The organism is Candidatus Nitrotoga fabula (assembly GCF_905221025.1).
In the GTDB taxonomy this organism is placed as follows: domain Bacteria; phylum Pseudomonadota; class Gammaproteobacteria; order Burkholderiales; family Gallionellaceae; genus Nitrotoga; species Nitrotoga fabula.
Genome location: NZ_CAJNBL010000011.1, coordinates 1 through 57671 on the forward strand (window position 1 = coordinate 1; position 57671 = coordinate 57671).

Here is a 57671-nt window from a genome sequence, read left to right on the forward strand (position 1 = left end):
ATCAGCGCCAAAACCGGCAAGACAGCACTTCGTAAGTGTATCTGCATATACATATAAAGATAGCTCCGTTAATAAAATCTACAAAATAAAGATTCGAGATAAGATATATAAAATTTAATCACTAAAAATTCAGAATAATTTTTGGTGCATCAATGGATCACACTGCTTTTCCGTGGCAATTGAGTCTGTAACAACTTCCTCCGGTTCCACCACATGATGCCACCCGTGAACAGCAGAATGAGCGGAATCATGCCAATGATCAATTGAATGATACGGGTTGTAGTTCCGCCGATCACGCCGATATGAATTGGATAGAATGTATTCAGTATTCGTGTCCCGACAGGGGATGTCAGCACATTCTCTACCTGCAATACTTTCCCGGAATATTGATCCATATAGATAAAGTTTCTGCCGTTCGGATGCCATTCCCCGGCAAATTTTTTTCGAACCACCATTGGCGCTTCAGCGTTCCTGGGAAGGCCAATCCATGTGGTGACTGCAGGTAATATCTTGTCTGCCTGATGCAACATTCTGTCGAGCGAAGGCAATGACCCTCCTGCCTGCCGAGGGTGAGAAACCGGCGGTGCAGGACGTGGCTGGCTTTGAGTTATTGCATTGAGCATGCTGGCTGCCGTTTTATCAAATACTAGCGATGCAGCGGTAATTGCGGTAAAAAGAATAAAGAAACCGGCATAGATACCGGAGGCACGATGGACATCAAAATTCACTTTTTTCCATGGAGCGGACCATTGAACGCGCAGTCCAGGTAAAAATTTCCGGTTACGCGGCCACCATAAAATAACACCGCTGATGCACATGCCAACCAGCAGCAATGCGCCGAAACCCAGGATGATTTCTCCGGTTTCTCCACTCAGAAGTTCGGTGTGCAGAAGCGCAATCCACCCGGTAACCGTATCCTCCTGCCGGTGTTCTCCCAGTATTTTCCCGGTGTAAGGATCCACATAGATGAACAGATCATGCGCATTGTTCAGTTTGATTAAATAGGTTTGCTGTGGAGTGCGTGGGATGCGTATGAATAATGGCCGGTCTTTCGGGTATGCGTGCTGCACGGTTTCCAGCACCGATTGCAGAGATACCCGTTCCTCGCGCGGGACCGTTCTCATCCATTCCGGATGGATCAATGTCTCGATTTCCTCGCGAAATACCAACAAGCTACCGGTCAGCCCGCTGATCACCAGCAGCAATCCGACAGCCAGTCCGGTATAGCGATGCAGCATGGAAATCGCTTTTCTGGCGGTCATGGCCTGGATGTCCAGCTATCCGGATGTCGTATGGATGATCTGCCGGCACGGTCCATTTCGTCAGCCTGTCCGGATTGATTCAGGTACATTAATCGATCCGGCGCTTCCTGGTTCAAGATATGATTCCGTGCGGCTGACTAAAATTGCATTTGCGCAATAAATTTCAGCATGCGCGGCGCCCCGACACCCAACAGGCCATTACCGGCAGTGCTCCAGTAGTCCCGGTTGGTTGCATTGTCGAGTACTGCCTGGAAGGTAGTACGCTGGCCGGAAACAATAGTAATAGTGTTGTAACGGGCATCTCTGGCTGGTAAATACATGGGCTGTCTTTCAGATAATCAACATCTTAGAAAATTGTTGGTGTCCCGGATCAACAATGGCTAAATATCAAGCTGAATGGCGAGGATTGCTGACCGTCCGGGTGAAGGTAGGCGGCCCTGGCTGTAATCCACGCCACGGAAGTAATAATCCTTGTCGAACAGATTGTTGATTCCCAGGCTGGTAGTAATGGTTTTTTTGTTCCAGCGCGATTTGTGGGTTACCTGGGCGTTCCATACTGTAAATGAAGGGATCGGGCCGATGGACCCGGAAGCATTTTCCGTTACAGTATTCGCACCATCGCTGAATGAATCGCTTTGATACAAGCCGTTGAGATTCCAGTTCCAGTTTCCGCTGCGGTAGTTGACCCTCTGGCTGAGCTGATGGTGCGGAGCCATGGGCAGTTCCTTGCCCATGAACTGGCCAGAGCGTTGTTCGGTATTGACAAAGGTATATGCAGTAGCCAGCTCAAGCCCAGGGACAGGTTCCGGCCGCCAGGCGAATTCGGTCTCGATTCCCTGGTGGCGGGCTTTCCCCAGATTGCGGAAGCCAACGAGCTGATTCACGAACTCGAGTTTGTTATCGAAATCGAACCGAAATCCGGTGATGGTGGTATCAATGTTTGCGGAAGGTGCCCAGCGGATTCCTGCCTCATAGTTTTTAGCTCTTTCGGATGCAAGGTCGGCTGAAAAAGTGATCTGGGTAAACTGCACAGGACGCATGGATTTATGGGTATTGGCGAACAGGAATACATTGCTGCTGGCCTGATAACCGATATCCAGGCCCGGTAGCCAGTCTCTGGCAGGATTACTGGTTTGTGCACCAGTCAGGTTGTTGCGGTAAAACAGATCAACCTGTTCATGGCGAATCCCCGGAGTGATTTTGAGCTTGTTGTCAAGCAGCATGAAGGTGTCGCTCAGGTAAAAGGCATAGGCGTCATTTTCAAAGCGCCAGTTCCGCGTAACATTGTAGGCTCCGGTCGCCAGACTGCGGGAATCCACCAGGTAATCAACTTCCTCACGCATATAACGTGCACCCAATGAAATCTTCTGCCGGATGCCGCTATTGAGGTGAAAGGTAAACCGCGGTTCCGTGCCATAGACTTTGAAATCTCGAGGCGCGGATTGTTCGTTCGTTGACGGGATGTCTGCGTTGGTAGAATTGCCGAATCTGAACTCGCGGCTGCTGCGATGCCCGAAGTTGATCCAGCTGAATTCTGCGCCGCTGTCGAAGAAGTGGTTATACGTCAGATTTCCGCGCACCGTATCCCCATTGAAATAATCTAATGGCCGGGTGGATTGATTACGGTCCTGCTCATAGGATTTGGGAGTGAGTGCACCCGGTAACTGATTCTGGGTTTTGTAATACTGGATGCCGGCTTTCACCTCGGACCGGTCGGTTACCAGCCAGTGGCTATCCAGCATCAGATTGCCTACTTCCGTCCTGGAATGTTCACGCGCGGTCTGACCGTTCAGGATGTTCGCCTGCAGTTGCAGACCCAGCTTTTCATTGACGAATCCCCCGGTGCGTAAATAGGTATCTGCCAGCAAATTACCACCGGAAAAGACCGACAGCGTTTCCTTGAATGTCATGGATGGTTTGTGCGGGATACGCTTGGTCACAAAATTGATCACGCCGCCAACATTGTTGGGGCCGTAATGAACCGCCACCCCTCCCCTTGCGACATCGACCGACTCAATCGAATTCATGGTCAACGGAAACAAGGACAGACCGGTCTGTCCATAAGGTGCGAGAGTTATCGGTATCCCGTCAACCAGCATCAGCACCTGCTCGCTCCGCAGAGGATTGAGTCCACGGATTCCGATATTCGGCAGAAAGCCGACACCACTTTCATCCATAACCCGCACACCCGGCACCGTGCGCAATACGTCTTCCACCGTGCGCGAACCGGATTCGGAAATTTCCTGGTGGGTGATAACCGACCGCGCTCCGGGATGCTTCTTGGCTGTCTTCGATGTAGCAGGCCCCAGCCAGTCCGCACTGACAGCTACCTCTTCCAGCGTTTTTTCAGGTTCATCTTTTCTGGATGCGTTCTTTTCAGATCCGGCCTGCTCGGCCAGACCTGAGATGGAATAAAGAACTGTATTGGAAACAAATACCAGCTTGATGGCAGTATGAACTGCCCGCTGAAAATTGGCGCGCATCGGATCTCCTGTCTATGTTCGTTCTGATTGTTTAAATAGGAATCGGCTCAACAAAAAATGGCAGGTTTTGTATAAACCCGCCGCCAAAGTAAATTAAGGAGTAATGATTAATTACTATTCTTATATGATAATGCGAATAAAACTAATTATCAACAATTATTGATGAGGGTGCGGATTCGCAAGCTGAAAATGTAGCTGGAGACAAATTCACAATTGCGTAATAGTGTTTTCCGTATTCAATTGAGCTTGATTCCTTAAAGACAGGCAACCCGGCTTCTGGAATCCATGTGCGCATACACAAAAATCAAGTGCAACAAATGTATTAAAGTCGACTGCTATTCAAATCAGGAGTGGCAATTGAACCCAAAAATATTTTTCGCGCAATGCCCAACAAATCTCTGCCTAGCATTACAGCAGGATTATTAAGCAGCCATGGCTGCCGGCTGGACTGCTGCTTATGGTCTTTTGTATCGCTGATTGGTGAACGGCTGAGAAACTGGCCGCTGGATATGGATAAAATCAAATCCGTTGGCAGTATGACAAGCATTGCATGCTTGCGACAATCCATCAAACGATTTCATGAATAAAACTTTCTGCCTGGCCTGAATCGCCTTTGTAAGTTTCTCGACTGGCCCGGATGTAATTGGGCCGATCATTTCAGCAAGCGGTCTTCCCTCAAAATCTGGATGATATTTTTTCACATCTTCTAATCCTTCCAGTATTTCATCGAGTTCGTATTTGGCCAGTTTCCAGTTCGCGCCTGTACCTGCATACCAGAGTTTCGCATGGCGCAGTTGTATTCCAGCCATGATTTCGCCCACGCCAGGAGAATAATTTTGGCTGACATCGGGTAATTCCGGGTTTATATCTGCCTGTTCATCATCAGCCGCATAGGCCTGACCAGAAAATGCCACGAAAAAAAACAACAAATTTAAAAAATTTTTCATTTATTAATCCATTCATTAAATTGGTTAACACGCCTTAAAACTTGCTAAATGAGTCTTGAGTGCCCGAAAACTAACACCACGATCATCTCCAATCAGGTAGGCCTGCACACCGCGCGCTTTCCAGAAATCAAGCTGGCTCACAGCGCGTGGTATCGCACAGAATGGAATTTGATGTTTGGAACATATTGAAGCCATTTTATTAATGGCAGCTTCTATATCCGGGTGTTGTGCTTGGCCTGGCAGGCCATATGATTGTGAGAGATCAATTGCTCCTTCCAGTATCATGTCAATACCAGGAACAGTTAGAATGGCATCAAGATGATCAATACCTTCCTTATCTTCAATCATCGCTACTACCATGATTTCAGCATTTGCCCGTACAAAATAAGTGGGTAAATCTATAGTGCCAAAACCAGTGGTGCGTCCGCCGCTGATGCCACGATTCCCCAATGGATAATAACGACTAGCAGCAACAGCTTGTACAGCATCATCGCGATTACGTACGTGTGGCACTACGATTCCTTGAGCGCCGCAATCCAGAGCACGCAAAATGCTTTCCGGAGCAGCATTAGGAACCCTAATTAATGGTGTAATATTGGCGCACTCAGCTGCCCGAACCATATTTTCAAGTGTTTCTGGGTTTACGCAAACATGCTCCATATCAAGTATTACAAAATCAAATCCTGCATAGCCGATCATTTCAATTATTAGTGGAGACGGGATTGAATTAAGCAAACCAAAAATAGTTTTACCATTAACAAGAGCCTGCTTAAGTCGATTGGTTTGTAACATGAGGTTATTCCTTTAAAGGCAAGAACAACTGCTGTGGATGGGGATGTCGCAAAAAATCGTGATGCGATATATGCCAGGCATAAGCACCCGCATACGGGAATACCAACATATCTCCACAGCGCACTGATATTACTGGTGAATCAAATGAAATCAGGTCCTTGGGTGTACATAATTGCCCAACTACATTTACTTTTTCGTTAGATATTTCAGGACGTGGAAATGGATATTGCCATGTATTTATCGGAACGACATAAAATGGATGGCTATGTCCTTGCGCATAAGGAGTACGGAAGTGATGAGAGCCGCCTCTGCCAACAATAAAATTCTGATCAAAATTTTTTTTTATATCGATAACTTGCATTACATAATAACCACAGGCTGCAGTAACATAGCGCCCTAACTCAAACCGGACACGAATTTCTGGCAGACCACAGTTACTTAATAATAATTTTAGTTTAGAGCTAAAAATTTCCCAGTCAAATTGCTGCTCAGGTTGACGGTAATTAATACCGATACCACCGCCAACGTTGATATGATTTATTTTTATCCCATAGATTTCACACCACAAACGCGCCTGTTTAAGATATAACTCAATTAACTGCAAGTGAGCTTCGGCATCGAGCTGATGAGATAACAAATGAAAATGGAAACCATACAACCGTATCTCAGGATGAGCTTGTATCCAAGATATGCACTCTGGCAAATCCTGAATAGAAATACCAAATGGAGTTGGTTTTCCGCCCATCATTAAAGTAGTGGCGGCTAAATTATCAATGGCAATATTGACACGTAACAATATTGATATCGATTTTTCTGCACGGATGGACAAACTGGCTAGACGCTGCAATTCATTAATACTTTCAACGTGCACACAATCAACATTTTGATGGATTGCCTGATCCAATTCCTGGTCTATTTTCCCAGGTCCACTAAAAATCACTGGTTTCTCTGGAAAATATTTACGCACCCAAGCCAACTCACCACCTGAAGATACCTCAAATCCGGCTACAATTGGAGCCAAAGTCTGAAGTATTGGTAAATCAGAATTTGCTTTAACCGCATAAAATAATTCACAACTTTCAGGCAAAGTGCCAACCAAATAGGCTGCATGTTGCTGCAAGGCAGGCAAATCATAGATATAAGCGCATAGCGGTTCAAAAGCCTGAGACTCTAAGTCACGAATTTTCTCGACAACTTCTGTTAACCTTAATTTCATATTTTCTATCCCCTCAGGATTCCCAAGGGATTATTAACATGTAAATACTCAGATTCTCTATCAGGTCGCTTGAAAAAACGGTTTGTCAAGTTTGCCTTTCCAGGAAACGGTTCTCCATTAAGTAATGCGTTAATACGGCGTGCAGAAGATGCATCGCCAAACTGGCTCTGATAGACTTGAAGATGGTTTCTTACAACTCCCCATAAACGGTTCCAGAGTTTCTGATTGCCGGCACTGATCTGGTTGATTGCTTCGCAAAAATTATTAACAAATAAACAATACGTTACACGCTTCCATCCCTGATCATTGCTATACCAAAGAGATTCGCGTGCACGTTGGCTAATGGCATCTAACTGACCCGAGTCATATCGCTCTTTTAATAACTTTACCCCTTCAAAATCGCGTAAAAATATTTGTACTGGCTTTCCTTTGGCTATCCCAATTGCAACATTTTGCAAATGAGGCTCAAATATGACGCCATAGGAAAAATAACAATACATCACCGGATACATAAGCTTGGAGACATAATGCGAAAACCATTGTTCGGCAGTATCTTCAAAGGTGCTATTAGTCTCCAGCCCCATTTCATCAAGAAGCTTCCGAATATGAATCTCTCCATAGATATGATTCCCAAATAGTGCTCCGGACAAAAGAGGGGTTGTAGAATCAGCAAGTACACCAGAAATATTCTGCCGCAGAATTAAGCCAAATCCTTCAAAAACTTCCTGGGCAAGAATATCGTCTTGTCTTAAATCAACTGAAATAAAAGCAGGCTCTTCCAATATACGAATATCCGGGAATAGCCTCTCCAGACTTGGTTTGATCTCACGTATGATCTTCGTTATTTGCAGGGCGCTCTCAAGCTCATAGAATGCGTTTTTTCGCACACAATTCGTTATTCGAATGTTTAACGAGCATTTGTAGAAATAATGATTTTCTGGGTGAAAGAGAGTACGTATTGAAGAAGTAGGGTAATAATGTTCACCTTGTTGTCCCAGATCGTAGATCTTTCCTGTCTGAATTGCTGCAATAACACTCGAATGTTTAAGTAAATATCGCGCCTGCCACGGATGGGTAGGGATTAAAGTAAATTCTTTATCTACGACAAGATCTGCGGGTGCTTGAGTGGAAATGATCTGATCACAAGATTGCAAAAGCACCGATTTTTGCAATATATATTCGCGGCGTATTGCAAAATAATGCAAAGGGAAACTTGTGCGGGTTTCTGGCGAATAACGCAACATATCCTCGTAACAAACCCCTTGGCGACTTTTTGGTGCAGGATGAAATGGGTGTCCAAAAATTAGTGACTGTTCAGATTCAATGAATGCTTGTAATGGCTTCCTGGAAAAGCAATCGGGGTGGGTTGCACATAACACAGCCGTGGTTACAGCCACACTGTCGCAAATTTGCTCCATCAATTCATCATTTGGTGGCTGATGGTTCTTTAGGGATATTTCATGCAGCAGTAACTTTGCAAGAGTTTCCCAGTCTAACAATGTCCAGGGTTTTCCCGTAGATTTGTAGTAGAAAGAAGATTGATACCGGAAATTACCCGTAATGGACATTCCATCTACCACAGTGAGCAGGCGAGCTCCGGTATATGGAAGCCTGACATGCATGATCTGACCTTTTGTATACTGTAATGCCAATCGGATGGAAACAGGGCAGTCGTTTTTGCCGAATAAAGGACCCACACTCAATTGGCTATCTGGCCCGGCTATCTCACGACAATAGCAATTAAGCAATGTTTCCATAGACCTTCTTCCGGCTTCCTGTTGAGCCATTTGTTCGGAATCGATAAGTTCAGCCAAATTATTTTTGTACATGCTTCCTCCTGATTTGTTGTGGCTAAGAATTGTTAGGACGCAAACGACAGATAACCAAGACCGTCAGATATAGTCCTGTAATACCGAGTGTGAATCCTCCAATAAGAAAAGGAGCTCGTAAATCATATAGCTGGACCGAAGTTCCAGCGATTAATCCAGCAATAACAGATGCCCACTTAGAATTGCTTTCAAACCAGCCAAATGTTCTTCCTGCATTGCCGCTATTCACAACCTCTGCGATGAGCATATGCAATCCAACGAAACCAATTGTCATATTTATTCCCATTATGATGCGCCATATGATGACAGCCGATAGTGATGAGAATATAACCTGAGCAAATAGTGATACACCAAGTAACAAAAAGGAAATCGACATCATGTAAATTAGCTTACGATGCCCTAAATACCGGCTCAGCGGTATTGCGAATAACAAATAGACCAAGTGTGGAAGACCAAACAAAAACCCTGCTAGTGCTATGGAATCCCCATCAGAATAAGTTTTAACCAATTGAATGAAATATGGGAAAGTAATTACTGTGGAAAATATGAATACAAATTGCAAAAAATGAATTTGCTGAAAAGTAACTGTTTTTATTCCTTTAATTTTTTCTGCAATTTTTATCTTCTTAGGTTGCTCTGGAAATACAGGCAAAAATACGATAAGCAGAGCAGAAATGAGCGGTAGTATTGCCAGGTAACGATATAATTCAAGTGGGGACTCTACAACCATCAGCAACCCTAGAATTGCCGGTGCTGTAACCAATGCCGCTCGTGCTGACCATTGCATTAACGTAAGACTACGATTCAGATCAGGACCACTGACTACGGTAGCCAAATATGCGTTAGATGCCGCGAAGGTTCCTCCTAGCAAGCCTTGTAACGATAGCGCAAGGGAAAAGATTATTGTGTTTGGTGCAAATCCGGCAAGGAGAAAACTTCCAGCCAACCCAAGCTGGGCGCGTAATAACAGTCGTTTTTTACCGTATCTATCCGCTAATCTGCCCCACCAAGGGCTACTTATTGCAGTGAAAAAAATTGGCAACACGTACAACCACCCCGCCAAATAATGAGCTTCACTGTGTAATGACTTATCTAGTATCAAGCCAAAGAATGGTGGCATACCAAGCGCAGCGAAAGCAGCAACAAAATGGGCGGACATAATGATGGCCACAATAATACCTTGCTTGTTTTTCATACCGTTTTTAAAAAATTGGGGGCGCTGTAGCCGTAGAACTTGTTAACATCTACCGCACCTGTTTCTGTTTTTTCGGCCAGAGTGGCAGCGATTAACAGGTACTTGATATAAAGCTGGTCATCCTCAAGCAATAGTTGATTCGCCAGCTGAATATTTTCACCGGCCGTTTCAAATTCCGACAAAATGATTTTTATTTGATCCCTGATACGTAAATATAGGGTTGCAACAGATAAACCGAGAATAATCGCATATCGCTCTACCAATACTGCGATATTGAGTTGCAGAGTAATTGTCGTGAACATTTGTGCGAGCGGTAATTCATCTGCAACAAGAATGCGTCGGTCTTGCAATTGAGTAATCCAAGAAGCAAAGCATGGCCACCGGTTAACCAGATAATTTAAATGGATGCGGGCCGAATCGTTATCTTTTAGCAGTATGCGTAAACGAGGCTCTTCCCGGTTTAATACGATTACAGAGTTTTGTTGATTAGATTCAAGGGCAATGCCATATCGCAGCCATAAAAGCAAATGAAGGCGTAAAGTCAGGTCGAAATAATCGCTTAAAAATGCTTCAAGGTTGTTGTCATAAAAATTTTCTGCCACCTCTTCAGCAACAGTATTTCCTGTTGATGTTTGGGCCATTAGTGCCGCCACTGGAATAAGTGTACTTTTATTCAGTTTTTCAACCGGATAATGTCGCAGAATAAAACCTAGATATGCACGATTATCCACATGCCCACCACAATCTTCCCGCGTCAACAGCACTCGATTGGTTATGGATGGTTCATTCGCAACAATTTTTTCCAGTAGCGTTTGAATAATGTCCCCATCTAGGATGGTGCTAGGTTTTATAGTACGAATATTTTTTGCACCTAATGTACGGATGGTTAGTGGTAGTTTTAAATGCCATTCAGGCATATCAAGCATCACCACCGTACGTACCGAAAGAGTTGGTACAACCCGAAGGTACGGGCGTGGCGCACGAATTACCTCAAGCTGTTCAGCTTCTACAAGAAAACCAGAAAGATCGTTTTTCCATACAAATGGATGAACTGGAATCAAGGCATGTGAATCCGCCATTGAGGCAGGCAAGCCCACATCCTCAAATGTCGGCCACAAAGAAGGTAACCTGTGCTCATTATTTTTGCTTGGATAGTAATGAATGAGAGGCACTGCTAACCACTGAAGGTGAAAATCTTTCTGAAACTCAGGACCATAAATGGAAAGCGATTTAATATCGAAACCTAGTTTTGCCCTGGCTGTTGGATAAAAAGGATGATCAAGAAATGCACCGATACGATCATAATGCAGTAAGGTTGTATGCCAGTTGATTACAGGAGTGCTTACTTGCAAGCTATGTAACTTACGCAGCTCTTGAAACCAACGCTCACGTTCGAGCTCGCTAAACCAACGATGTTCAATGGCAATTTGACATTCTTCAGAAAATGCATCAAATGCAGATTTTGCAGACAAAGAAAGGCCAATACTAAAGCAAGAAATAATGTCTTCTATTGTGGATAATTCATTTAAATGATTACTCTTCTGCCATATCAGTGGAAATCCCGCTACCCGCAACTCCTGCATGAATGCGGATTCAATAACTGGTATCCAAAGATAACCACTCTCGTCGAAATGTGTTATTTTGATCCAATCAAAACTAGTATTTGCATATATATCAAGTTCTGAAGGTAATTCGATGTTAGTCATCCGTTCGGATCGGGTCACACACTGACGCACATCTTCGCGCAACAATGCATCAACTACCCGTTGACGTATATATTCGCTATGTTCTTCTGCTATCTTTTGAATGGAAATATTGTTGTCAGGTTCTTTAACAAATAAACTCACTCTTGAATCTCCCATGCTAACTCATTCGTGATTCGATCCATTTCCGAGCCTAAAAACTGAGCATCTGAACCTGCACCCCACAATATTCCCAGATAATCTTTATTAGAATTGGTCAGATGAATAAAATCACCGACCAGGCGTAAAGGTGTGTACGTTACTTGAGCATTATCTAAACTATGGACAAATGCTTCTGGTGCGGCGGCAAGCTTTCCAGTCGTGTGTGCGGTGAAATACCGAATTAATCCAGCAGAGGACGTAGGACATAACTGCGGGAGAGGCTCTCCCATATACAGACGCAAGACAATTTCAAATAATGGGACATTAAGAGCATCCTGCATCAAAAATTCTCGGTAATCTCCTATATTTCTATAATTTATTTCAATAAGTCGCGCACCTTCTGCAGTCATAACAAATTCTGTGTGACATGCTCCAAAGCCAACGCCAAAGCGGCGAATAATATTGATCACCTCATCTTCTTCCTCTCTGGTTAAACCAGTTCCCCAGCTAGCTTCTAATTCGATAAAATTTGGTGGAGGGGATAGCTTGACTTTAAATCCGCCAAGCACGCAGATATTCTGAGCATCACCAATCGTTTCCAATGTATAAAGTGGGCCATCAATATATTCTTCAATAAGTAATGGTTGCCCTGGCAAGATCTTCCATGCAGCAATACATTGCGCTTCGAGTTCATCTTGGCTGTAGCACAAGGAAACCAGCTGGCTAGCGACTCCCTCTCGTGGTTTAACGATGCATGGATAGGGTACGCTATCCGAAATTTGGTCGAGATCTGTCTTATCGCAAAATATTGCAAACCAAAGCGTATCCAGGCCATGTGTCTTCAAATTAGCTCGCATTTGCCCCTTGTTTTTGGCACGGTAGGTGACATGCCAGTTTTTACCAGGCAAGCCAAAATAATCGGCAGCAATTGCGGTGCTGGTTTGCAGATGATCACTATTGGAAAAAATGGCTACCGGCACTTCAGGTCGGCAAGTAATTGTCTCGATTACTGCAACGGGATTAAACACATCACATGCAATGATTTCGTGAGGATACGCAGGAAGTTTATTTTGATTAAAATGTTGTCTGTGATCTTCTGCGTGGTCAGTTAATAACACCACAGATAAACCAAGGCGCTGCGCTGCTGGAATGAATCCATTATTGACTGAGTCAGTCAATACATGAGCCAAGATAATTAATTCTTTCATGACATACTCCTTTTAGAGATCAATTGCTAAATATCAAACTGAATAACAAGCATTGCTGACCGTCCGGGTGAAAGGAAGCGGCCCTGTGTAATCCAGGCCGCAGGAGTAATAATCCTCGTCGAGCAAGTTGTTGATTCCCGGGCTGGCGATAATGGTTTTCTGTTTCAGCACGATTTGTGGTTTATCTGAGCATTCCTAACTATTAATGTAATGAAAGGATTGCGCCAATGGACTCGGGAGCAATTTCAGTTTCGTGCGCAATATATCTGCCATCGTGTGCGAGCCAGATTTGGAAATCTCCTGATTGGGGATAACTGACTGCTCCCCCGGATGTTTCTTGGCCGTCTGCGGTGTAAGAGGACCTAGCCAGTCTGTATTGACGAATGCATCTTTCAGCGTTTTTTCTGGTTCATCCTGCTTGGAAGAGTTCTTTTCAAATCCGGCCTGTTCGACCAGACCTGCGACCGGATAAAAAACTACATTGGAAACAAATACCAAGTTGATGGTCGTATTAACCACCCTCTGAAAATTGGCTTGCATCGGATCTCCTATTTTTTTGAATTATTTAGTGAGAATCGGCATCAACACAAAAGCGGCAGGTTTGCAACAGTCTGTCGCATATTTCACACTATAAATGATTATTATTTTTATATGATAATACAAATGCAAACTATTATCAATAAATACATAACGATTGAGACGCTAACATTAGCTGGCGAAGTGGAAAATACGGAAAAGAAACAAATTTATATTTGCGAAATAATCTTTCCCGTACTCATCGGTTTTGATTATTTACAGATTGAAAATCTCAGCTTATGACATTTATGAGTATCGGTATAGGTGCAATGAACACATTAAAATCTGGCATAAATTAAGTCTGGAAGTAATCCCATGAGGGGACGTATTCGTGCCAGATTTTATGAAATGCATGGTCCATTTACACGTGCGTATGATCAAAATGCACGCATTAATAGTAGCTTTTTGAAAATCCTGCTGGTAATAAATTTCCCAAACTGGAATGTCGACGCAAACGGTTATCTCGCTACAGTTGCCATTTCTTCAACCCCATCCCTCCCCCAATGCCTCCGCCTGCTGCAATACCAGTTCCACTGCTGCATCCTGCTGGTCCGGGGGATATTTGTATTTGCGCAGTATGCGCTTGACCATCATCCGGAGCCGGGCACGCACGCTTTCCCGTTCCGACCAGTCGACGCTCAGGTTTTTGCGCAGGTTTTCGGTGAGTTCATGGGCAATCTTCTTCAGGATTTCATCCCCAAGTTCCCGCACCGCGGATTCGTTGTCGGCCAGGGCATCATAGAAACGGATTTCGTCTTCCGTCAGGCCCAGGTCTTTGCCACGTTCAGCCACCGCGCGAAACTTTTTGGCCATCTCGATCAGTTCTTCGATGACCTGTGCCGTTTCGATCGCCCGGTTCTGGTAACGCTTGACCACGTTGCCGAGCAGTTCGGAGAATTTCTTTTCCTGTACGATATTGCCGGAAAAGCGGGTCTTGATTTCCCCCTCCAGCAGGCGTTCCAGTAATTCCACAGCCAGATTGCGTTCCGGCAGGTTACGTACTTCGGCCAGGAAGGCATCATCCAGAATGCCGATATTGGGCTTGTCCAGTCCCACCGCATCAAAAATATCGACCACTTCTTCCGATACCACGGCAGAGTTGATGATCTGGCGGATTGCCTGTTCCCGTTCTTCGTCGGTACGTTTCTGCTGGCTGAGTTCGCGTTTGATCAGGATGACCTTCACTGCCTGGAAGAAGGCCACTTCCTCGCGGACTGCACGGGCTTCATCCAGGGTGCAGCACAGCGTGAATGCCTTGCTCATGGCGAGAGCGGTATCAGCAAACCGTTTCTTGCCGTCCTTCTCGCCCAGCACATGGTTGGCCGCACCGGCCAGGCGCTTGTGGCCGGTGGTGAGGAAGTCGCTGTAGTCATAGCCATGCAGCATGGCACGCAGGATGTCGAGCTTTTCAGCGAGTACGGCATAGGCTTCCCGGGCATCCACCGTGGGGCGGCCACGTCCATTGCTGGCGGTATATTCCTTCAGGGCGCTGCGAAGTTCATTGGCGATGCCGATATAGTCCACCACCAACCCGCCCTGTTTGTCACGGAACACGCGATTGACCCGTGCAATGGCCTGCATCAGGTTGTGGCCCTTCATCGGTTTGTCGACATACAGGGTGTGCACACAGGGGGCATCAAAGCCGGTCAGCCACATGTCGCGTACAATCACCATTTGCAGCGGATCGGCAGGATCCTTGAAGCGTTTTTCCAGCCGTTTTTTGATCTGGCCGCTGTAGATATGGGGACGCAGCAGCGCCTTGTCGCTGGCGGATCCGGTCATCACGATCTTGATGGCGCCCTTCTCCGGGTCCGGGTCATGCCATTCCGGTCGCAGCTGGATGATTTCGTTATACAGGTGTACGCAAATCTCGCGGCTCATGGCGACGATCATGGCTTTTCCAGTCTGGGCCTGGTTGCGTTCCTCGAAGTGGGCGACCAGATCCTTTGCGACGCTGCGAATGCGGGGTTCGGCCCCGACCACTTTTTCCAGGGCGGCCCAGCGGCTTTTGAGTCTGGCCTGCTGGCTTTCTTCTTCGTCTTCTGCCAATTCATCGACCTCGGCATCCAGCTGGGGTAGCTCTTCCGCATTCAGGGACAGTTTTGCCAGGCGGGATTCAAAGTAGATGGCAACGGTGGCACCATCTTCCCGGGCCTGCTGCATGTCATAGATGTGGATGTAATCTCCGAACACGGCGCGGGTATCCCGGTCTTCGCTGGACACGGGAGTGCCGGTAAAGGCGACGAAGGTGGCGTTGGGCAGGGCATCGCGCAGGTGCTGGGCGTAGCCAACCTGGTATTTTTCTTGTCCGGGCTTGCCTTTCAGGGTGGCTTCAAAGCCATACTGGGTGCGGTGGGCTTCATCGGCAATCACGACGATGTTATGGCGGTTGGACAAGACCGGAAACAGGCCCTCCCCTTCTTCAGGCATGAATTTCTGGATGGTGGCGAAGATAATGCCGCCGGAGGGGCGGTTGCCCAATTTGGCACGCAGGTCCTGCCGGGTTTCTGCCTGTATCGGTTGTTCACGCAGCAAATCCTGTGCCAGGGAGAATACGCCGAACAGTTGTCCGTCCAGGTCGTTGCGGTCGGTAATGACCACCAGGGTCGGATTTTCCATGGCAACTTCCTGCATCACCCTGGCAGCAAAACAGGTCATGGTGATGCTCTTGCCGCTGCCCTGAGTATGCCACACCACTCCGCCCTTGTGGGTTCCTCCGGGGCGAGAGGCGGTCACGACCTGGGTGATGGCGGCCCGCACGGCATGGTACTGGTGATAGCCGGCAATCTTTTTGACCAGTGTGCCGTCATCCTCGAACAAAACAAAGAAACGCAGGTAGTCCAGCAGGGTGGTCGGGGCGAGCAGGCCGCGCACCAGGGTTTCCAGTTCGTTGAACTGATCCAGCGGGTCCAGCGTCGTTCCGTCAATGGTGCGCCACTGCATGAACCGTTCGGCATTGCTGGAGAGTCCTCCCATGCGCGCTTCGCTGCCGTCGGATATGACCAGTATTTCGTTGTACTGGAACAGGTCGGGGATTTGTTCCTGGTAGGTCCGGATCTGGTCCAAGGCTTTCCAGATATCGGCATTCTCGTCGGCAGGGTTCTTGAGTTCCAGCAATACCAGGGGCAGGCCGTTCACGAACAGGATAATGTCAGGACGGCGGGTATGGTGAGGACCTTTGATGGAAAACTGGTTGATTGCCAGCCATTCGTTGTTTGCGGGTTTTACCCAGTCGATCAGGCGCACGAAGTCGCCGCGGGTTTCGCCGTCTTTCTGGTATTGCACCGGGACTCCGCCGACCAGCAATTGATGAAATCGACGGTTGGCAGGGAGTTGGGAAGGAATGCCCAGGTCCATCACCTGCTTGATGGCATCTTCACGGGCAGAGGTGGGTATGCCGGGGTTCAGGAGGGTAATGGCCTCGCGCAGCCGGAAAGGGAGCATTACCTGCCGATAGTCAGCGCGTTCCGGATGTTCAGCATCCGGGGCAAGGTCAGGACCGAAGCGTACCGTGTAGCCCACTTCCGACAGCCAGGCGAGGGCTTCCTGTTCGAGTTTGTCTTCGGTCATTTGGGTTTCGACAGAATGCCATGAAGCGCAAGGTTGATGTAGCAGTTGCACGCCCGACTACTGCTAGTGAGCATTTTAAGGATCGCAGGAGTGTCGAAACTTCCTGGGTTCTGATCCTCAAGTCGCGCGATGACTGTCATGTTTACACCATTCTGAAATACAAAATATATAGGAAATCAATATTTCTATACATGTTACCAGTGATGTATAGAAGAAATGGGGTTTTTTATATACATCATCCAGATCATTTAAGTCAGAACAGCTTCCATTGCGGCTTCGGCTTCTGGCAGGCGAAGCTGGCCGGAGATCAGGCGGGGGAGTAGGGTGTCGCGGAGAGTGGATAGAACATGGACTTGCTTTAAATTTGAGGAAATTTTATTCCGTAATGGCAATACAATTTCATCAAATTTTATAATTATTTCATTTAATGGAAAAATCAAGGGTAAGCGAGAAACATTGCCTCGATTTAATCCTGGAACTGCACCGTCAGTATTCATTTCATTTAAACCCAACCTTTGCAACTGATAAAAACAGTATGTCAAAGGTTTGTTTGATTTCACATAGAACACCGTATCAATCGGGAAAAATGGCTGATCCTCCCAATAGAGACTGCCCACTGTCCCCTTTCTACCAATCACTATGGAAGGCTCTTCTACCAAGGCTTTGTTGTGATAACCAATAATACCCCCAGAACCATATACCGGTATAAATCCGCTAGTTCTATCTGATGCTCTAAGTGCTTTACCATAAACAAGTTCCAGCAATTGTTCGACCTTTCCAACCCTCCACCCCCGCGGCACCAACCCCAACTCCGACTCCTCAAAGCCATCAGGAAACAGTGCAGCCGTATCCGCATCCATGCCTTCCGGTTCGCGGCCTTCCATCTTGGCACGTACCGGGTCGAAATCCATGAACCAGGATTTGAACAGGGCCTGGGCGATGGATTCGAGGGTTTTATTCATCTGCAGGTTCAGTTCAATTTTGTCGTCCAGTATGCTGAGGATGTAGGCGATGGCGCGTTGTTCCGATTCATCAAAAAAAGGAATCACATGTTTCCCGACATGCTCCCATTTTGCTCTGGGCATTTTGGTTCCTTCGGAACCCTGCATTGAGAAATTGACAAACTCTTGCGAAGCCATCCAATAATAAAGAAAGCCTTGATCAATTCCATTTTTTGCACGAACAATCCAGATATCTGTTGAGCAAACTCCATCAAAAGGTGCGCGAACTACTTTTCTAAAGTAAGGCCGAAGTTTCCCAAATAAAATATCCCCTTTTGAGAACAAAGCCTTTGCACTTGATACATCCTCAACTGCACCATACCCATTCAAATGCAGTGTATCCTGCTCAATATGCTCCAAGCCAATGTATTTGAATCCACTTACGTTTTCAGGTGAAACTGTTTTGCGAATTTCATCCGCACAATCAAAAAATACTAAAATATCATTCTCCATCTCTCATCCCTCCTGCACCACCACCTTGTCCCGTTCGATGATCTGACGGAAAGACTCACCGGTCGTGGCCCAATCGACAAGATCGACCTTGTACGGCAGGTCGGATTCAGAAAAATCCTCGGCCAGCGCAGCACTAACCTCCAGCGGCAAAGGCTGTTCGGTAAGGATCGCCAAATCCAGGTCGGAAAATGGCTTGGCGCCCCCCCTGGCCCGCGAACCAAACGCCCAGACCGTATACTGCGGAACATGCTTACGCAATATGTCGCGCACGATGATCCAATGCTCGGGGAGAATGTCGATGGGCGGCGCACTGTCACTCATGCAAGGCGCTCCCGCAACCGGTCGCGCAGGTAACAAGCTTCTTCCAGAAAACGGGGAATGCCCTCCACCACTATCAAGGCGGTATCTTCGTCGTAGGTGTGGCTGGTTTTGGAGCGCATCTCGCGATACTTGCGCCAGACTGGCCAGTCACCCAGCAACAAGCCTTGCTCATTGCCGGATCGGATTAAATCCGGGAAGGCCATGTCGTCATAGTGTTCGGGCGTGGGTGATACAAACTCCAGATAACGCTTGAGCATCTTGTGGCTGATTTCATAGGTGAACTCAAAGCGCTGGATCAGGCCATCGCGAATTTGCAGATCGCTGGTATCCAGCTGGTACCGTGCCCATCCCTCCTCCAGACGCTGGATGGCGCGCTCCAGGGGGGTGATATTGAGTTGCTCGCTGTTCATCGTTCCTCTCCTCAAAACCCCAGCTTCTGCAGATTGGCCTCAATAACCGCATCCAGCCGTTGCGCTTCCTTTTGCTGCTCACGCCACTGGGCACTGAGGCGCTGCATCTTGTCAGAAAAGGCTTCATCGTCCTCTTCCACTAGCTCTGCACCCACATAACGTCCGGGAGTCAGGACATGCCCATGTTCGGCAATTTCAGCCAGTTTTACACTGCGGCAGTAGCCGGGGATATCCTGATACTCTCCAGCACCGGATTCACCGCGCCATGCAGCAACGGTAGCGGCAATACGGTCGATCACTTCATCCGTCAGTTCTGACTGTACCCGGCTGATCATGCTGCCGAGTTTGCGGGCATCGATGAACAGCACTTCTCCCTTGCGGGTGGTTTTCTGTTTGGTGAGAAACCACAGGCAGGCAGGAATCTGGGTGTTGAAGAATAGCTGGCCGGGCAAGGCAATCATCACTTCGACCACGTCGGCTTCCACCATGGCCTGGCGTATCGTGCCTTCGCTGTTCTGGCTGGAACTCATGGAGCCGTTGGCCAATACAATTCCGGCGCGGCCGCCCGGCTTCAGGTGATGCAGCATGTGCTGCAACCAGGCATAGTTGGCATTACCCTGCGGCGGAGTGCCATAGACCCAGCGAGGGTCGCCTTCCAGGCTGCCATGCCACCAGTCGCTGACGTTGAATGGTGGGTTGGCAAGGATGAAGTCGGCGCGCAAGTCCGGATGCTGGTTGCGGGTAAAGGTGTCGGCAGGTTCCCGCCCAAGGTTGAAGTCTATGCCACGGATAGCCAGATTCATGGCGGCCAGCCGCCAGGTGGTTGGATTGGATTCCTGTCCGAAGATAGCGACATCTCCCAGCCTGCCGCCATGGGATTCGATGAATTTCTCTGATTGAACGAACATGCCGCCGGAACCACAGCAAGGGTCGTATACCTTGCCATGGTGCGGGGCAAGAACTGCGACCAGAGTTTTGACGATGCTGGCCGGGGTGTAGAATTGGCCGCCTTTCTTGCCTTCCGCGCTGGCAAACTGGCCAAGGAAGTATTCATACACCTGTCCCAGCACATCACGGGCCTGTCCGGCATCTTCACCAAAACCGATCGTGGAAACCAGATCCACCAGTTCTCCCAGCTTGCCATCCGGTAACTGGGCACGGGCGTAGCGCTTGTCCAGAATTCCCTTGAGCTTAGGGTTTTCTGTTTCAATGAAAACCAGGGCTTCATCGATACGCTTGCCGATATCCGGTTGCTTGGCGGCGGCACGAAGAATCTCCCAGCGGGCGGATTCCGGCACCCAGAATACATTCACTTCCTTGTAGTAATCCCGGTCTTCCAGTTCTGCATCCAGCAGTTCGGGAGTCGCATCGTGCAGGAAATACTCATCTTGCGGGTCTGTCAATCGCCGCTTCAGTTCCGCCCGACGGGCTGCGAAGGTGTCGGAGATGAATTTAACGAAGATCAGGCCAAGGACTAGGTGCTTGTACTCGGCTGCATCCATGTTGGCGCGCAGCTTGTCCGCCGTGGCCCACAGGGTTTTCTTGATGTCGTCTAGCATGTATGCACCGCTGTTATCCAGTCAAAACAAGGAATGGATTGTAAACTGCCAACATTACAATTGCTGTATAAAGATGGTTGATCGTATTGGTTAATTATATTGCTGGGTAATTTTCTGGCTCAGAATCACGATTTCTGACCAGCACCACAGTGGATGGCTCTATCTTCTCACAGCATGAGCATTATCCAACCCGGGGATATGCATGGAAAATGAACATTATTTTATTCCATCATCCGCCTAACACCGCGCCACCGCGATCTCCTTCCAGCTGGTGGTATAACACGGGCTCTTGTTGCCCGAGCGCATTTTCCAGTTCTGCGTGACGCCTTCGGATGCATAGCGCAAGGTGTTCTTGCCCATCTTGCGGTTGATACCGTCCAGTGCGGCCATGCGGGATTCGGATTGGTCCTTGCGGGTTGTTGCAGAGAACAGGCATTGCTGAACGGCTGCTTTCGAAGTCAGTTCAGCCAGCATCACTCCCGCCTTCTGGTAACGAACTTCCGGGCGGTATATTCGCTTCAGGCCCCACAGAGCCGCTTTAATCAGCTGGCTGGTGTCATCGGTCGAAACCGGTAGCGGGATGGACAGGCTGGGGGCGTATTGCGGTTCTGTTTGGTGCAGGCTGGTTTGCAGGAAAACCGAGATCGATCCGGCCAGTGATTTTTGTCTGCGCAGTTTTTCTGCTGCCCGGGTCACGTAAAGGCTGATGGCCTCCTGCAGGGAGGGCAGATCACTGACCCGAATTCCGAAAGAACGAGAGCAAACGATCTGTTGTCTGGGTTCAGTCAGGGTTTCGAGATCCAGGCAGGCGACTCCCTTCAGTTCCAGCACGATCTTTTCCATCACTACGCCAAAACGCGAACGCAGCATGGCAGGGTTGGCCTGTCTCAGGTCCTGTGCCGTGTGTATGCCAATTGTGGCCAGCCTGGGAGCCAGCTTGCGGCCGACGCCCCAGATCTCGCCTGCGGGGATGCAGGTAAACCATTCCTCCTGCTCTGCCGGGTTCAGGGCATTCAGGTCACAGACTCCGTTGAAGCGGGGATGCTTCTTGGCGAGGTGATTGGCCAGCTTGGCCAGGGTTTTGGTGGCGGCAATGCCGGCACAGACCGGCAGGCCGGTCCATTGCCGGACCCGCTTCTGGATGGCCCGGCCAATGGCAGAATGGGGTAAGGGCATGCCGGTGAGTTCCAGGAAGCATTCATCGATGGAATAGATCTCCTGTACTGGGGAGAACCGGGAAAGGATGGTCATGACCCGGTTGCTCATGTCGGCATACAGGGGATAGTTGCTGGAGAAGGCAAGGATGCCATGCTGCCGGGCCAGGTCGCGCAGCTGGAACCAGGGGGTGCCCATCTGGATGCCGAGCGCCTTGGCTTCGTTGCTGCGGGCCACGGCACAGCCGTCATTGTTGGACAGGACAATGACAGGCTTGCCTTCGAGCGCCGGGTTGAACACCCGTTCGCAGGAGACATAGAAGTTGTTGACATCAATCAGCGCAATGCTGCGCATGGTTACTTTACCGGGTGAATGACGTTGGTGACGACGCCCCAGATCACCAGTTCCTGCCCTTCCTTCAGTTCGATATCGGGAAATTCCGGGTTCTCGGCGACCAGGCGCGTCCTGCCCTGCTCCATCGAGAGCCGCTTGACGGTGAGTTCGCCATCCACCGCCGCCACGACGATGTGGTGATGACGGATGTCGATGGAGCGATCGACCACGATGGTGTCGCCATCGAAAATGCCGGCATTTTTCATGGAATGGCCTTTGACCTTGAGGAAAAAGGTGGCAGCGGGGTTACGGATCAGTAATTCGTTGAGATCCAGGCGGTTTTCGATGTAATCATCGGCAGGAGAAGGAAATCCGGCAGCAATGCGGTTGGAGAACAGAGGAACCGACAGAGGGACCGGCTCAATTGCAGGAAGCAAGGCTTCTGCAGGCAGGGATGTCACGGGCTGGGCCTTCTGCCTGTGCAGGAAGGCAAGGACATTCTGTTTCTGGCTGACGGGTATCCGGACCGGGATGGTTTTTTCTCCCCATGGCCCAAGACCGGGTTTGCGGCCCGCGCCTTCGCGACGGCCGCCCCGGGTAGGGGTTTTGGATATGGCTTTACTCATGTGAATAGTGTAACACTATTCATTGAAATGGAGATCAGGAATTTGCGGGGATTTGAAGGACTCTGTGGCAGGGTCAGCGATTGAAATGGTAGTGGCTCCCGGATATGCCATGACAAACTTTTCGCCACACAATCGGGCATGAATGCATGGACGGTAATTGCGTTCGGTCAGATTAACTTGTAGACGACCCGGTCAATGAGCCTGGTTTTTTGCTGTTCCAGCTAGGTAGCCGAAAATCCACAATACCAATCAAAGGTGTCGGTCCATCTGTCTGAACTGTACCTGCCCCTATCCATCAGAGAGTGATGGAGAAAACTGCACGGAATTACCTGGATCTTGCAAAGGTGTCACCAAAAGTGTCACCAATCGGAATTACGAAATAAAAAGGGTTAAGCATTTCTGCCTAACCCTTTGATTTACTGGCGCGCCCGGAGCGATTCGAACGCCCGACCCCTTGGTTCGTAGCCAAGTACTCTATCCATCTGAGCTACGGGCGCATACTAACTGCATCAAACTTCCTTCCTGGCGGAGAGAGAGGGATTCGAACCCTCGGTAAGGCTATAAACCCTACGCTCCCTTAGCAGGGGAGTACCTTCGACCACTCGGCCATCTCTCCTAAAGATCATGAAGTGTACTCAAACCCATGCAAAAGGTCAAGCTACTACATGGGTTCCTGGTCCAGATCGAATGCCTTGTGCAGCACGCGCACGGCCAGTTCCAGGTATTTTTCATCGATCACCACGGAAATTTTGATTTCGGAAGTGGAGATCATCTGAATGTTGATGCCCTCTTCTGCCAGAGTGCGGAACATTTTACTGGCGATGCCGACGTGCGAGCGCATGCCGACCCCGACTACCGATACTTTGGCAATCTTATCATCTCCAACCACATTGGTTGCACCGACGTGAGGCTGTACCTGATTTTTCAGGATGTCCATGGCCTTGGAGAATTCATTGCGATGCACCGTAAAGGAAAAATCGGTAGAGCCATCGACGCCAATGTTCTGAATGATCATATCCACATCCACATTGGCTTCACTTACCGGCCCCAGAATCTGATAAGCAATCCCCGGCCTGTCCGGCACCCCGCGCACGGTAATCTTTGCTTCATCACGGTTAAAGGCTATCCCTGAAATAATCGCCTGTTCCATCTTTTCGTTTTCCTCAAAAGTGATCAGCGTGCCTTCGCCTTCTTCCTCGAAACTCGATAGCACGCGCAGCTTGACCTTGTATTTCCCGGCAAATTCAACGGAACGGAGTTGCAGAACCTTGGAGCCGAGGCTGGCCATCTCCAGCATTTCTTCAAAGGTGATGGTCTTCAGACGGCGTGCTTCCGGCACCATGCGGGGATCTGTAGTGTACACACCATCCACATCTGTGTAGATCTGGCATTCGTCCGCTCGCAGTGCGGCAGCGATCGCCACCCCGGTGGTATCGGAACCTCCGCGCCCGAGGGTCGTAATGTTCCCGTGCTGATCCACCCCCTGAAAACCGGCCACTACGACTATGATATCGTTGGCCAGGTCGTTGCGGATATTCTGTTCGTCTATGCTTAAAATGCGCGCCTTGGTGTGTGCACTGTCGGTAACAATCCTGACCTGGGCGCCGGTGTAACTTTTAGCCTTCAGCCCTGCTTCCATCAGGCCCATCGACAACAGCCCGATGGTCACCTGCTCCCCGGTGGAAACGACCATATCCAGTTCACGCGGATCAGGGTGCGCCTGCATTTCCTTTGCCAGGGCAATCAGGCGGTTGGTTTCTCCGCTCATGGCGGAAACCACTACAACCACCTGATGACCGAGCGATTTGTATTTCGCCACGCGCCGCACCACATTTTTAATGCGCTCTGGACTGCCTACAGACGTTCCGCCATATTTTTGTATAATCAATGCCACGAGTTCCTATACCCCGATAACAAAAATGATGCGGATTCTAACCTAAAACCAGATGACAACCAAAATCCATGAATTTAAGACAACAGAAACCTCCCGGGCATGAGGCAAAATAGCCTCACACCTGCCCAGGAAAAACGGGAGGATTTTCACGCTGGGATTCAGGCTGGGCGTTCCGGAGCAATTGTCCGCATACATCCCGGCCGGACTGGCAACCCGCAGGGTTGCGTCAGCGTTTGAGGTAGGAACGGAAAAAGCGCAGTGCTGCCGGAACGAGCAACGACCGAAGTTTTCCAGCCAGCAAGCCCGGCATGCGACCGATCGCGCCCCTTGCATATCCCCTTGTTTTCCCGCTGGATAGCAGAATCACGACCGCAGTCAGCCCCAAGCCGATCAGATAGGGATGCTGCATGATCAACCTGAAAGTATGGCTACGCGGGAACCCTTCCGGATGAGCCAGCAATGCGGTCGAGCTTCGGGGTGCAGGAAACTGCTGGGAAAAATTTTCGCGATAGAGACGTCTTTTTTCCTCCATGCGCTCCAGGAGGATATGTTGCTGCTCTTCCGGGGAGATGTGCCTGCTCATACCATTTCCTTTACCATTTGCGCATCCTTGTCCAGTTCGGCGCGCAATGTGTCCAGAGGGGATGCCGGGCGTGTCCTGCCCTGACAGGATAGAAAAATTCCACAGGCTGCCAGCACGTACACGGCAACGACTGCCCACGCGGATGCCACACGATATGCCGTATCCCAGAAACTGACAATAATGGCCACACCCAGAAAGACCAGACCAAGCAATGCCAGAATAGACAACAATGCATAACTGATGATCTGGGCGCTGAAGTAATGCCACTGGACTTTCATCAGAACCGGCACCAGCTCCTTATAATCGTCCATGCGATCACGAGCCATCGAGCCAAGCAGTTTAATTTTTTTGATTTTTTCAAACATGACAGTTAACCAGGTTAAGGAATGCAAGTGCTATCCCGAGCGCCACCCCGGAAAACCGGTCAGCGCCGCGCGACCAGCAATCCCAACAGAAAGCCGATAGCAGCGGCATATCCAACCGCCTGTAAAGGATGTTCCTTTACATACCCCCTGGAGCTTTCGACTCCCTCGCGCAGGTGTCTGCGCGCGTTGATTGTCGCTTCCCTGGCACCTTCCTTCGCCGCGGCAATTTTGTCCATCAGTCTTTCCTTGGCTTCGTGGACATCTCCTTCGGACAGGCTGGGCAGGTTCGCAACCAAATCATCCAGATCAGCGCGCAGATTGGCCATTTCAGTACTTGCAAACTCCCCCGCCTGTCTTCCGGCAGACCGGGTTGCATCCAAAACATTTCCGACTGCCGTACCCGTCCGCTGCGCCATGTTACCAGCGGCAGCCACTGCACCTTCTGTCTGGTTTGGGGTTGAATGATTCATTATGGATGACCTCCTGTAGGTTGATAATGGGAAGAACCACGGCACTCAAGCCATGGTGCCGGAAACCCGCCTCCTGTACATAAACTCACAGCTGCCGCATGAAAAAACTATGCTGCTTCCCTCCAATTCAGTTTCCTGCAACGGTTTTACTCCGTCTGTACGCTGGCACACATAGTGCCCAAAAAACAGAGAAATTCCATACAGTGCATGCTTGGGCGGGTACAGTTGCCTGAATCACCGAAAGGGGGCACATTCCTGCTCCAGCCTTCAACGAAAATCTTTCCTTTTCCGAACAAGCTGGACATGAGTGCAGGCTACCTTCTGTCTGCATTCCAGTTTCATCCTGCCCGCATTATACATAGCCGCACAACCCAAAAAGTTCCAGCATGAGAACTCCATTCCGGATGAACATGCACAGGGATTATTTTTTATGTTTGTTCATCCACTCGCTGGCCCGTCTCTGCGCTTCGGCAATCTGCTCCGGTGTCATGAATAGTTCCACGGCGCGCAATCCACTGCCAACCTCTTCATCGTCATCCAGGCTGGAAATATTATTGATCCATTCGCCCGCAACCTTGAACCATTTGCCACCCGCCCCGGAAATGCTGAGCCATTTGTGCGCTTCGATGTAATCCCTCGGAACTCCCAGGCCCATGTCATACATGACGCCCAGATTTCTCTGCGCCTCGGTATCCCCCAGTTCTGCAGCCTTGTTCCACCAGAACAGGGCCTTCTGGGTATCCTGGGGGACGCCGATACCATTGTCATACATGTACCCCAGCTTGAATTGCGCATGCACATTGTCCTGGTTTGCAGCTTTCTCATACCAGAAAGCAGCCTGCTCTTCATCCAGAACCACCCCGTTGCCCTCTTCATACATGACCCCCAATTTATACTGGGCCTGTGCCACTCCCTGGTTTGCAGCTTTTTCATACAAGGAAAACGCGTATTTATAATCCTGTGTAACGCCTTCCCCTTTTTCATACATGCGCCCCAGCGCATACTGAGCCAGCGCGTCTCCGTTATCCGCAGCCTTGAGATACCATTGCCTGGCCTGCTCAAAATCCTGTTCGACGCCCTGACCTTTATAATACATCACACCCAGGTTGAACTGAGCCTCGGCAAAGCCTTTATCCGCCACTTTGCGATACCAATGCATGGCCTGCTTGAAATCCTGCCTGACCCCCTGACCATCGGCATACAGTCCTGCCAAATAAAACTGGGCATCCACATGCCCCTGTTCCGACGCTTTCTTCAACAATTCTGCTGCCTGGGCATAGTCTCCGCGGTCGATCCATTTCATCCCACCCTCAAAATCCTTAAAAGCCTGTTGAGGTATCTTTGCTAACATGAAATTCCCCTCCCTGGTAGTAAACTTATTATTACAATATTTCTGAAGCAGCACGAACCGATCCCAATCTATTGTAGCTTACCTTTCTGTGTAAAGAGGATTCCATGATACGGAATCACCCAGCCAGCCCACCCCGGCCAAATTCCTGAAAATCGTGAGCTTGGCACTCACCGGTTTGCTGTTCAGCGCATATCAGAAAGATATGGACAGCTATTTTCTGTTCCAGTCAGGTCATTCAAATCGATGACTGAATCCAGCACATTGCAGACCGCGCATCTGTCCGCCCTGGTTACTGTAGTATGCCACCCCATCTTTCGCACGTTCCCGTGAATGAAGAAACCGGTTTGCAGAATTGCATGCTCTGGAATGAAGGATATTTCATGCAATCCGGAATTATTCAGGTAATATATCCCTTCAGGTTTGACTGTCTATCTTCCGCCATATCCGGTTTATCCAAAAATTATGTGATCTGCTTCTTCACAATGTCATGTTGCCTATCTAAAATAAGTCTAGGCAAGACAGGATACTCATCTGCCTTCAATCAGAAATTTCAGGGCATTTTTTACAGGGATTTTTAATGAGAACGCATACCAAAGAAACCCAGGCAAATCTTACGCCGGAAATGGCGTTACAGATTCTCAAGGAGGGGAATGCCCGTTTTGCACAAAATGTCAATATGAACCGTGACTTACTGCAGCAATTGTCTGAAACATCCGAAGGACAATTTCCATTTGCCGTAATCCTTAGCTGCATCGATTCTAGAACTTCTGCAGAGCTCATTTTTGATCAGGGTCTGGGGGATCTGTTCAGTATCCGCATAGCAGGAAACATAGCGGACGAAGACATTCTGGGCAGCATGGAATTCGCCTGCAAGGTTGCCGGCGCGAAAATCATTGTCGTGTTGGGACATACAGGTTGTGGCGCGATTAAAAGCGCATGCGACAACATCCAGTTTGGCAATTTCACCGCACTGGTCAAAAAGCTCCGGATTGCAGTTGCAAGGGTTCGCGACCCTGCGACCAACCGCAACTCCCAGAATTCGGAATTCGTAGAAAATGTTGCCAGAGAAAATGTATTTGAAACCATTACCCACATCAAACACAAAAGTGAAGTACTTAGGGGAATGCTGGAGAATTTTCAGATAGCCATTGTTGGAGGCATGTATGACACCCAGACAGGGTTAGTGGATTTTTACCAGTAATCCCCTTACAGAGATCAGCGCAATGAACCAAACCTGCTACCATGGGAACAGAACCCGGCACTGATCCGGAACCATTTTATGCAATCTTCCCGGAATTCTTCCCCCTGTATACCTGACTAATCGCTTTGTGAACTATTTGGATGACGACGATGCGTAAAATGGAAAATTTTCAATCCATGTCTACGCATCCTGCTGGATGGAAATCGAAGGATCCCTTTTTATGACCGACTCAAATCATCTTCCAGTCAGAATGTCCTCCAGTGATGTGGTTGCGCATGCCGGACAGGGGCATAGCCTGATCGCCCGGGGAATGGAAGCGGTTTTGCGCACGAACGACCCTGTTCTCGCAGCAGACCATGAATCGATTTACCGACGTGCGCGGGAAACGCATGACCATCTTATTGAACTTGGAGATAAAACAGGTTTTAACGCCGTATGGACGCAGAAAAATCTGGACGACCTGCAGGAAACGCTGGCTGCTTTCCATGAGCTGGCCGACCACGAATACGGGAAAGCCTATTTCCCATTATCGCTTTTTTACAGCGGCGGCAGAAGCTTCCCGGCCCATGTGGAAAAAGCCCGGCACTACGCAAAACTGGCGCTGGAATGGTGCACTGCCCGCCAGGATATGGAAGACCCTGAAATATGGAACGACCTGGGAAGATTGTACTGGCTTGGAGAAGTAATCGAGACCGATTATGCACAGGCGCTTTACTGGTATCAGAAAGCAGCGGAAAAGGGACTGGCGCAGGCCCGGTATAACCTGGCTGCCTTGTACCAGAACGGACAAGGGGTTATGCAAGATTACCAGCAGGCCGTATCTTGGTATATCCAGGCAGCAGAACAGGGACATACCCGGGCGCAGTATGCTTTGGGAACTCTATACTACTGCGGTAACGGCGTGCCGCAGGACTACAAGCAGGCAGCCTTCTGGTATCGGATGGGAGCGGAACAGGGAAATGCCTGGGCGCAGCTTTCCCTTGGGTATATGTTCGAGCACGGTCAGGGAATAGATCGAGACTATGAACAGGCTTCTGCCTGGTATCAGCTGGCAGCACAACAAGGACTAGCACGGGCGCAATTCAATCTGGGTGCCATGCATAACAGCGGACAGTTGATCACGCAGGATCCACAGCAGGCCCGATTCTGGTTCCTGAAAGCCGCGGAACAAGAGAACGCACAGGCACAATTTGCGCTTGGCAATTTGTATGACAAGGGTCAGGGCGTTCCGTATGATTACCAGGAAGCCGCATACTGGTATGGCAAGGCTGCCCGGCAGGGACACCTGCGTGCGCAGTACGCAATGGCAAACTATTGTGCCAAGGGACGCGGCGTTACCCAGGATTTCGAGCAGGCTTTTCACTGGTATGAAAAGGTAGCTGAACAGGGACATGCCGAAGCCCAGTTCCATCTGGGTAGCCTGTATGAAAAAGGACAGGGCACCCGCCAGGATTACCCAAAGGCGGCATTCTGGTATGGCAAGGCTGCGGAACAAAATCTTGCCCAGGCCCAACTGCACCTTGGGTATCTCTACAATAACGGACTGGGTGTGACACAAGATGACCAGCAAGCCATTTTCTGGTTTTGCAAGGCAGCAGAACAGGGAGATGTCCAGGCACAATATACAACCGGCATGATGTACAGCATCGGCCAGGGCGTTGAACAGAACCACCAGGAAGCCATGCTATGGTTCCGCAAGGCAGCAGAACAAGGGCAGGCTGAAGCACAGTTCCATACAGGATGGATGTATAGCCATGGACTGGGAACCGAACAGAATGAGCACCAGGCTGTATACTGGTATCGCAAGGCAGCCCAGCAGGGAGAAACCCGGGCCCTGGAGCACTTAAAGGCGCTAGGAATCGGAACACGGGATCAGGTCGATCCGGCTGCATGGGAACGCCTGAAGGAATTTACTTTGAGCTGGGACACGCCTGAAGAATGAGACCATCACTGGAACAGGAGCTTCCGCGTCTGGTGCAGGAACAGCGCGATCTTGGCGAGCAGGTTATTTCAGCTGAACTGGAGCTGGAAACAGTAAAAGTAGAAACCGCACAGTTCCAGCGACGCTATTATGATACGGTCGGGCGGCTGTACGCACAGCTGGATGATCTGGAAGCTCAAATTGCCAGCTTTCTGGCGGGCCTTACCCCGGATGACGCATTCGCTCAAGCCCATGCCGAAGGCACTCGGCAACAGGCACGCAAGTCTGCCGAAGAAGCTGGCCTGATCGAAGCACAGCCCCCTCCCCCTCTGGTGATTACCCCGGAGCTCAAGCAGGCATTCCGGCGCGCCGCCATGATGATGCACCCAGACCGTGCCAGTACGGAGCCGGATCGTCAGCGTCGCCACGGATTCATGATCAAGCTGAACCTTGCCTACGAACGTGGCGATCAGCAAGCCATTGAAAAACTGGTACTGGATTTTATCCCGGGAAGCGGAATGCAGGAAGTAGAAAGTCCCGATGAAATCCCTGATCTTGGCGTGGAACTACAGACTCTTCAGGTTGTTCGCCGGACCGGAGAATTGCGTCGACGCCTTGAAGAAATTCAGGACGAACTGCGCGGCAGGAAGCAGTCTGATCTCTATAAAATGAAAGTTACCATTGAAAGAGCAGAAACGCGAGGCGGCAACCCCCTGGGAGATCTGGCAGAAAAAATCCTGCAGGAACTGTCTGAAAAAAAAGCCAAGCTGGAACAAATGATCCTTGCCAGCTAGACCGGGGCTACTATTACAAATACAAAATTCTTGAATACAATCTGCTTTTGACGTGCCCAAGACATGCAGGATTTCATTATTCATTTTCCATCTTTTTCCAGCAGGAAGAATATGGACAACCCAATGAAACGGCAGCAAACCGGACCATAATACAGGACACTATCCCCCGATGAGTTCGGGATTTTAAATCAGCCTGTTGCATTCAAGGATCACAATCCATTCATTCTCTAAAATCTGGACTCTACGCAAAAAATTATTTTTCTGAAAGTGAATTATGCCTATTCATGACCCCAACCAGGCCGACCTGCACGAAGCTCTTATCTATCCTCCTTCCGATGCCTTCATCCGGCAGGCAAACATTTCCGGTCTGGATGCATACCAGGCCTTATGCAGGGAAGCTTCGGAAGATTATGAAGGATTCTGGGCCAGGCTGGCACGCGAACATATCGCATGGAACCAACCATTCCGCACGATTTTAAATGAGAACCATGCGCCGTTTTACCAGTGGTTTGAAGATGGCAAGCTGAATGTTTCCTATAACTGCCTGGACAGACACCTGACAACCCATCCGGAAAAGACTGCGCTGATTTTTGAAGCCGACAACGGAGAGGTAACCAGGGTAAATTATCGCGAACTACATGCCCGTGTATGTCAATTTGCCAATGCTCTGAAGTCGCGCAACATACAGCCAGGAGACCGCGTAATCATATACATGCCGATGAGCATTGAGGCAGTGGTGGCTATGCAGGCCTGTGCACGCATTGGCGCCATTCATTCGGTTGTTTTTGGTGGCTTTTCCTCTTTAAGCCTGAACGAACGCATCGAGGATGCCCAGGCATGTGCCGTGATTACCGCGGATGGTCAGTTCCGCGGCGGCAAGATGTTGCCGCTTAAAACTGTCATCGATGAAGCGCTTGGGATGGGTGGCTGCGAAACCGTTCATAGCGTGATTGTTTATCGGCGCGCAGGGAACGAAATACCGTGGAATACGAAACATGACCTGTGGTGGCATGATCTGACCACCCCTCATGCCTTTACTTGCGAACCGGAATGGGTAGGTTCGGAACACCCTTTGTTCATACTCTATACTTCCGGTTCTACCGGGAAGCCAAAAGGAGTCCAGCATTCGAGCGGCGGATACCTGCTTGGCGCCATTATTTCCATGCAATGGGTATTTGATTACAAGCCATCGGATATTTTCTGGTGCACCGCAGATGTGGGCTGGATCACCGGCCACAGTTACGTTGCCTACGGTCCGCTGGCAGTCGGAGCAACCCAGGTGATATTCGAGGGCGTACCTACCTGGCCGGATGCCGGTCGTTTCTGGAAAATGATACAGGATCATCAGGTCACCACATTCTATACTGCTCCGACCGCCATTCGTGCACTGATCAAACTGGGAGGAGACCTGCCCGGGCAATACAACCTTTCCAGCCTGCGCCTGCTCGGTACCGTGGGAGAGCCCATCAACCCGGCTGCCTGGGTATGGTATTACACGCAGGTTGGCAAATCACGCTGCCCTGTGGTGGATACCTGGTGGCAAACCGAAACTGGTTGTCACATGATTGCCCCACTCCCTGGGGCAGTTGCGGCCAAACCCGGTTCGTGCACCCTGCCCTTGCCCGGCATCCTGGCAGCCATCGTCAACGAGGACGGCGAACGGGTGCAAGGCCAGCACAAAGGATTTTTGGTCATCCAGCGCCCTTTCCCTTCGCAAATTCGCACCATTTGGGGTAATGACGAACGCTATCGCAAGGGATATTTCCCGGAGAATATGAAAGGTGCCTATCTGGCAGGAGATTCTGCACACCAGGATGAAGACGGTTACTTCTGGATCATGGGGCGCATTGACGACGTACTCAAGGTATCCGGCCATCGTCTGGGCACCAGAGAGATCGAAGCTGTACTGGCATCCAATCCTCTGGTAGCAGAAGCCGCTGTAGTTGGCAAACCGCATGATATCAAGGGAGAATCCATTGTAGCTTTTGTGGTGCTGAAAGGATCGCGCCCTGGGAACGCAGAAGCGCAGCAAATTTCCGATGAACTGCGCAACTGGGTGGGAACCCACCTCGGTCCGATCGCCAAACCGGATGAAATCCGTTTTGGCGATAATCTTCCCAAGACCCGCTCCGGAAAAATCATGCGGCGTTTATTACGCTCCATTGCAACAGGACAAAAAATCACGCAGGACACATCGACCCTCGAAAACCCGGCAATCCTGGATCAACTGCAGGAAACAGCACAATAGCAATCCGCACAGACTTCACCCAGTCTTTTCCAACACCTGCCCGAGTCGTTTCTCCGAATCAGGAACGAGCACCTTCAGACGCCCCAACCTGACCGGTATGGGGTAATATCAAACGGTTGCGGCAGGCCGAAGAGCTCATTGCAAAGAATCTCGGCAGCGGCCGGAGCCATGGTCACGCCATAACGGAAATGCCCGCTGTTCAGATACAGGTTTTTCAGCTCAGGATGGCGACCAATAGTTGGAATATTTCGCGGAGATGCGGGTCGCAGCCCTGCCCAATGCTGCACCGGCTGTCTCCCCTTCAGGGAAGGCAGCACCTTTTGTGCACGTTTCCAAAGCATTGCCCGGACTTCCATGGTTATATTTCGGTCAAAACCCACATCCTCAAGTGTGCTGCCTACCAGTACATGCCCGTCTCGGCGCGGAATCAGGTATAAATCCTCCTGGACTACAATATGGCCAAGCGGCATCCTGTCAAATTTGAACAGCAGCATTTGCCCGCGAACCGGTTTAATCTCCAGCCGTAACGCAAGCCGCCCTAATATTTCCTTGCTCCATGCCCCGGCAGTAACAATATAAGCGTGCGCTGAAGCCTTACCGCCCGATGTGCTGAGTGAAATGACATTCTCTTTGGCTGTTTCAATTTCGTTCACAGTGCATTGCTCGACAATACGTGCGCCAAGGGCAACCACATGTGCCCGCAATGCACGCAACAACCGGGGGTTGCGTACCTGGGCAACGTCATCCAGAAAAATTGCGCCCTCCTGCCCATGCAGCTCATGACTGGCAGTATCAGCCCTTTTCCATGAAGAATGATGGCGCTTCCCGCACCATTGCAATGCCGCCAGCGCGTCAAACGGGGGTAGCGCCAGCATTCCGCAGACATCATATTCAGGATCAATACCCGTCAGTTCATGCATTTCCCGGGTCCATGCAGGGAAAAGGCTTGCACCACGACTGGTCAGGCGGGTCACATCATCGGAATAATCCCATGGGAATAAAGGCGACAGGATTCCTCCCCCTGCCCACGAAGCTTCCTGGCCGGTTATACCACGCTCCAGTAGGGTTACGGACGCCCCTTTTTGCAGCAAACACTGGGCAGTGGAGAGGCCTGCAATTCCGCCCCCAATAATCAAAAAATCAGCCTTCAAACTTCCGGTCCGTGACTCACATGATGGTTCAGACAATCTTATGTAACAATTCGCGGGCTGGAGCCAACCCCTAGGCAATCCGGCATGCAATGCGATAACACTCAGCCTCTTAGTTTAAATCAGCAAAATACCCGGTGGATTCCTGATACCAGGTCGACTGCTGCATACGCCTGGCCCTCTGCCGGAACCGACAGCATCAGCTGCACGAACCCAGAAACAAGCGATGAAAATTTTCTGAAGTTGAGCAGCCAATCTCGGAAAGATCCATGCCACGCAACCTGGCAATTTCTTCGGCCACATGCTTTACATAAGCAGGCTGGTTGAGTTTTCCGCGAAAAGGCACCGGAGCAAGATAGGGGGAATCCGTTTCAATCAATATTCGATCTAATGGAATCTTGCGTGCCACTTCCTTCAGGGTAACCGCATTTTTGAAAGTGACTATCCCAGAAAAAGAAATATAAAAATTCATTTCAATCGCTGCCAGGGCAACTTCCAGACTTTCCGTAAAACAGTGCATCACACCACCTATATCCGCTGCATTTTCTTCAGCCATGATGCGTAGAGTATCCTGTGCCGCTTCCCTGGTATGGATAATTAATGGTTTGCGAATTTCACGTGCTGCGCGAATATGGGTGCGGAACCGCATACGCTGCCATTCCAAATCTCCCTTCAGACGAAAATAATCGAGCCCGGTTTCTCCGATAGCAACCACCTTGGAATGCTTAGCCAGATGGACCAACCCTGCCTGTGTGGGTTCTGCATCCGCCTCATGGTCCGGGTGTACACCAACCGAAGCGTAAATATGCTCATATTTTTCTGCAATCTGTTGCACTTCATGAAATCGCTCCAGATTAACCGAAACGCACAGCGCATGAGAAATTTCATTCTGACGCATGTTTTCCAGGACTTCGCCAAGCATGGAAGCAAGTTCCGGAAAATTAATATGGCAATGCGAATCTATGAACATGATGGTTTGATTAATTATTATAGGATTAAAATGTTACCAGACATTATCCTGCCGAGCCTGTCGATGCACCCAGCATCATTCCCCGGTAAGACATCAATATCGACTCAAACAGCAATTTCGGGTTTAGCGGATGCAATGCCTCGCGCCTTGCAGTAATCAGCCTGCCCTGAAAAGTGAGCAGATCAAACATTCCGACCTTGCTGGATAAGTTTATTAAATGTTCCTTGATATCCGTATGATATCTAACCTCACCTGTGAGCTTTGCGCTTCCCAGATCGTAACACCATTGCTGCAACCAATGAATGACATGCACCGGCTCAATGCGCTGCAATTTTTCGGCAAGAGAAAACACATCCAATCTGTAAGGCTGCCGGATTTCCTGCAGAAAGATTCTGTACTCCTCCGCCCCTGCATCCCTTTCAGCCAGGCGAACAGCGAGCAGCGGAGAAAATCCGGCCCGTGCCAGAATAGCTTCAGGATTTTCATACCCCTGCTGCCGCAACCAGGAAGCACTGACTTCAGGCTCTGGTGTTGCTGCCACCAAGGTCAGGCAGCGACTCACGATCGTTGGAAGCAATTGCTGTGCCCTGTGACTGACCAGAATCATCATCATCCTCCCGGGCGGTTCCTCCAGAGTTTTAAGCAATGCATTCGCTGCATTCAGATTCATGGACTCTGCAGGATAAATCAGCACTACCCGCTGCCCACCCTGATGGCTGGACAGGGTAGCGAGCCCAGAAATGGAACGAATCTGCTGGACAGAAATTTCCTTGCCTGGTTTTTTTCCTTTCTTCTGTTGTTCTTCCAGCGCTTCGTCAGCAACTCCCCGTGTCCAGTTTTTAACACTGGGAGCAACCCTAGTTTCGCTGGCTTCCTGAATTTCAGCGGAAAGTGCACTGGGCAGCAACAGGCTAAAATCGGGATGCGTTCCCTGTTCAAACCAGTGACAGGAGGCACATTCTTGGCATGCAGACCCATCATGCCGTGAATTATTGCACAGCAGGGAACGGGCGATATGCATTGAAAAATCAAGCTTGCCTACTCCCGGCGGACCTTTCAGCAGCATTGCATGTGGCGACCGTCTGCGCAACTCCATCCAGCGCTGCCACAGTTCGGCTTGCCATGGATACATTTCGTTCGTTTTACCCATCAGAATCATTTTTAGCAGGGCTGCTGCCCGGAAAGACTTGCCTGTGCGCAGAAAGAAGCAACAATGAACTGGAACCGGATTAAATTGAATTGAATGATGAGCACTCCGGCATGTTCATTGCCGGGAGAAATTTACTGACCTGTATATCGAACTGAATCCATTACCTGCATCACCGTACGGGGAGGCACTTCACCCACCACCGTCACCAGAAAATCGCCTTTAACTTTGCTGTATACATGAACTGCTCCGCGGCTGAAAAGACCCAACTTGCTATTGGATATATTTTCCAGCGCTTCAATAAAGACGGAAATACCGGCCAATCCGTCAGAAAATGCGAAATGAATCGCACTGGCATTCTTACCATGTAGAGATCGGCGCATTTCCGTTATCTTTTTAAAACCGGTAGGCAGAAAAGTCACTTTCCACCCAGTGGTTGCAGCCGGCATGCCCGGGTCGGACGAAACTGACATCAAGGTTTTTTGCTCAGCAGGAACGGGGGGCTGCATCTGAACCGCCTGACTAGAATCTGCCTCTCTGCCTATCCTTAGCTGAATGAAAGTATATTGCTCAACCTTCTGCTTGCTGCGACCATCAAATACAGCAGCTTTCATCAGAAGCCCGGAATCCCTGTGAATCCAGATTTTATGAATGTAACGCAAACTGTCTTTAGGTTGAAAAATTACGGCCTGGGTATCAAAGCCTGCAATACGTGCCTGCTCGGCAGCACGAATCCGGTAATTTTCATTCAGCGCGGAGAGTTGTTCCGGTAACAGGTCGGGAAACCTTTTGCCGCTATATTGCTTTTCTACCTGTATGGGTTTCTGGTCACCTAGATTCCACCAGGCATCATTGTTTCTACGAATAAATTCGCGACGGGGGCCATCCAGACTTTCCAGCTTCTCATGCTCACCATGCTGGTCGGCAACATGCGTAATACGTGCTGTCTGTATATGATTACCGTACTGATAAACAAAAATTCCAGTGTAATCAGTCTGGCGTGCGGCAACCGCACTGATCTGCAGCCAATCCATGTCACTCTGGGCGTCATTGTCTGAGAACGCCGGAAACGCGGCAGTAAACATCACGACTGCCAGCGCTAATCTCGCCTTCATGCCTATTGATCCCCTTGATGGTGCGGCACTGCAGTATGAACGTATGAATTCATGCTATATACATCCAGGCTGGGCGAAACCTCCTGGTGTGCCCTCAGATAATCATCCACACTGTTCGCGGTGGAATCCGCAACAGTGGACTGATGCAACGCGATTGTCGTCCGGGTGGGTTCTGATCCGTTCTGTATCAGCAACCAGGCTGCAAACGTGAACGCCATAACAGATGCCGCTGCAGACAAGGCAAACCATCTGGAATCCTGACGGGGGCGACTAGGGGGTGCGAGCACGGTGGGTTCATCCTGCAAGCGATCTCGTATTGCCATATGAATATTGGTTTGCACACGATCAGGCTGCCGCAGCACTTCACTGATCAGATGGTAAGTTGCCCATTCTTCATGCGCCTCCGGGTTTCGTTTCAACTTATCAAATATGGCATTGGCATCCTCTTCGGGCAGTTCACCATCCATCAGCGCTGAAATTTCCTGCTTCATTATTACCACCTTTTATCTTTACTAGTACCCAGCAATGGGCGCAGATTGGCTGCTATTGCTTCCCTCGCCCTGAAAATACGGGAACGCACGGTCCCGATGGGGCAATTCATCATGGCTGCGATTTCTTCATAGCTCATTTCCTCGATTTCCCGCAAAGTCAGTGCGATACGCAAATCATCAGGCAAGTCCTGCAAGGATGAGTTCACTACATCCACCACTTGTTTGCTCATCAACTCGTTTTCAGGTGTGCTCACTTCATGCAGCAACCCGGCATCCTCAAAACCTTCCGATTCCTCGGCATCGAAAACGGTTGTGGTTGGAGCCTTTCTCTTTTGCGCCAGCAAATAGTTTTTCGCAGTATTAATGCCGATCCTGTACAGCCAGGTATAGAATGCACTGTCACCGCGAAAGGTTGGCAAAGCGCGATAAGCCTTTATGAAGGCTTCCTGGGTAAGGTCCTCAATCTCGACTGAATCGCGCACAAAGCGCGAAATCAACCGTGCCAACCGACGCTGGTACTTGGCAACCAGCAATTCAAAGGCATGTTTGTCCCCACGCTGCACGCGATCGACCAGCTGCTGATCGACTTCCCTCTCACTCATTCTTCAACCCTAAGTTTAATCATGCCGAACCAAAGACTACTTGTCAGTATAACCGGAGTGAAGAACAGAGTCAGTCCCATTCAAAAAATTAGTCAAGAAATTGCGTAATTAGTTCCTAGTGTAAGGCCATTTCCCTCATGGCAGACCAGATTTGCTATAGTTCGCATTTGATGACAATATGAATTTCAGGTTTGTTTCAGATTTTTTTCAGGAATGGAACGAACCTTTTGCTTTCAGAGTACATTACCGAACGGATGGCCAGCATGCCTCAATTTGATGTTTTGATTATAGGCAGCGGCCTGGCAGGACTTTCCCTTGCATTAAAGCTTGCCAGCCAGAGAAAAGTCGCCGTCATCACCAAAAAATCCCTGCTGGAGGGAGCCAGCGTTCTGGCACAGGGGGGGATCGCTGCCGTACTTTCCAAAGAAGACTCGCTGAACGAACATATCCAGGATACACTGACCGCAGGCGATGGCCTCTGCGATCCAACCACCGCAAGCTATGTAATCGAGCATGCCAGACCGGCAATTGACTGGCTCATTGCGCAAGGGGTTCCGTTCTCAAGAGATGCCAGCACCGATTCCGGCTACCATCTTACACGCGAAGGCGGTCACAGCCACCGGCGCATCATTCACGCCGCCGATGCAACAGGACATGCCGTGCAGGAAACATTGGCTTCCAAGGTTATCGCGCACCCCAACATCACCCTGCTGGAACAACATATTGCCATTGACCTGATCACCGGAAAAAAACTCGGCCACCGGCATAACCAGTGCTATGGTGCCTACGCTCTCAACTGCCTGACTGGTGAAGTGATTACCATCGCCGCACATGACACCATCCTGGCCACCGGCGGTGCCGGAAAGGTATATCTATATACGACGAATCCGGATACGGCCACCGGCGACGGTATCGCGATGGGCTGGCGCGCCGGCTGCCGCGTTTCCAATATGGAATTCATCCAGTTTCATCCAACCTGCCTCTATCACCCGCATGCAAAATCTTTCCTGATCTCCGAAGCAGTTCGTGGTGAAGGAGGCATCCTGAAACTGCCTGACGGCACAAGGTTCATGCCTGCACACGATGACCGTGCAGAACTGGCACCTCGGGACATCGTCGCACGCGCCATAGATTTTGAAATGAAAAAGCGCGGGCTGGATTGTGTATATCTCGACATTTCGCATCAGCCACTCCACTTCCTGCAGGAGCACTTTCCTACTATCTATTCACGCTGCCTGTCTCTGGGCATTGACATGGCACGCCAGCCCATACCGGTGGTACCAGCAGCACACTATATCTGCGGCGGCATCGTAACCGACCTGCACGGGCGTACCGACGTGCCCAATCTGTACGCAGTGGGCGAAACCGCCTGCACCGGCTTGCATGGTGCAAACCGCCTGGCAAGCAATTCTCTGCTGGAGTGCATGGTCTTTTCCAATGCCGCCGCGCACAGCATACTTGCCACCCCGCCCGGCCCGTCCATTCAGCTGCCACAATGGGATGAAAGCCTGGTAACCGATGCGGATGAAGACATCATTATTTCTCATAACTGGGCTGAATTACGCCAGTTCATGTGGGACTATGTCGGGATTGTTCGAACTACGAAAAGACTGGAACGGGCGCAACACCGCATCCGCCTTCTGCATGAAGAAATTTACGAATATTATGCGAATTTCCATGTCAGTTCGGATTTGCTGGAGTTACGCAACCTCGTGCTGACTGCCGACCTCATTGTGCAAAGTGCATTATCCCGGCACGAAAGCCGAGGATTGCATTACAGCAAGGATTATCCCGGAACCCTTCCCATGGCTGTTCCAACCGTGTTTATTCCAAACGCCTAGGGTACATTTCCAAATCCTGCATTTCCCCACTTGAGCCAAACTCTCAAGCGCCGGAAAGATTCTGCATCCAGGCTGTCCGGCATAATCACGATGCTGCGAGTAAAATTTGCACCGTGCGGCAAAACAACCAGTACCGTAAGAAAAGGCGTAACCAGGCTATCGGCCAGTATCCGGACATGCATTTGATCGCCATTGCATCCGATCAGCAATAGCTGGTCTCCTTCCATTACCAACTGTCTGTTAGAGGACCCTACAGACAGCCATGCCTCTTGCCGCATGTAATAAAACAGACTGGCCAGAACAAGCAGGATTAGCAACGCTTTTAGCCACAAAGGCATTGCCAATACTCCCAGCACTACCAGTGCAGCGCCATGAGAAAGCAACAACGCGACCGCAAGAAATCTCGAAGGCTGAAGATTAAATTGACGCTGCATAAACTGCTATTTGCATGGCCTGATCCGGATAGTAAAGAATCTCAGCAACTACCCGTTAACGTTTATAGTTCCTTGGCAGCCCTGCTCCCTGGGTTGTAGCCTTTTTTCCGGCATGCACGCCAGTTTTTTTCCCAGAGGGACCGGCAGTTTTTTCCCTAGAAAGGTGGGCAGTTTTTCTGGCGCTTCCTGCTTTCACAGGCCTGTTTCGGGTTTTTTCGAAATTACCTTTCCCAGGGGCAGCCTGTTTTTTATGGACAGGCTGCATTTGCATCCCTGCCCAGTCAAGAACTTTCGAAACCTCTCCCGGTTCAAGTTCCAACAGCGCGCCCCGCTTCAGGCGCGGAGGAAGGTTGACTATGCCATAGCGCACGCGAATCAAACGGCTGACGGTCAATCCCAACGCCTCAAAAGTACGGCGCACAATTCGATTTCTTCCTTCCTTCAACATCACGCGATACCAGTGGTTGTATCCCTCGCCTCCCTCGTCGGTCAGCTTTTCGAATTTTATTGGGCCATCCTCAAGCTCGATTCCTTCCTCGAGCATTTGCCTCATCCGTTCGTCACCCATTCTTCCCTGAACGCGCACCGCATATTCCCGTTCTACCTGAAATCTCGGGTGCATCAGACGGTTGGCCAGATCACCGGATGTGGTGAAAATCAATAACCCGCTGGTATTGAAATCCAGCCGCCCGATGGCAATCCACTTCATGCCACGCAACCTGGGCAATTGATCGAACACAGTGGTACGATGTTCCGGGTCTTCCCGGCTGACAATCTCACCTTCCTGTTTATGATAGAGCAGTACCCGCGGCAAATCGCTGCCAGGGGTTTTGATCGGAATGGTGCGTCTGTTGGCACGAACCACATCCCCTTCATGCACCCGCGTACCCAGCTGTGCCACCACCCCGTTCACTGTAACGAGACCTGCGGCTATCCATTCTTCCATCGCGCGTCGCGAACCCAGCCCGGCCTGCGCCAAAACCTTCTGCAGACGCTCGCCTTGCTGTTCATCTTGTTTCACTTGCCCGCTCACCCCGTAACCACCCGTCTTTCCAGCACAGCCTGCGCCAAAGTTCCGCTGTCTACATATTCCAGTTCTCCGCCAACCGGCAACCCCCGCGCAATTCGCGAGACTTTAATGCCCTGTGCGGCCAGCAGGGTAGAAATATAGTGCGCGGTTGCATCCCCTTCCACCGTGAAATTGGTCGCGAGGATTACTTCCCCAATATTTTCCTGCGCACGTCTCAACAGCCGATCCAGGGGCAAATCTCGCGGGCCGACTCCATCCAGTGGAGACAATCGTCCCATCAGCACAAAATACATGCCCCGGTAGCACTGCGCCTGTTCCATCATCAGCAGGTCCGCAGGCATTTCAACGACACACAACAAGCCTGCATCACGCTTAAGCGAACGGCACAGGGAGCAAATTTCTTCCTCTGCATAGTTGTTGCATTTCACGCAATGATGGATGCGCTCGACCGCCCGGGCAAGCGCTTGCGCAAGCCGCAACGCCCCCGATTTGTCTCGTTGCAGCAAATGATAGGCCATCCGCTGCGCGGATTTCGGCCCGACACCTGGCAAACAGCGCAAAGCAGCCATCATTTCTTCCAGAGCGGAAGGCGTATTCATTGCCAAACTCAACGCATCCGGAAAATCAGAATGGGAGGTTCAGCCCGGGCGGCAAATTCAGGCCCGATGTAAATCCACCCATTTTTTGCTGGGTAACAACAGAAACCTGCTTCATCGCATCGTTCATTGCTGCCACGATCAAATCCTCCAGCATTTCCTTGTCTTCAGAAAGCAGGCTATCATCCAGTAAAATCCGACGCACGTCATATGCACAAGTCACCACGACTTTCACCATGCCGGACCCTGCCTGGCCCTCCACCTCGATTGTGGCCAGCTCATCCTGTGCTTTCTTCATGTTCTGCTGCATCTGCTGGGCCTGTTTCATCATCCCAGCCAATCCACCTTTCATCATATCAGCTTCCTCATACGGTTATTGTATTGGTTTAATTGTATCTTCCAGTAGTTGTGCGTCCAATTGCGCCTGAGCCTCTCTAACGAAGGGATCTTGCATAATGGCATCCACCGCTTGCCGCTGCAGCTTCTGTTTGGCCTGTTGCTCTATTTCAGCCGGAGTGTCTTCATTGCGTGTGCCAGCCAGAACCTGCAAACGAACTGCCTGGCCAAAATATTCCACCAGAGCGGCCTGCAATTTTTCCTGGGCGGTTTTGTTGGACAGCAAATGCTTGTGCTGTGGTACCAGCATTAAAACAAGCTGTCCGTCCGAAAATTTTTCCAGCGTGCAATGCTTTGCCAGTTCACGCGCCATCCCCTGAATGTTCAGCTGCGCCACCAGCGCACTCCAGTCAGAAATAGACGCAATCGACCCCGGTACGTGACTGGAATCCGAAACAATACCCGCAGGTGGCGATTGCTGCACCGCAGTATCCGCGGCGGACAGCACTGGACCCGTCGCCTGCTGCAATGCACCCTGCCTCTGCGTCCCTGAATGCTCCGGCATCCCTCTGGTACCCGTTGGCATAAACGCCAGCATGCGCAACAATGTCATGGTAAAGCCTGCATATTCATCGGGGGCCAGTTCAATCTCGCTGCGACCATGGATCGCAATCTGGTAATACAACTGGATTTCCTCCGGGCTAAAACTTCGGGCAAACCCGAGTAACCGCTCCCGTTCCGGCTCGTCCTCTGCGATCGCTTGCGGTACTGTCTGCGCAAGGGCAATGCGGTGCAGCAACGTCGCCAGCTCCTGCAAGGCAGCATCCAGCGCAAGGCTACGGCTTTGCATGGAACCGGCAATCTGCATCAGGCCTGCTCCATCCTGCTCCAGCAACTTTTGCAAAAGGTCATACAAGTAACCCTGGTCAATCGCACCCAGCATAGTAAAGACTGTCGTCTCATCAACCTTACAACCGGAATAGGCAATCGCCTGGTCAAGCAGGCTCAACGCATCGCGCATGCTTCCCTGCGCCGCGCGCGCCAGCAACGCAAGCGCAGCAACATCAAATTCAATTTTTTCCTGCTCCAGAACAAACCTCAAGTGTGCTGCAATCAAATCCGGGGGCAACTGTTTGAGATTGAACTGCAAGCAGCGAGACAACACGGTAATCGGGATTTTTTGCGGATCGGTGGTCGCCAGTATAAATTTGACATGCGGTGGCGGCTCCTCCAGTGTTTTTAACATCGAATTGAACGCTGCCTTGGAAAGCATGTGCACTTCGTCAATCAAATAAACCTTGTAGCGCCCCACCGTTGGAAGATATTGCGCGTTGTCCAGCACTTCGCGCATATTATCGATACCGGTATTCGATGCTGCATCCAGCTCGACCAGATCCACAAAACGCCCGCTGTCAATCTCGGAACAGGCGGCACATATCCCACAAGGAGTGGCAGTAATTCCAAGATCACAATTCAGGGATTTTGCAAAAATACGTGCAATGGTGGTTTTTCCTACGCCACGCGTACCCGTGAACAGATAGGCATGATGCAATCGGTTCTGCGCAAGCGCATTGCTTAATGCCTGCACTACATGTTTCTGCCCCGCGAGCTGCGCGAAGATTTTAGGCCGCCATTTGCGTGCTAGAACAGAAGTGGCTGACAAAATTTATGTTGTCTCAAAAGTGGTAAGCCAGACGGATTTGACTGAAATTAATACCCGGATTTGGATCTTTTATACTGGCATTTGAAAGATGCTGGAAACGATAGCCCAAATCAAACCGATGCTTGTCGCCAAACCGCAGCCCTGCGCCAAGATGATCCCCGAATTGGAACGCCGTGCTGAACTCCCGGTCTGCAGTGATATGCGTGTTTGAAAGCAGATGAACCCCGATTCCCGCCTCTACATAGGGTGCAGCCCAAGAAAAATTTTTCTGTTGCAGGCGAAATACCGGGGTAAATCCGATATCCGCAGTGTTGTAATCCTTGCCTCCGCGATTCTGGCCATTCCAGCTTCCGGCAGAAACTTCCCAGTATCCGGTCAACAACCAGTTCCCCTTGGTCACCAAGGGTTTTTTCCAGTCCCATTGCGCCCCGAGGCGTGCCATGTTGGCATTGTCTCCAGAATAATCGGTCTGACCGTATTCAACAGAAAACCCGTCAACGGCCCACACATTGCTGCTTAGCAACAATGCATAAACTAGCGCGATTATTTTCTTCATACAATCCTCAGCTCCGAATAGGGAGGCGAGCCCTGACCCCGGCACTTGCAATCAGTGGTTATGGCTGCTTCCTTCCGGACCTGACCAGATTCACCACCTTGCAATGCGGGGAGGCCCGCCAATTCTTTTTCACTTTCAAAAAAATTACAAAACAAGGTCAGAAGTTATGCCAAGCCGGCAACGATCCTCCTGTCCCAGAATTTATCCTGCGCATCAGGTTGAGCCCTGATAACGTCTTTACCCTGCAGATTTTTTTCTGCCATTGGCTACTGTGTACATCATACTATTAAACCAATCGGCTGGCAAAATCAGGCGAATCCTGCCAGACTGCTTTTCCCGACGGAATTTATTTTGCTCTGACCGGATTTCACACAACCTCCCCGGCCCCAACACAACACCAGAAACCCGTTTCTTGATTAGAATTACATTTCCGATCCGGATGCAGCTGCCACAGACTGCATCCTCCATAAGAAAAACCCTATATCCCTAAAGATAGCAAATAACATGGCAAACCCGCAGCATTCCCATCCCGATACAGAAAATGGAATTATTTATGCGCCCTGGGAACGCGTGTTCAAGCGCGTACTCACGCCGTTTGAAAAATTCATCCACCGCCAGACGGCAAGCGGTCTGTTCCTGATGGTGAGTGCAATCATTGCGCTATTGCTGGCAAACAGTTTTATGGCAGAAACCTACCAGCATGCCATTCATACCCCGGTCAACCTGAATATTGGCAACTGGGGGGTCAACATGAGCCTGCACCATTTTATAAACGATGGGCTGATGGCACTGTTTTTCTTTGTGGTAGGTCTGGAGTTGAAACGCGAAATCATGGTAGGTGAACTGTCCGATCTGCGTCAGGCAGCTTTACCTGTCATCGCAGCCGTTGGAGGGATGGTGGCACCTGCGCTCATTTATGTTGCCTTGAACCATAATAGTGATGCTGTCCACGGCTGGGGCATACCCATGGCAACCGACATCGCATTCGCTGTAGGGGCGTTGACGTTGCTTGCCAGCCGCGTACCCAAAGCGCTCGTTACTTTTCTCGTTGCCTTTGCCATTACGGATGATCTGGGTGCGGTTCTGGTAATTGCACTGTTCTATACGCAGGAATTGGCGCTGAACTGGCTGAGCGTATCCGTAGCGCTGGTGATATTGCTGATGACTTTCAACGTTATTGGAATCCGCAAGGTAATCCCCTATTTTCTGGTAGCAGTCCTGCTCTGGTATGCGTTACTGCAGTCAGGCGTACATGCCACGATAGCCGGTGTTCTGGGCGCATTCACAGTTCCCGCCCGATCCAAATATGACCCCGCACTGTTTATTGATCGCGTAAAACAGCAAATCAGACTGTTTGCAGCCAATTGCAAGCAGCATGACAGCCTGATGACCAATGAAAAATTACACCCCATCGTGCAAAACCTGGAAGAAAGTATACGAAATGTGCAAACACCCTTGCAAAAGCTGGAAGACACCTGGCATTTACCAGTCGCTTTTGTCGTTATTCCTGTTTTTTCCCTGTTTAATGCAGGCATCCCTATCCAGATCAGCACACTGGGTGAAACCTTTACGCACCCGGTCATGCTTGGTGTGATGCTCGGATTGCTATTTGGAAAATTCATCGGCATTACCGGCGCATGCTGGCTGGCGCTGCGACTGGGGATCGGCCAGCTGCCTACCGGCACGCGTTTCAGCCAGATTGCGGGGGTTTCGGTACTGGGAGGTATCGGCTTCACCATGTCGATATTCATCGCACAACTGGGTTTTTCCACTCAACCCGAATATTTATTGATGGCAAAAACCGGCATTCTGTCCGCTTCACTTATTTCGGGATTGCTGGGTTTTGCGTGGCTATGGTGGCTGGGCCGTAAAACGGCATGACAGAACAGATTAACCGACTTGGAACCTACGAAACAAAACCCGGAAAATCAAGGCAAAGGCAGCTCTAATTCACTTTTATCATGAGATAATGCCCGCAGTCATTCGGAGAGGAAACCCATGTGTCAAAGAAGATTAAGTAGCGAATTTTTAGAAGCATAAAAAATGAGCCATGTTGTAACTCCCAATCCGCATTGGTGCAATGGATTGTTCGCATGGCATACCATAGATGCTGCTTAATTTATATCATGTAACACGGCACAACCTGCCGAATTGGCAATAGAAGAGGTGCTGTACAATTCGCGGCCGTAATACTGCTGTGGCAGGCAGGCCAGACGACGAGACAATGCCCAGCCGATCATACATTTAATACATAATTCGTATTAAATGACGGCCAACTAACAATAAACGATGTGCTCGCAGATAATACTCAAAGTTCCTGAATTTTAGTTTTTTGTAAATCTTGAATGAAGACGGGATATTCTATGAACGACCCAATTGAAAAAATTAAAGATGAAAATGAGGATGGATACTCAAATGATGACATATATAATATAAATTCTTGGGGGGCAGATCTTTCATTTCGTGAATTAATAACCATGTACGAAGAAAATGAATTAATAAAACCAGAACTTCAAAGAAATTATATATGGGACAAGGTAGAAGCAAGCAGGTTTATCGACTCACTGCTCCTGGGATTGCCCGTGCCAAGCATTTTTTTAGCCAATACAAGTGATAATCAAAAATTGATTATCGATGGATATCAGCGAATAATGACAGTTTATGACTATGTTCGTGGAATCTGGTCTGGAGACAAAAAAACATTCAATCTTTCCCGTAGTGAAAAAATAAATGCTCGTTGGCGTGGGAATGCTTTTAAAGAACTAACATCAGCAGAACAAAGAAAAATCCGTTCTACTACAATTCACTCGATAATATTTGAGCAAGCATTACCACGAGATGATGATACTAGCTTATTTCAAATATTTGAACGCATTAATACTGGTGGCCGAGCTTTAATGTCACAAGAGATAAGAAACTGCGTATACCAAGGAGAGCTCAATAAACTTTTGATTACTTTGAATAAAAATACTAACTGGCGGACCTTGTTTGGGGCCGATATTGACCCAAGGATGCGTGATATGGAGTTTATATTAAGATATTTCGCGCTAAACAACGATACCATAAAAAATCATGAAAAGGGCAGTATCTCTTTAAAGAAATTATTAAATGAATTCATGGGAAACAAAGAAAATAGCGAGCAAAAATTTATTGAACAAGGAACCAATCAGTTTACAGAAACTATTTCATTCATTTATAAATATATTGGTCAAAATGCTTTTTTTAATATTAGATCGAATAATCCGGAGAAAATTAGAAAGCGGTTTTATCCAACTATTTTTGACTCTTTAGCTGTGGCTACTTCAATTGCATTGAATACTCTTGGCAATAAAATTCCGGTTATAGGACTTGAAGAAAAGAGGATGGCGCTATTACAAAATGAAGATTATAAAAAATACATTACACAAGGAACTATGCAAATAGAAAGTATTCACGGACGTATAGGAATGGTTCTGGAAAAGCTTTATGGACTGCAATATAGAGAATAATTCTGTTTCTTATGATTTGACAATCTGCGATGATGAGTTACAGAAAATCGCATTAATAATTGGTAAAGTCGGGAAAATGGATCATTCAGTACCTTACTTAACAAGATATTCAATTATCAAAACTTGCGGAGCAATCGAGCATGGATTTAAGACGCTAATTTCAGATTATGCTTTAGATGCACAGTCAGAGCAACTGAAAAATTTTGTAGAAAAGAAGTTTAGAAATAGCTCAATGAACCCAAGTTATACTAACATATGTGACGGATTAAAAAGTTTTGATAAGAAATGGTGCCAAACATTCAAAAATAAAGTTAATTCGCTACCTGAAAAAGAAAAAATATTAGATTCGTTAGAGTCACTTAATAATGCTAGAAATAGCTTTGCTCATGGAGGCATACCGTCTACATCATTTGATGATGTGCGAGTTTATTTTTATGATTCCTTAAAAATATTAAAATTACTTGAAGAATCGATCACTGAGGAATAATAACGAATTTAAGTTACCAGTCAAAAATATATTTATAATAACGCAGACATAACTTTGATATTATTTTTTCTTGGGAATACCTAAAGTCTATAACCACTCATTCTTTTTTGAAATAATTTAAAAACACCAACACATAAACCACGTTACCTACAAAATTCTTCAGCCGTATCCTGATACAAATCAGCTGCTATTTCCTGAACAGATGACAATGCACGCTATGCTCGGGGCCAACGATGGCCTCTGCCGGATACGCTTCGCTGCATTCCGGCATGGCATGTTCACAGCGCGCATGAAAATGGCAACCCTCCGGGGGACGGGAGGGGGAAGGCATTTCCCCGGGGAGGCGGACCGATTTCATGCCCTCCCCGTCTATCTTTGGCACTGCAGACAAGAGCGCCCGGGTATAGGGATGCCTGGGAAAATGCAATACTTCCTTTGCCGGGCCGCGTTCGACAATCCGCCCCAGATACATTACATACACCTCATGTGCTAGATATTCCACTACAGCCAGGTTATGCGTAATAAACAGGTAGCTTAAACCCAGCGTATCCTGCAATGATTTCAGCAAATTCAGAATCTGCGCCTGCACCGAAACATCCAGCGCACTGGTCGGTTCATCGCAGATCAGCAGGGCCGGGTTCACTGCCAGTACCCGCGCAATTGCGATTCGCTGGCGCTGCCCTCCGGAAAACTCATGCGGGTATCGCCACTTTGACGCCTGATCCAGCCCTACCTGCACCAGCAGTTCGTCTATACGGGATTGCCGCTCCCCGGCATTTCTGGCAATGGACAGCGCATCCATGCCTTCTTGCAGAATTTCGGCAATGCGCATCTTGGGATTCAGGGAGGCGTAGGGATCCTGGAAAATCATTTGCATCCCGGCGCGCATTTCTTGCAACCGGCGCGCATCCGCTCCAACCAGTTCCTGGCCCGCAAAACGCACACTGCCTGCGGTGGGCGGGATCAGCTGCAACAGCGCCTTGCCCACTGTGGTTTTCCCACATCCGGATTCCCCAACCAGTGCCAGTGTACGCCCGGCCGGAATTGTCATGGATACTCCGTCCACCGCTTTGACATACCCTACCGCCCGTTGCAGGATCCCTTGGCGTATCGGGAAGTGAACCTGCAAGCGGTCAACCTGCAAAAGTGCAGTTGTCTCCTGTTTTCCTTCCTTTGCCTGAGCAACACCGTGAACAGCGGAAAGAAGGACATCCGCAGGCCCAGCCTGCACACCCTCTGCCTTGGAGGTATATAGATGGCACCGTACCCCCTGCCCGTTTTCCAGCACCGTCCATTCTGGCGCCTGCTCACGGCATAAGCCCCAGGATTTTTCACAGCGGGGAGCAAACCTGCACGCAGACAAGGGAGCTGCGCTCAATGGAGGCACATTGCCCGGAATGGCCGCCAATGGCTGCCCAACCCGCTCCGCATTTGGCAATGCGGCAAACAATTTTTGCGTATAGGGATGGAGTGGCTGTGCAAAGAGCTGCCTGCGCGAAGCCTGCTCGATGATCTGTCCGGCATACATCACCCCGACCTGATGCGCCATTTGCGCCACTACGCCCAGATCATGGGTAATCAGCAATACCGCCATGCCGGTTTCATGTTGTATATCGCGCAGCAACTCCAGCACTTGCGCCTGGATGGTCACATCCAGAGCGGTGGTCGGCTCGTCGGCGATCAACAGCTTCGGTTGTCCGGCCAGTGCCATTGCAATCATCACGCGCTGCTTCATGCCACCGGAAAGCTGAAACGGATATTCTCCCGCCCGCCTGGGCGCGTCTGAAATCCCCACCTGCTCCAATAGCTCGATACTATGCCGGGAAATTTCCGCTCCGCGGAGATCCGAATGCAGTTTCAGCACCTCGGCTATCTGCTCCCCTACCGTCATCACCGGGTTCAGGCTCAGCCCGGGTTCCTGAAAGATCATGGCCATGCGCCCGCCCCGCACCTTGCGCATTGCATGCTCCGGCAATGCCAGAACATCATTTCCCTCCAGCCTGGCGCCACCTTTTGCCATGCGTATCCCGTCCGGCAGCAAGCGCATGAGCGACAGGGCCGTCATGGATTTGCCGCAGCCAGATTCCCCCAGCAGCGCAAATGTCTCCCCACGCTGGATACAGAACGATACTGCATCCACTATGCGCGCACCATTTCTCAGTTGCGTTACCAGATCTTCCACATGGAGTATCGGCTGACCACCTAAATCCTGCGTAAAATCGCCGGATGATGAATGGAGCGGATTGCTGACTGTGCCGGATTTCATGGGGTCCCTAGTCCTGATTCAAGCGCGGATCAAACGCATCGCGTACCACATCCGCAAACAGGTTGGCCGCCAGCACCAGAACCAGCATGAACCCAAATGCGGCAGCCAGCGTCCACCACACCATCGGTTCGCGTCCCATTTCCAGACGTGCGGAATTGATCAATGTTCCAAAACTCATCGTGGTGGGATCTACCCCGACACCCACATATGACAGAACCGCTTCTGCCAGTACCAGACTGCTGAAATCCATTACCACTGCAATCAGGATGATATGCATGACATTGGGCAGGATATGGCGGGTAAGAATCCGGAAGGATGAAACTCCGAACGCCTGCGCCGCCTGGATAAATTCCAGCTCCCGCAACTTCAGCGTCTCGCCGCGGATCAGCCGGCATAGCCCGGTCCAGCTGGTTACTCCAAGTATCAGGCACAAAAACAGCAGGCGCAAATCGGCACGCGCAGCAGAAGTCTCAAACCATTCAGGATGCATCTCTATATACACCTGCATCATCAATACTGCCGCCGCAATCAGCAACACGCCCGGAATCGAGCTAAGAACGGTATAGAGATACTGGATCAGATCATCTACCCAGCCGCGAAAATATCCGGCTGCAATGCCCAGCAACAAGGCAAACGGCAACATCACCAGCGTGGTAACCGTACCGATGACCAGCCCGGTACGGATGCTTTTCAGTGCAAGATAGAGTACATCCTGCCCCACTTTGTCCGTGCCCAGCACATGATAAGCTGCTGCCAGATTACAAATCATGCCCAAAGCCAAGGACAGCAATAAAACTGTGAGCATCAGCGCCCTGACGGATTTCCTCTGCATGCAACCTGTCCATGCAGCCTTCCAGTCAGCCGCACGAGTTTCATGTCCGCTGGGCGAACCTGGCATCCTGGGGCGGATGCGCGCGAAAACATGAAACAGCCCTACGGCCAGGCCGATCAGGAACACGCCTGCCAATCCCCCTGCCGCAGCACCAGTCGCCGCGCGTTTCAGCACATCCTCCTGAAGTTCACTCGCAGGATCTGCAAGATGGGCGCCACCATGATGCAAACGGGGATAGTCCCGAATGATTGTGCCATCCCGGGTTTCCATACTCTCCTTTGCATAGAGATATGCCGCGAGCGGCGCGGAGTACGTTTTTTCGCTACGACTCTTCATATCGCTGGCAAGGACATCAAACAGACTCAATACCTCAGCCGAATAAACCTGCTGGCCATCGATTTTCTCCGGCAGTGCCGGGCGAAAATGCATGGAATCCAGCAGCCCCACCAGCAAAAACAGGGAAAAAAACAGCAGGGAAACCATACCTGTGCTGCTATCTGCCACTCGCTTCCAGGGCAAAACCAGGTGCGGGCGTTTCCGTATCCACAGCGCTGCAGCAAAACCGGTTGCCAGCAGCAGATAGATCATTGCATCCGTCCAGAGAATAACTGGCATGTTCCCTATTCCCGTGTTACGTACTGACAATGGTTTACATGGAAAACGGGAGAGCGGAGAATGCAACAAGACCTATCCGCACCGCGCAGGAAACCGGTTCTGCCCCCAACCTTCCGTCTGCATGCCGGGTATGCAATCATTGCAATCTCACCCGCGGGTCGACAATCGTATAGGAAATATCCGTGAGAACCAGGCCGGCAATGTACAAAACCGAACCCAGGAAGACCATGGCATGTACCACACCAAAATCCTGAGCGTTGATTGCATCGATGGTATAACTGCCCAGCCCCGGAATGCCAAAGAATGATTCCGTCAGCAGACTTCCCATGAACAGCAACGGAATGACCACCACTACGCCGGTCAATATCGGGATCATTGCATTCTTAAGTATGTGACGGAATAGCACATGCAATTCCGAAAGGCCCTTGGCACGGGCGGTTCGCACATATTCCCTGCCGATTTCTTCCAGGAAAATCGTTCGATACCAGCGACTGCTTGAACCTACGCTGCCTATTACGCCTATCAACACCGGCAGCAATATAAACTTGAAGCTATCCATACCCTCCGCGTATCCGGAAATAGGAACCCAGTGCCAGAGTTTGCTCACCAGGAACTGGCCCCCAATGATGTAAAAAAGGCTGGAAACGGACATCAACAGAACGCATAGCGCTACACCCAGCATATCCAGGACGGTTGCCCTGAATAATGTCAGCATTAACGCAAACGTGATATAGACAAACAATCCGGCCAGAAACGTCGGAAGCGCTATGGCCAGACTGGGCAGCATCCGGGTCTGTATTTCACGCGCAATATTCCGTCCATCGTTGGACATCCCGAAATCAAATGCGAACATTCTGGCCGATTTCTGAAAAAAAATCGTATCCGTAAGCACCTTGCCGCCACTGGCATGAAGATTAAGCAGCAATGGCTTATCGTAACCATGCTGCTGCTTCCACTTTTCAATGGCTTCGGGTGTAACCCGCTTCATGCCCAATTGCATCCGCGCCATATCATCTGCCGTATTCACCATAAAAAACAAAGAGAACGTCAACAGATTCACGCCGATCAGGATCGGGATTGCATACAGGATACGGCGGATAAGATAGGCAATCATTTCGTTACGCTATAACTTGCGCTCACACTTAAAGAAATCTCTCTGCTCAAGGTGCAGTAAAAAATTTCTGGTGATTCCAAAGAATCCAGTCAGGGATACAACTCGCATGCATAAAATCCGAAAAGAACCGCCTGAATCCCATTGTTTAAAAATACAGACAATGCAATTGAAAAAGGCATTACCATAGAGAGAAAATGGCCCGAGTTCATCCAAAAGGGCGCATCTCATTTCCAGCAAGCAGAGTCCATCCAGGCGCCAGAAAATTGAATCCGGTCTATGCGATAACGCTCCCGGGAAGTTCTCTGTTTCCACCTGATCAGGAGCAACCCAAGTGCCAGAATTTAAACCCTGTCAGAAACCCTGAAAAAACAGGATCGACCTGATCCGCCCAAGCCTGGAGCTTTCAGACAGGTTTGCTTGCCGCCAACCTGCACCATTAGTGATTTTCTGGAACGTCATGCTCCAACAATAATTTCTGTCTGGCAACATCACGAGGCATGCATACCATTTCGTTACCAACCTTTTTTTCAAGGCCCCTTACCTTGGCGCAAATCATGATAGGCCCATTCGGCGTTGCCTTGGCATTCTTGCACCATCCATCGGGAGGGGTGGTTTTGAAGTCTATCCAGGTTCCCTCAGCCGCCTTGCATTCCTCCGGATTTTCCGGATAGGCATGAGCCGCGACTGGCAATGCCATCATGGCCGTCATACAACAAACTGCAAATGATCTGTTTTTCAAAATACTCAAAATACTTCTCCTGTTTATCACGGCGGCAAAAAGGGCGTTGCCGCATCACCTGATTGTTTTGACCTGCATACCCATTCAAAGTTTGGCAGTCATTCATCATTTACTACACTCATCCCGAAGATGGGATGTGATCCCGCATTCAGAACAAGATCCCGTCCAAATTGGCCAGTATATAACAATTGGTATTCCCTATGGCTTCTCCATTCCCTGCCCGCATATGGAATCCGTCATCGCGCCTGCTCCCTTTGCCACAGCACCCTCCATAGCCATCCGGCCAGAAAAACCAGAGCCAGGCCGCCCAGCCACAATGGAGCCAGTTTTGGCTGATTCCACCGGTTACGCAATTCTTCGCGCTGTGCCGGATCAATACGCAAATATTTGACATTATTATTTGCCATCTTGTTCGGCTTGCTATTGTGCAGCCAGGCATGGCGCAACACATAGTCCTTTGGGTGCTGCCCCCATATCCACGGCGCATCCCGGCGCAGGATTTCCAGCATCTCATCAATTATCTTTTGTCGCTCCGGTCCATTTTCCATGTTTTTCATTCGTTCAAACAGATGATCATATTCCGGGTTATGGTAATTCGAAGCATTTTCCCCCCCTTTGGCAACCTTCCCCTGGGCGCCATGAAGCAAAAATAAAAAATTTTCCGGATCGGGATAATCGGCATTCCAGCCGAAATAAAACATTTGCGTATCCCCTTTGCGAATCTTGTCCTGAAAACGGTTATAGTCAGTGCTGCGGACCACAAGCTGCAGATTAATTTTTTCCAATTGCTTGCGAAGCCAGTCCAGCCTGGACTTGCTGCCCACGCCTGAAACAGTAGTATCCAGATAGATCACCAGGGGTTGTTTCGTTTTTTCATCCAGGCCATCCGGGTAGCCCGCTTCCGCCAGAAGTTGCCTGGCCTCATGGATTGCTTTGCGGCGCGGCGCGCCGTTTACCCAGTCATACACATAATGATTGATGCCTGCCTCCCCCTCGCGATAGCCGAATATCCCGGGTGGTATGGGAGATTGCGCGCTTATACCGCGTCCATTGGCAAAAATGGAAATAAACTCCTCAAAATCAACTGCAATGGAAATCGCACGGCGCAGCTTGGTCGCACGTTCGCTCGCACCCCCTACCACCGGATCAAGCCAGTTAAAACCCATATACATGGTAGAAGTAGCAACCGATGTGGATAGCTGGATACCCTGGGCTTTCATCTCATCCGTAACGTTCGCTTCGCCACTCACGCTGACCTGCACTGCCTGGTCAAAACTGTCCGAACTGATGCCTGCCGCATCGTAATAACCCTGCAGGAATTTATTCCAGTACGGTATGGTTTCCTTCTCCAGGCTGAATACCACCTTGTCTATCAGCGGCAAGGGCTTGCCGGCATCTGCCAGCAACCCTGCTTCCCTGTCCCCTGCTTCGCCCTCGTCAGGATAGGTTTCCCCGGAAAAGTTGGGATTGCGAGCCAATACCATACGCCGGTTGGGATCATTCTCCGACAGATAATATGGTCCGCTACCCACCGGCCACCAGTCCAGCACCAGATTACGCTCAGCCATCCCCGGCTGTGCATAAAAACGCTCCGCCTCTACCGGCATGGGTGCAAAGAAAGACATTGCCAGCCAATAGGAAAACTGAGGGTATTTACCGTGGATCTTGATGCGATAGGTGTGGTCATCCACAATCTGCACCCCTTCCAAAGGGTAATCATGCAGATTCAGGAAGCGACCGGGATATTTTTCCTTGGCCTGCTGCAATGTCGTAACGTATTCCTTGAGACCTACAATATACTCTGACATCAGGCCGACAATGGGGGAATGAATTGCCGGATGCGCCAGCCGTTTGATCTGATAGACGTAATCTGCCGCGAGCACATTTCGCGTACCGGAATGCGGGAAATCGTTCAATGTGTGAATATTACGCAAATCCCTGGCAGTAAGGGCATGGTATTCCAAATTGCCATTTGCGTTGCGTGCAAAAGCCGGGTGTGGCTGATAATGCAGATCGGGCCGCAGGCGGATTTCATAAACACTGAATGCCACCTTGTCCGCAGGTGCATCATCAGGCAACGGGCGGTTGCTCTGGTCCAGATAGCTCACCGCTGGCATTGCGCTGGCTGCCTGCGGAACCAGCGCATAGGGGCGCTTCAGAAAATGATACTGCAATGGCGGTTGATAGATCTGTGCCAGGAATATATATTCATTCTCACTATAGGCTGACGCAGGATCGAGATGCTTTGGACGCTCCGAAAACGCGGAATAGTAAATGGATTTACCTTGATCGTTGACCGGATAGGGATTGTTCCACAAACCGCCCTCGTTACAAGCTCCAAGCAACAGGAGCAGCAGTGCATGCGGTACATAATATAAGCATTTCATGACGCAAGAGTTTATCCGAAATACCGCTATTCGTGGTAAAGTTAAAAGTATTTTAAAATTTACAAATGGGCAGCAATGATGAATGAAAACTGGAAGAACTTTTTAATAGAGCAGGGAGCAGCGATCCAGGACGACATCGTCCAGTATTTCGGTTCTGGGGCTGGAGAACTCACTGCAGCCCGTGATGGACTCGTGCTGTGCTATTTG

The 57671-nt window shown here is 49.7% G+C and carries 49 protein-coding genes, 2 tRNA genes and 1 other RNA gene (1 of these 52 running past the window's edge); 9 read left to right on the forward strand and 43 right to left on the reverse strand.

The features are described from left to right. Positions 1–149 precede the first annotated feature (149 nt). The 25 genes from KJA68_RS04335 to KJA68_RS04455 form a co-directional block, all read right to left on the reverse strand. Positions 150–1262, reverse strand: coding sequence for a PepSY-associated TM helix domain-containing protein (locus KJA68_RS04335; RefSeq protein WP_213035713.1), 1113 nt, complete (start codon positions 1260–1262; stop codon positions 150–152). A gap of 137 nt (positions 1263–1399) precedes the next feature. Beyond that, complete coding sequence (locus KJA68_RS04340; RefSeq protein WP_213035794.1) at positions 1400–1582, reverse strand: hypothetical protein; 183 nt, start codon at positions 1580–1582, stop codon at positions 1400–1402. Positions 1583–1642: 60 nt separating this feature from the next. Continuing rightward, positions 1643–3745, reverse strand: coding sequence for a TonB-dependent receptor family protein (locus KJA68_RS04345; RefSeq protein ID WP_213035714.1), 2103 nt, complete (start codon positions 3743–3745; stop codon positions 1643–1645). Between the two features lie 455 nt (positions 3746–4200). Next, the gene (locus tag KJA68_RS04350) at positions 4201–4692 is read right to left on the reverse strand and encodes a hypothetical protein (protein ID WP_213035715.1); all 492 of its coding nucleotides are present in this window, start codon (positions 4690–4692) and stop codon (positions 4201–4203) included. 24 nt (positions 4693–4716) lie between these two features. Beyond that, positions 4717–5484, reverse strand: coding sequence for an HpcH/HpaI aldolase family protein (locus tag KJA68_RS04355; protein WP_213035716.1), 768 nt, complete (start codon positions 5482–5484; stop codon positions 4717–4719). A 4-nt stretch (positions 5485–5488) separates the two neighbouring features. Then, positions 5489–6700, reverse strand: coding sequence for a type III PLP-dependent enzyme (locus KJA68_RS04360; protein ID WP_213035717.1), 1212 nt, complete (start codon positions 6698–6700; stop codon positions 5489–5491). Between the two features lie 5 nt (positions 6701–6705). Next, positions 6706–8529, reverse strand: a complete 1824-nt coding sequence (locus tag KJA68_RS04365; RefSeq protein ID WP_213035718.1) for an IucA/IucC family protein — start codon at positions 8527–8529, stop codon at positions 6706–6708. Positions 8530–8551: 22 nt separating this feature from the next. Further along, positions 8552–9724, reverse strand: coding sequence for an MFS transporter (locus tag KJA68_RS04370; RefSeq protein ID WP_213035719.1), 1173 nt, complete (start codon positions 9722–9724; stop codon positions 8552–8554). Further along, complete coding sequence (locus KJA68_RS04375) at positions 9721–11571, reverse strand: IucA/IucC family protein (protein ID WP_246487060.1); 1851 nt, start codon at positions 11569–11571, stop codon at positions 9721–9723. Before KJA68_RS04375 ends, KJA68_RS04370 begins: the two co-directional genes overlap by 4 nt. Next, positions 11568–12776, reverse strand: a complete 1209-nt coding sequence (locus KJA68_RS04380; protein WP_213035721.1) for an ATP-grasp domain-containing protein — start codon at positions 12774–12776, stop codon at positions 11568–11570. Before KJA68_RS04380 ends, KJA68_RS04375 begins: the two co-directional genes overlap by 4 nt. A gap of 195 nt (positions 12777–12971) precedes the next feature. Continuing rightward, positions 12972–13316 carry a hypothetical protein gene (locus KJA68_RS04385; protein ID WP_213035722.1) on the reverse strand — a complete coding sequence of 115 codons (345 nt, stop codon included), beginning with the start codon at positions 13314–13316 and terminating at the stop codon, positions 12972–12974. Between the two features lie 519 nt (positions 13317–13835). Continuing rightward, the gene (locus KJA68_RS04390) at positions 13836–16922 is read right to left on the reverse strand and encodes a type I restriction endonuclease subunit R (RefSeq protein ID WP_213035723.1); all 3087 of its coding nucleotides are present in this window, start codon (positions 16920–16922) and stop codon (positions 13836–13838) included. A gap of 248 nt (positions 16923–17170) precedes the next feature. Beyond that, positions 17171–18376 carry a restriction endonuclease subunit S gene (locus KJA68_RS04395; protein WP_213035724.1) on the reverse strand — a complete coding sequence of 402 codons (1206 nt, stop codon included), beginning with the start codon at positions 18374–18376 and terminating at the stop codon, positions 17171–17173. A gap of 3 nt (positions 18377–18379) precedes the next feature. Next, positions 18380–18697 carry a nucleotidyltransferase family protein gene (locus KJA68_RS04400; RefSeq protein ID WP_213035725.1) on the reverse strand — a complete coding sequence of 106 codons (318 nt, stop codon included), beginning with the start codon at positions 18695–18697 and terminating at the stop codon, positions 18380–18382. Beyond that, complete coding sequence (locus KJA68_RS04405) at positions 18694–19107, reverse strand: nucleotidyltransferase substrate binding protein (protein ID WP_213035726.1); 414 nt, start codon at positions 19105–19107, stop codon at positions 18694–18696. Before KJA68_RS04405 ends, KJA68_RS04400 begins: the two co-directional genes overlap by 4 nt. A gap of 11 nt (positions 19108–19118) precedes the next feature. Next, on the reverse strand, positions 19119–20666 hold the full coding sequence (locus KJA68_RS04410; RefSeq protein WP_213035727.1) for a class I SAM-dependent DNA methyltransferase: 1548 nt from the start codon (positions 20664–20666) through the stop codon (positions 19119–19121). A gap of 237 nt (positions 20667–20903) precedes the next feature. Next, the gene (locus KJA68_RS04415; RefSeq protein ID WP_213035728.1) at positions 20904–22175 is read right to left on the reverse strand and encodes a Y-family DNA polymerase; all 1272 of its coding nucleotides are present in this window, start codon (positions 22173–22175) and stop codon (positions 20904–20906) included. 2 nt (positions 22176–22177) lie between these two features. Further along, a complete protein-coding gene (locus tag KJA68_RS04420) occupies positions 22178–22780 on the reverse strand; it encodes a LexA family protein (RefSeq protein WP_213035729.1) in 603 nt (200 codons plus the stop codon). A gap of 420 nt (positions 22781–23200) precedes the next feature. Continuing rightward, positions 23201–23277 (reverse strand) — tRNA-Arg (locus KJA68_RS04425). Positions 23278–23303: 26 nt separating this feature from the next. Further along, positions 23304–23396, reverse strand: a tRNA-Ser gene (locus KJA68_RS04430). Between the two features lie 45 nt (positions 23397–23441). Next, entirely contained in the window at positions 23442–24674 is a 1233-nt protein-coding gene (locus KJA68_RS04435; RefSeq protein ID WP_213035730.1) for an aspartate kinase, read from the reverse strand. A gap of 226 nt (positions 24675–24900) precedes the next feature. Then, positions 24901–25257 (reverse strand): hypothetical protein, encoded by a 357-nt coding sequence (locus KJA68_RS04440; protein ID WP_213035731.1) that lies wholly within the window; start codon positions 25255–25257, stop codon positions 24901–24903. After that, positions 25254–25622: a phage holin family protein gene (locus KJA68_RS04445; protein ID WP_213035732.1), complete on the reverse strand. Its 369-nt coding sequence runs from the start codon at positions 25620–25622 to the stop codon at positions 25254–25256. Before KJA68_RS04445 ends, KJA68_RS04440 begins: the two co-directional genes overlap by 4 nt. Before the next feature lie 59 nt (positions 25623–25681). Then, positions 25682–26092: an ElaB/YgaM/YqjD family protein gene (locus tag KJA68_RS04450; RefSeq protein WP_213035733.1), complete on the reverse strand. Its 411-nt coding sequence runs from the start codon at positions 26090–26092 to the stop codon at positions 25682–25684. A gap of 421 nt (positions 26093–26513) precedes the next feature. Beyond that, a complete protein-coding gene (locus tag KJA68_RS04455) occupies positions 26514–27443 on the reverse strand; it encodes an SEL1-like repeat protein (RefSeq protein ID WP_213035734.1) in 930 nt (309 codons plus the stop codon). A gap of 577 nt (positions 27444–28020) precedes the next feature. Between KJA68_RS04455 and KJA68_RS04460 the strand changes: the two genes are divergently transcribed. The 4 genes from KJA68_RS04460 (at position 28021) to acs (ending at position 33607) form a co-directional block, all read left to right on the forward strand. Beyond that, a complete protein-coding gene (locus KJA68_RS04460; RefSeq protein WP_213035735.1) occupies positions 28021–28644 on the forward strand; it encodes a carbonic anhydrase family protein in 624 nt (207 codons plus the stop codon). A gap of 220 nt (positions 28645–28864) precedes the next feature. Beyond that, positions 28865–30586 carry a tetratricopeptide repeat protein gene (locus KJA68_RS04465; RefSeq protein ID WP_213035736.1) on the forward strand — a complete coding sequence of 574 codons (1722 nt, stop codon included), beginning with the start codon at positions 28865–28867 and terminating at the stop codon, positions 30584–30586. Then, positions 30583–31359: a J domain-containing protein gene (locus tag KJA68_RS04470; RefSeq protein WP_213035737.1), complete on the forward strand. Its 777-nt coding sequence runs from the start codon at positions 30583–30585 to the stop codon at positions 31357–31359. The genes KJA68_RS04465 and KJA68_RS04470 overlap by 4 nt, the downstream gene beginning before the upstream one ends. A gap of 274 nt (positions 31360–31633) precedes the next feature. Beyond that, entirely contained in the window at positions 31634–33607 is a 1974-nt protein-coding gene (gene acs / locus KJA68_RS04475; protein WP_213035738.1) for an acetate--CoA ligase, read from the forward strand. Positions 33608–33681: 74 nt separating this feature from the next. Here the strand turns inward: acs and thiO are convergent, their stop codons facing one another. The 6 genes from thiO to rpoE form a co-directional block, all read right to left on the reverse strand. Continuing rightward, on the reverse strand, positions 33682–34743 hold the full coding sequence (thiO, locus tag KJA68_RS04480; protein WP_246487061.1) for a glycine oxidase ThiO: 1062 nt from the start codon (positions 34741–34743) through the stop codon (positions 33682–33684). 211 nt (positions 34744–34954) lie between these two features. Continuing rightward, positions 34955–35725, reverse strand: coding sequence for a TatD family hydrolase (locus KJA68_RS04485; protein ID WP_213035740.1), 771 nt, complete (start codon positions 35723–35725; stop codon positions 34955–34957). Between the two features lie 43 nt (positions 35726–35768). Next, complete coding sequence (gene holB, locus KJA68_RS04490) at positions 35769–36884, reverse strand: DNA polymerase III subunit delta' (RefSeq protein ID WP_246487062.1); 1116 nt, start codon at positions 36882–36884, stop codon at positions 35769–35771. Between the two features lie 122 nt (positions 36885–37006). Beyond that, the gene (locus KJA68_RS04495) at positions 37007–37987 is read right to left on the reverse strand and encodes a MucB/RseB C-terminal domain-containing protein (protein WP_213035741.1); all 981 of its coding nucleotides are present in this window, start codon (positions 37985–37987) and stop codon (positions 37007–37009) included. A 2-nt stretch (positions 37988–37989) separates the two neighbouring features. Then, positions 37990–38478, reverse strand: a complete 489-nt coding sequence (locus KJA68_RS04500) for a sigma-E factor negative regulatory protein (RefSeq protein ID WP_213035742.1) — start codon at positions 38476–38478, stop codon at positions 37990–37992. A 2-nt stretch (positions 38479–38480) separates the two neighbouring features. Beyond that, positions 38481–39080: an RNA polymerase sigma factor RpoE gene (gene rpoE / locus KJA68_RS04505; RefSeq protein WP_213035743.1), complete on the reverse strand. Its 600-nt coding sequence runs from the start codon at positions 39078–39080 to the stop codon at positions 38481–38483. Between the two features lie 263 nt (positions 39081–39343). On the opposite strand from rpoE, the gene nadB reads away from it, so the two are divergent. Continuing rightward, on the forward strand, positions 39344–40921 hold the full coding sequence (gene nadB, locus KJA68_RS04510; protein ID WP_213035744.1) for an L-aspartate oxidase: 1578 nt from the start codon (positions 39344–39346) through the stop codon (positions 40919–40921). Here the strand turns inward: nadB and KJA68_RS04515 are convergent. The 7 genes from KJA68_RS04515 to ffs form a co-directional block, all read right to left on the reverse strand. Continuing rightward, the gene (locus KJA68_RS04515; RefSeq protein WP_213035745.1) at positions 40918–41355 is read right to left on the reverse strand and encodes a protein YgfX; all 438 of its coding nucleotides are present in this window, start codon (positions 41353–41355) and stop codon (positions 40918–40920) included. The genes nadB and KJA68_RS04515 overlap by 4 nt on opposite strands. A gap of 55 nt (positions 41356–41410) precedes the next feature. Then, positions 41411–42376 carry a 23S rRNA pseudouridine(2605) synthase RluB gene (rluB, locus tag KJA68_RS04520; protein WP_246487063.1) on the reverse strand — a complete coding sequence of 322 codons (966 nt, stop codon included), beginning with the start codon at positions 42374–42376 and terminating at the stop codon, positions 41411–41413. Between the two features lie 8 nt (positions 42377–42384). Further along, a complete protein-coding gene (recR, locus tag KJA68_RS04525) occupies positions 42385–42984 on the reverse strand; it encodes a recombination mediator RecR (RefSeq protein ID WP_213035746.1) in 600 nt (199 codons plus the stop codon). 25 nt (positions 42985–43009) lie between these two features. Beyond that, positions 43010–43336, reverse strand: a complete 327-nt coding sequence (locus KJA68_RS04530; RefSeq protein ID WP_213035747.1) for a YbaB/EbfC family nucleoid-associated protein — start codon at positions 43334–43336, stop codon at positions 43010–43012. A gap of 18 nt (positions 43337–43354) precedes the next feature. Continuing rightward, positions 43355–44980: a DNA polymerase III subunit gamma/tau gene (gene dnaX / locus KJA68_RS04535; protein WP_213035748.1), complete on the reverse strand. Its 1626-nt coding sequence runs from the start codon at positions 44978–44980 to the stop codon at positions 43355–43357. A gap of 13 nt (positions 44981–44993) precedes the next feature. Next, complete coding sequence (locus tag KJA68_RS04540; protein ID WP_213035749.1) at positions 44994–45536, reverse strand: acyloxyacyl hydrolase; 543 nt, start codon at positions 45534–45536, stop codon at positions 44994–44996. Positions 45537–45557: 21 nt separating this feature from the next. Continuing rightward, positions 45558–45656, reverse strand: an RNA gene (gene ffs / locus KJA68_RS04545) — signal recognition particle sRNA small type. Positions 45657–46040: 384 nt separating this feature from the next. Between ffs and nhaA the strand changes: the two genes are divergently transcribed. The 3 genes from nhaA to KJA68_RS04560 all read left to right on the forward strand — a co-directional run bounded on the left by nhaA (position 46041) and on the right by KJA68_RS04560 (position 49511). Further along, positions 46041–47417 (forward strand): Na+/H+ antiporter NhaA, encoded by a 1377-nt coding sequence (gene nhaA / locus KJA68_RS04550; RefSeq protein WP_213035750.1) that lies wholly within the window; start codon positions 46041–46043, stop codon positions 47415–47417. 482 nt (positions 47418–47899) lie between these two features. Further along, complete coding sequence (locus KJA68_RS04555) at positions 47900–49024, forward strand: DUF262 domain-containing protein (protein ID WP_213035751.1); 1125 nt, start codon at positions 47900–47902, stop codon at positions 49022–49024. Next, positions 49002–49511, forward strand: coding sequence for a HEPN domain-containing protein (locus KJA68_RS04560; protein WP_213035752.1), 510 nt, complete (start codon positions 49002–49004; stop codon positions 49509–49511). Before KJA68_RS04555 ends, KJA68_RS04560 begins: the two co-directional genes overlap by 23 nt. A 187-nt stretch (positions 49512–49698) precedes the next feature. On the opposite strand, the gene KJA68_RS04565 is transcribed toward KJA68_RS04560, so the two are convergent. The 5 genes from KJA68_RS04565 to KJA68_RS04585 all read right to left on the reverse strand — a co-directional run bounded on the left by KJA68_RS04565 (position 49699) and on the right by KJA68_RS04585 (position 57464). Then, on the reverse strand, positions 49699–51777 hold the full coding sequence (locus KJA68_RS04565) for an ABC transporter ATP-binding protein (RefSeq protein ID WP_213035753.1): 2079 nt from the start codon (positions 51775–51777) through the stop codon (positions 49699–49701). Between the two features lie 7 nt (positions 51778–51784). Next, a complete protein-coding gene (locus tag KJA68_RS04570) occupies positions 51785–53224 on the reverse strand; it encodes an ABC transporter permease (RefSeq protein WP_246487064.1) in 1440 nt (479 codons plus the stop codon). A 136-nt stretch (positions 53225–53360) separates the two neighbouring features. Continuing rightward, a complete protein-coding gene (locus KJA68_RS04575; RefSeq protein ID WP_213035754.1) occupies positions 53361–54338 on the reverse strand; it encodes an ABC transporter permease in 978 nt (325 codons plus the stop codon). Positions 54339–54774: 436 nt separating this feature from the next. Further along, entirely contained in the window at positions 54775–55047 is a 273-nt protein-coding gene (locus KJA68_RS04580; RefSeq protein WP_213035755.1) for a hypothetical protein, read from the reverse strand. A 266-nt stretch (positions 55048–55313) separates the two neighbouring features. Next, on the reverse strand, positions 55314–57464 hold the full coding sequence (locus KJA68_RS04585; protein WP_213035756.1) for an ABC transporter substrate-binding protein: 2151 nt from the start codon (positions 57462–57464) through the stop codon (positions 55314–55316). A gap of 75 nt (positions 57465–57539) precedes the next feature. On the opposite strand from KJA68_RS04585, the gene ygfZ reads away from it, so the two are divergent. After that, positions 57540–57671, forward strand: partial view of a CAF17-like 4Fe-4S cluster assembly/insertion protein YgfZ gene (gene ygfZ, locus KJA68_RS04590; RefSeq protein ID WP_246487065.1) — the start only. It continues 942 nt past the right edge of the window; 132 of the gene's 1074 nt are visible here — the first part of the coding sequence; its start codon is at positions 57540–57542; the stop codon falls past the right edge of the window.

Excerpts from the sequence above, each read along its gene's own strand:
- KJA68_RS04335 (WP_213035713.1), bottom strand. The coding sequence starts at position 1,262 with ATGACCGCCAGAAAAGCGATTTCCATGCTGCATCGCTATACCGGACTG.
- KJA68_RS04340 (WP_213035794.1), bottom strand. The coding sequence starts at position 1,582 with ATGTATTTACCAGCCAGAGATGCCCGTTACAACACTATTACTATTGTT.
- KJA68_RS04345 (WP_213035714.1), bottom strand. The coding sequence starts at position 3,745 with ATGCGCGCCAATTTTCAGCGGGCAGTTCATACTGCCATCAAGCTGGTA.
- KJA68_RS04350 (WP_213035715.1), bottom strand. The coding sequence starts at position 4,692 with ATGAAAAATTTTTTAAATTTGTTGTTTTTTTTCGTGGCATTTTCTGGT.
- KJA68_RS04355 (WP_213035716.1), bottom strand. The coding sequence starts at position 5,484 with ATGTTACAAACCAATCGACTTAAGCAGGCTCTTGTTAATGGTAAAACT.
- KJA68_RS04360 (WP_213035717.1), bottom strand. The coding sequence starts at position 6,700 with ATGAAATTAAGGTTAACAGAAGTTGTCGAGAAAATTCGTGACTTAGAG.
- KJA68_RS04365 (WP_213035718.1), bottom strand. The coding sequence starts at position 8,529 with ATGTACAAAAATAATTTGGCTGAACTTATCGATTCCGAACAAATGGCT.
- KJA68_RS04370 (WP_213035719.1), bottom strand. The coding sequence starts at position 9,724 with ATGAAAAACAAGCAAGGTATTATTGTGGCCATCATTATGTCCGCCCAT.
- KJA68_RS04380 (WP_213035721.1), bottom strand. The coding sequence starts at position 12,776 with ATGAAAGAATTAATTATCTTGGCTCATGTATTGACTGACTCAGTCAAT.
- KJA68_RS04385 (WP_213035722.1), bottom strand. The coding sequence starts at position 13,316 with ATGCAAGCCAATTTTCAGAGGGTGGTTAATACGACCATCAACTTGGTA.
- KJA68_RS04390 (WP_213035723.1), bottom strand. The coding sequence starts at position 16,922 with ATGACCGAAGACAAACTCGAACAGGAAGCCCTCGCCTGGCTGTCGGAA.
- KJA68_RS04395 (WP_213035724.1), bottom strand. The coding sequence starts at position 18,376 with ATGGAGAATGATATTTTAGTATTTTTTGATTGTGCGGATGAAATTCGC.
- KJA68_RS04400 (WP_213035725.1), bottom strand. The coding sequence starts at position 18,697 with ATGAGTGACAGTGCGCCGCCCATCGACATTCTCCCCGAGCATTGGATC.
- KJA68_RS04405 (WP_213035726.1), bottom strand. The coding sequence starts at position 19,107 with ATGAACAGCGAGCAACTCAATATCACCCCCCTGGAGCGCGCCATCCAG.
- KJA68_RS04410 (WP_213035727.1), bottom strand. The coding sequence starts at position 20,666 with ATGCTAGACGACATCAAGAAAACCCTGTGGGCCACGGCGGACAAGCTG.
- KJA68_RS04415 (WP_213035728.1), bottom strand. The coding sequence starts at position 22,175 with ATGCGCAGCATTGCGCTGATTGATGTCAACAACTTCTATGTCTCCTGC.
- KJA68_RS04420 (WP_213035729.1), bottom strand. The coding sequence starts at position 22,780 with ATGAGTAAAGCCATATCCAAAACCCCTACCCGGGGCGGCCGTCGCGAA.
- KJA68_RS04440 (WP_213035731.1), bottom strand. The coding sequence starts at position 25,257 with ATGAGCAGGCACATCTCCCCGGAAGAGCAGCAACATATCCTCCTGGAG.
- KJA68_RS04445 (WP_213035732.1), bottom strand. The coding sequence starts at position 25,622 with ATGTTTGAAAAAATCAAAAAAATTAAACTGCTTGGCTCGATGGCTCGT.
- KJA68_RS04450 (WP_213035733.1), bottom strand. The coding sequence starts at position 26,092 with ATGAATCATTCAACCCCAAACCAGACAGAAGGTGCAGTGGCTGCCGCT.
- KJA68_RS04455 (WP_213035734.1), bottom strand. The coding sequence starts at position 27,443 with ATGTTAGCAAAGATACCTCAACAGGCTTTTAAGGATTTTGAGGGTGGG.
- KJA68_RS04460 (WP_213035735.1), top strand. The coding sequence starts at position 28,021 with ATGAGAACGCATACCAAAGAAACCCAGGCAAATCTTACGCCGGAAATG.
- KJA68_RS04465 (WP_213035736.1), top strand. The coding sequence starts at position 28,865 with ATGACCGACTCAAATCATCTTCCAGTCAGAATGTCCTCCAGTGATGTG.
- KJA68_RS04470 (WP_213035737.1), top strand. The coding sequence starts at position 30,583 with ATGAGACCATCACTGGAACAGGAGCTTCCGCGTCTGGTGCAGGAACAG.
- acs (WP_213035738.1), top strand. The coding sequence starts at position 31,634 with ATGCCTATTCATGACCCCAACCAGGCCGACCTGCACGAAGCTCTTATC.
- KJA68_RS04485 (WP_213035740.1), bottom strand. The coding sequence starts at position 35,725 with ATGTTCATAGATTCGCATTGCCATATTAATTTTCCGGAACTTGCTTCC.
- holB (WP_246487062.1), bottom strand. The coding sequence starts at position 36,884 with ATGATTCTGATGGGTAAAACGAACGAAATGTATCCATGGCAAGCCGAA.
- KJA68_RS04495 (WP_213035741.1), bottom strand. The coding sequence starts at position 37,987 with ATGAAGGCGAGATTAGCGCTGGCAGTCGTGATGTTTACTGCCGCGTTT.
- KJA68_RS04500 (WP_213035742.1), bottom strand. The coding sequence starts at position 38,478 with ATGAAGCAGGAAATTTCAGCGCTGATGGATGGTGAACTGCCCGAAGAG.
- rpoE (WP_213035743.1), bottom strand. The coding sequence starts at position 39,080 with ATGAGTGAGAGGGAAGTCGATCAGCAGCTGGTCGATCGCGTGCAGCGT.
- nadB (WP_213035744.1), top strand. The coding sequence starts at position 39,344 with ATGCCTCAATTTGATGTTTTGATTATAGGCAGCGGCCTGGCAGGACTT.
- KJA68_RS04515 (WP_213035745.1), bottom strand. The coding sequence starts at position 41,355 with ATGCAGCGTCAATTTAATCTTCAGCCTTCGAGATTTCTTGCGGTCGCG.
- recR (WP_213035746.1), bottom strand. The coding sequence starts at position 42,984 with ATGAATACGCCTTCCGCTCTGGAAGAAATGATGGCTGCTTTGCGCTGT.
- KJA68_RS04530 (WP_213035747.1), bottom strand. The coding sequence starts at position 43,336 with ATGATGAAAGGTGGATTGGCTGGGATGATGAAACAGGCCCAGCAGATG.
- KJA68_RS04540 (WP_213035749.1), bottom strand. The coding sequence starts at position 45,536 with ATGAAGAAAATAATCGCGCTAGTTTATGCATTGTTGCTAAGCAGCAAT.
- nhaA (WP_213035750.1), top strand. The coding sequence starts at position 46,041 with ATGGCAAACCCGCAGCATTCCCATCCCGATACAGAAAATGGAATTATT.
- KJA68_RS04555 (WP_213035751.1), top strand. The coding sequence starts at position 47,900 with ATGAACGACCCAATTGAAAAAATTAAAGATGAAAATGAGGATGGATAC.
- KJA68_RS04560 (WP_213035752.1), top strand. The coding sequence starts at position 49,002 with ATGGACTGCAATATAGAGAATAATTCTGTTTCTTATGATTTGACAATC.
- KJA68_RS04565 (WP_213035753.1), bottom strand. The coding sequence starts at position 51,777 with ATGAAATCCGGCACAGTCAGCAATCCGCTCCATTCATCATCCGGCGAT.
- KJA68_RS04570 (WP_246487064.1), bottom strand. The coding sequence starts at position 53,224 with ATGCCAGTTATTCTCTGGACGGATGCAATGATCTATCTGCTGCTGGCA.
- KJA68_RS04575 (WP_213035754.1), bottom strand. The coding sequence starts at position 54,338 with ATGATTGCCTATCTTATCCGCCGTATCCTGTATGCAATCCCGATCCTG.
- KJA68_RS04580 (WP_213035755.1), bottom strand. The coding sequence starts at position 55,047 with ATGACGGCCATGATGGCATTGCCAGTCGCGGCTCATGCCTATCCGGAA.
- KJA68_RS04585 (WP_213035756.1), bottom strand. The coding sequence starts at position 57,464 with ATGAAATGCTTATATTATGTACCGCATGCACTGCTGCTCCTGTTGCTT.